This window comes from Mucilaginibacter flavus (genome assembly GCF_030409315.1).
Classification (GTDB): domain Bacteria; phylum Bacteroidota; class Bacteroidia; order Sphingobacteriales; family Sphingobacteriaceae; genus Mucilaginibacter; species Mucilaginibacter flavus.
In genome coordinates, this window is record NZ_JAUFPS010000017.1 from 57,672 (window position 1) to 115,342 (window position 57,671).

Annotated in this window: 57 protein-coding genes and 1 tRNA gene (2 of these 58 cut by a window edge); 34 read left to right on the plus strand and 24 right to left on the minus strand. The window is 40.1% G+C overall.

The window, feature by feature from the left end; translation table 11 throughout:
- The 4 genes from QWZ17_RS05760 to QWZ17_RS05775 form a co-directional block, all read left to right on the plus strand.
- Positions 1–2,157: the 3' portion of a glycoside hydrolase family 3 C-terminal domain-containing protein gene (locus tag QWZ17_RS05760; protein ID WP_290304079.1), read on the plus strand. It extends 24 nt beyond the left edge of the window; 2,157 of the gene's 2,181 nt are visible here — the last part of the coding sequence; its start codon lies off the left edge, out of view; it ends in the stop codon at positions 2,155–2,157.
- Positions 2,158–2,164: 7 nt separating this feature from the next.
- Complete coding sequence (locus tag QWZ17_RS05765) at positions 2,165–4,624, plus strand: glycoside hydrolase family 2 TIM barrel-domain containing protein (protein ID WP_290304080.1); 2,460 nt, start codon at positions 2,165–2,167, stop codon at positions 4,622–4,624.
- Positions 4,625–4,680: 56 nt separating this feature from the next.
- Positions 4,681–6,789: a beta-galactosidase gene (locus QWZ17_RS05770; RefSeq protein ID WP_290304081.1), complete on the plus strand. Its 2,109-nt coding sequence runs from the start codon at positions 4,681–4,683 to the stop codon at positions 6,787–6,789.
- Positions 6,790–6,969: 180 nt separating this feature from the next.
- Positions 6,970–8,559: a GH39 family glycosyl hydrolase gene (locus QWZ17_RS05775; protein WP_290304082.1), complete on the plus strand. Its 1,590-nt coding sequence runs from the start codon at positions 6,970–6,972 to the stop codon at positions 8,557–8,559.
- A 189-nt stretch (positions 8,560–8,748) separates the two neighbouring features.
- Here QWZ17_RS05775 and QWZ17_RS05780 read toward each other — a convergent pair.
- A tRNA-Lys gene (locus QWZ17_RS05780) sits at positions 8,749–8,821 on the minus strand.
- Positions 8,822–9,080: 259 nt separating this feature from the next.
- On the opposite strand from QWZ17_RS05780, the gene QWZ17_RS05785 reads away from it, so the two are divergent.
- The 4 genes from QWZ17_RS05785 to QWZ17_RS05800 all read left to right on the plus strand — a co-directional run bounded on the left by QWZ17_RS05785 (position 9,081) and on the right by QWZ17_RS05800 (position 18,714).
- Entirely contained in the window at positions 9,081–10,175 is a 1,095-nt protein-coding gene (locus tag QWZ17_RS05785; protein ID WP_290304083.1) for a tyrosine-type recombinase/integrase, read from the plus strand.
- A 340-nt stretch (positions 10,176–10,515) separates the two neighbouring features.
- Complete coding sequence (locus QWZ17_RS05790) at positions 10,516–15,393, plus strand: DEAD/DEAH box helicase (protein ID WP_290304084.1); 4,878 nt, start codon at positions 10,516–10,518, stop codon at positions 15,391–15,393.
- A 260-nt stretch (positions 15,394–15,653) separates the two neighbouring features.
- Positions 15,654–18,155, plus strand: coding sequence for a hypothetical protein (locus tag QWZ17_RS05795; protein WP_290304085.1), 2,502 nt, complete (start codon positions 15,654–15,656; stop codon positions 18,153–18,155).
- A gap of 31 nt (positions 18,156–18,186) precedes the next feature.
- Complete coding sequence (locus tag QWZ17_RS05800; protein WP_290304086.1) at positions 18,187–18,714, plus strand: hypothetical protein; 528 nt, start codon at positions 18,187–18,189, stop codon at positions 18,712–18,714.
- Between the two features lie 72 nt (positions 18,715–18,786).
- On the opposite strand, the gene QWZ17_RS05805 is transcribed toward QWZ17_RS05800, so the two are convergent.
- Positions 18,787–19,014, minus strand: coding sequence for a helix-turn-helix domain-containing protein (locus tag QWZ17_RS05805; protein ID WP_290304087.1), 228 nt, complete (start codon positions 19,012–19,014; stop codon positions 18,787–18,789).
- A gap of 97 nt (positions 19,015–19,111) precedes the next feature.
- Here QWZ17_RS05805 and QWZ17_RS05810 point away from each other — a divergent pair, with 97 nt between their 5' ends.
- Together QWZ17_RS05810 and QWZ17_RS05815 are read left to right on the plus strand one after the other, a co-directional pair.
- Positions 19,112–19,426, plus strand: coding sequence for a hypothetical protein (locus QWZ17_RS05810; RefSeq protein WP_290304088.1), 315 nt, complete (start codon positions 19,112–19,114; stop codon positions 19,424–19,426).
- A 37-nt stretch (positions 19,427–19,463) separates the two neighbouring features.
- Positions 19,464–19,757, plus strand: a complete 294-nt coding sequence (locus tag QWZ17_RS05815) for a hypothetical protein (protein ID WP_290304089.1) — start codon at positions 19,464–19,466, stop codon at positions 19,755–19,757.
- 526 nt (positions 19,758–20,283) lie between these two features.
- Here QWZ17_RS05815 and QWZ17_RS05820 read toward each other — a convergent pair.
- Positions 20,284–20,886: a recombinase family protein gene (locus QWZ17_RS05820; protein ID WP_290304090.1), complete on the minus strand. Its 603-nt coding sequence runs from the start codon at positions 20,884–20,886 to the stop codon at positions 20,284–20,286.
- 240 nt (positions 20,887–21,126) lie between these two features.
- Here QWZ17_RS05820 and QWZ17_RS05825 point away from each other — a divergent pair, with 240 nt between their 5' ends.
- From QWZ17_RS05825 to QWZ17_RS05850, 6 genes are all read left to right on the plus strand, one after another.
- Complete coding sequence (locus tag QWZ17_RS05825) at positions 21,127–21,780, plus strand: hypothetical protein (protein WP_290304091.1); 654 nt, start codon at positions 21,127–21,129, stop codon at positions 21,778–21,780.
- A gap of 15 nt (positions 21,781–21,795) precedes the next feature.
- Positions 21,796–22,845, plus strand: a complete 1,050-nt coding sequence (locus tag QWZ17_RS05830) for a helix-turn-helix domain-containing protein (protein WP_290304092.1) — start codon at positions 21,796–21,798, stop codon at positions 22,843–22,845.
- A 62-nt stretch (positions 22,846–22,907) separates the two neighbouring features.
- Positions 22,908–23,327, plus strand: a complete 420-nt coding sequence (locus QWZ17_RS05835) for a hypothetical protein (protein ID WP_290304093.1) — start codon at positions 22,908–22,910, stop codon at positions 23,325–23,327.
- Entirely contained in the window at positions 23,324–23,563 is a 240-nt protein-coding gene (locus QWZ17_RS05840) for a hypothetical protein (RefSeq protein WP_290304094.1), read from the plus strand. Before QWZ17_RS05835 ends, QWZ17_RS05840 begins: the two co-directional genes overlap by 4 nt.
- 1 nt (position 23,564) lies before the next feature.
- Entirely contained in the window at positions 23,565–24,050 is a 486-nt protein-coding gene (locus QWZ17_RS05845) for a hypothetical protein (protein WP_290304095.1), read from the plus strand.
- Complete coding sequence (locus QWZ17_RS05850) at positions 24,043–24,687, plus strand: hypothetical protein (RefSeq protein ID WP_290304098.1); 645 nt, start codon at positions 24,043–24,045, stop codon at positions 24,685–24,687. Before QWZ17_RS05845 ends, QWZ17_RS05850 begins: the two co-directional genes overlap by 8 nt.
- 365 nt (positions 24,688–25,052) lie before the next feature.
- Here the strand turns inward: QWZ17_RS05850 and QWZ17_RS05855 are convergent, their stop codons facing one another.
- From QWZ17_RS05855 to pyrE, 3 genes are all read right to left on the minus strand, one after another.
- A complete protein-coding gene (locus QWZ17_RS05855; protein WP_290304100.1) occupies positions 25,053–26,681 on the minus strand; it encodes an ABC-F family ATP-binding cassette domain-containing protein in 1,629 nt (542 codons plus the stop codon).
- A 374-nt stretch (positions 26,682–27,055) separates the two neighbouring features.
- On the minus strand, positions 27,056–27,451 hold the full coding sequence (locus tag QWZ17_RS05860) for an SRPBCC family protein (protein ID WP_290304102.1): 396 nt from the start codon (positions 27,449–27,451) through the stop codon (positions 27,056–27,058).
- A 100-nt stretch (positions 27,452–27,551) separates the two neighbouring features.
- Complete coding sequence (pyrE, locus tag QWZ17_RS05865; RefSeq protein WP_290304104.1) at positions 27,552–28,211, minus strand: orotate phosphoribosyltransferase; 660 nt, start codon at positions 28,209–28,211, stop codon at positions 27,552–27,554.
- On the opposite strand from pyrE, the gene QWZ17_RS05870 reads away from it, so the two are divergent.
- Positions 28,210–28,842: an NUDIX hydrolase gene (locus QWZ17_RS05870; protein ID WP_290304105.1), complete on the plus strand. Its 633-nt coding sequence runs from the start codon at positions 28,210–28,212 to the stop codon at positions 28,840–28,842. The genes pyrE and QWZ17_RS05870 overlap by 2 nt on opposite strands.
- On the opposite strand, the gene coaD is transcribed toward QWZ17_RS05870, so the two are convergent.
- The 3 genes from coaD to nudK form a co-directional block, all read right to left on the minus strand.
- Complete coding sequence (coaD, locus tag QWZ17_RS05875) at positions 28,817–29,278, minus strand: pantetheine-phosphate adenylyltransferase (RefSeq protein WP_290304106.1); 462 nt, start codon at positions 29,276–29,278, stop codon at positions 28,817–28,819. The genes QWZ17_RS05870 and coaD overlap by 26 nt on opposite strands.
- 167 nt (positions 29,279–29,445) lie before the next feature.
- On the minus strand, positions 29,446–29,814 hold the full coding sequence (locus QWZ17_RS05880) for a DUF4406 domain-containing protein (RefSeq protein WP_290304108.1): 369 nt from the start codon (positions 29,812–29,814) through the stop codon (positions 29,446–29,448).
- On the minus strand, positions 29,811–30,389 hold the full coding sequence (nudK, locus tag QWZ17_RS05885; RefSeq protein ID WP_290304109.1) for a GDP-mannose pyrophosphatase NudK: 579 nt from the start codon (positions 30,387–30,389) through the stop codon (positions 29,811–29,813). The genes QWZ17_RS05880 and nudK overlap by 4 nt, the downstream gene beginning before the upstream one ends.
- 57 nt (positions 30,390–30,446) lie before the next feature.
- Between nudK and QWZ17_RS05890 the strand changes: the two genes are divergently transcribed.
- Complete coding sequence (locus QWZ17_RS05890; RefSeq protein WP_290304111.1) at positions 30,447–31,196, plus strand: DeoR/GlpR family DNA-binding transcription regulator; 750 nt, start codon at positions 30,447–30,449, stop codon at positions 31,194–31,196.
- Positions 31,197–31,207: 11 nt separating this feature from the next.
- Here the strand turns inward: QWZ17_RS05890 and QWZ17_RS05895 are convergent, their stop codons facing one another.
- From QWZ17_RS05895 to QWZ17_RS05910, 4 genes are read right to left on the minus strand one after another with little or no spacing between them, the layout of a single operon-like run.
- Positions 31,208–32,221, minus strand: a complete 1,014-nt coding sequence (locus QWZ17_RS05895) for a hypothetical protein (protein ID WP_290304112.1) — start codon at positions 32,219–32,221, stop codon at positions 31,208–31,210.
- A 26-nt stretch (positions 32,222–32,247) separates the two neighbouring features.
- Positions 32,248–32,784, minus strand: coding sequence for a 16S rRNA (guanine(966)-N(2))-methyltransferase RsmD (gene rsmD / locus QWZ17_RS05900; protein WP_290304113.1), 537 nt, complete (start codon positions 32,782–32,784; stop codon positions 32,248–32,250).
- The gene (locus QWZ17_RS05905) at positions 32,760–33,572 is read right to left on the minus strand and encodes a DUF3822 family protein (RefSeq protein WP_290304114.1); all 813 of its coding nucleotides are present in this window, start codon (positions 33,570–33,572) and stop codon (positions 32,760–32,762) included. The genes rsmD and QWZ17_RS05905 overlap by 25 nt, the downstream gene beginning before the upstream one ends.
- A gap of 50 nt (positions 33,573–33,622) precedes the next feature.
- Positions 33,623–34,105, minus strand: a complete 483-nt coding sequence (locus QWZ17_RS05910; RefSeq protein WP_290304115.1) for a hypothetical protein — start codon at positions 34,103–34,105, stop codon at positions 33,623–33,625.
- A gap of 36 nt (positions 34,106–34,141) precedes the next feature.
- Between QWZ17_RS05910 and QWZ17_RS05915 the strand changes: the two genes are divergently transcribed.
- On the plus strand, positions 34,142–35,605 hold the full coding sequence (locus QWZ17_RS05915) for an ATP-dependent DNA helicase (RefSeq protein WP_290304116.1): 1,464 nt from the start codon (positions 34,142–34,144) through the stop codon (positions 35,603–35,605).
- 290 nt (positions 35,606–35,895) lie between these two features.
- Positions 35,896–36,729: a nuclear transport factor 2 family protein gene (locus QWZ17_RS05920; protein WP_290304117.1), complete on the plus strand. Its 834-nt coding sequence runs from the start codon at positions 35,896–35,898 to the stop codon at positions 36,727–36,729.
- A 72-nt stretch (positions 36,730–36,801) separates the two neighbouring features.
- On the opposite strand, the gene QWZ17_RS05925 is transcribed toward QWZ17_RS05920, so the two are convergent.
- The 3 genes from QWZ17_RS05925 to QWZ17_RS05935 all read right to left on the minus strand — a co-directional run bounded on the left by QWZ17_RS05925 (position 36,802) and on the right by QWZ17_RS05935 (position 38,999).
- Complete coding sequence (locus QWZ17_RS05925; RefSeq protein WP_091144685.1) at positions 36,802–37,128, minus strand: HesB/IscA family protein; 327 nt, start codon at positions 37,126–37,128, stop codon at positions 36,802–36,804.
- 135 nt (positions 37,129–37,263) lie between these two features.
- On the minus strand, positions 37,264–37,677 hold the full coding sequence (iscU, locus tag QWZ17_RS05930; protein WP_290304118.1) for a Fe-S cluster assembly scaffold IscU: 414 nt from the start codon (positions 37,675–37,677) through the stop codon (positions 37,264–37,266).
- A 110-nt stretch (positions 37,678–37,787) separates the two neighbouring features.
- Entirely contained in the window at positions 37,788–38,999 is a 1,212-nt protein-coding gene (locus QWZ17_RS05935) for an IscS subfamily cysteine desulfurase (protein ID WP_290304119.1), read from the minus strand.
- Positions 39,000–39,106: 107 nt separating this feature from the next.
- Between QWZ17_RS05935 and mce the strand changes: the two genes are divergently transcribed.
- From mce to prmA, 6 genes are all read left to right on the plus strand, one after another.
- Positions 39,107–39,505, plus strand: coding sequence for a methylmalonyl-CoA epimerase (gene mce / locus QWZ17_RS05940; protein WP_290304120.1), 399 nt, complete (start codon positions 39,107–39,109; stop codon positions 39,503–39,505).
- A 199-nt stretch (positions 39,506–39,704) separates the two neighbouring features.
- Complete coding sequence (locus QWZ17_RS05945) at positions 39,705–39,953, plus strand: type B 50S ribosomal protein L31 (protein WP_147059628.1); 249 nt, start codon at positions 39,705–39,707, stop codon at positions 39,951–39,953.
- A gap of 66 nt (positions 39,954–40,019) precedes the next feature.
- Positions 40,020–41,204 carry a GlmU family protein gene (locus tag QWZ17_RS05950; protein WP_290304124.1) on the plus strand — a complete coding sequence of 395 codons (1,185 nt, stop codon included), beginning with the start codon at positions 40,020–40,022 and terminating at the stop codon, positions 41,202–41,204.
- A gap of 204 nt (positions 41,205–41,408) precedes the next feature.
- On the plus strand, positions 41,409–42,173 hold the full coding sequence (gene tpiA / locus QWZ17_RS05955) for a triose-phosphate isomerase (RefSeq protein WP_290304125.1): 765 nt from the start codon (positions 41,409–41,411) through the stop codon (positions 42,171–42,173).
- Between the two features lie 153 nt (positions 42,174–42,326).
- Positions 42,327–42,794, plus strand: a complete 468-nt coding sequence (locus QWZ17_RS05960) for a hypothetical protein (RefSeq protein WP_290304126.1) — start codon at positions 42,327–42,329, stop codon at positions 42,792–42,794.
- Between the two features lie 320 nt (positions 42,795–43,114).
- Positions 43,115–43,951: a 50S ribosomal protein L11 methyltransferase gene (gene prmA / locus QWZ17_RS05965; protein WP_290304127.1), complete on the plus strand. Its 837-nt coding sequence runs from the start codon at positions 43,115–43,117 to the stop codon at positions 43,949–43,951.
- 85 nt (positions 43,952–44,036) lie between these two features.
- Here prmA and QWZ17_RS05970 read toward each other — a convergent pair whose 3' ends face one another.
- Both QWZ17_RS05970 and QWZ17_RS05975 read right to left on the minus strand, forming a co-directional pair.
- Positions 44,037–44,681, minus strand: a complete 645-nt coding sequence (locus QWZ17_RS05970; RefSeq protein ID WP_290304128.1) for an NAD(P)-dependent oxidoreductase — start codon at positions 44,679–44,681, stop codon at positions 44,037–44,039.
- A 54-nt stretch (positions 44,682–44,735) separates the two neighbouring features.
- On the minus strand, positions 44,736–45,146 hold the full coding sequence (locus QWZ17_RS05975; protein ID WP_290304129.1) for an Rrf2 family transcriptional regulator: 411 nt from the start codon (positions 45,144–45,146) through the stop codon (positions 44,736–44,738).
- A 302-nt stretch (positions 45,147–45,448) separates the two neighbouring features.
- Between QWZ17_RS05975 and QWZ17_RS05980 the strand changes: the two genes are divergently transcribed.
- Positions 45,449–45,790 (plus strand): helix-turn-helix domain-containing protein, encoded by a 342-nt coding sequence (locus QWZ17_RS05980; RefSeq protein ID WP_076378169.1) that lies wholly within the window; start codon positions 45,449–45,451, stop codon positions 45,788–45,790.
- A gap of 27 nt (positions 45,791–45,817) precedes the next feature.
- Here QWZ17_RS05980 and QWZ17_RS05985 read toward each other — a convergent pair whose 3' ends face one another.
- The 4 genes from QWZ17_RS05985 to mqnC form a co-directional block, all read right to left on the minus strand.
- Positions 45,818–46,936, minus strand: coding sequence for a GNAT family N-acetyltransferase (locus QWZ17_RS05985; RefSeq protein ID WP_290304131.1), 1,119 nt, complete (start codon positions 46,934–46,936; stop codon positions 45,818–45,820).
- A gap of 80 nt (positions 46,937–47,016) precedes the next feature.
- Complete coding sequence (locus QWZ17_RS05990) at positions 47,017–47,214, minus strand: hypothetical protein (RefSeq protein WP_290304132.1); 198 nt, start codon at positions 47,212–47,214, stop codon at positions 47,017–47,019.
- A gap of 140 nt (positions 47,215–47,354) precedes the next feature.
- Complete coding sequence (gene scpB, locus QWZ17_RS05995) at positions 47,355–47,906, minus strand: SMC-Scp complex subunit ScpB (protein WP_290304133.1); 552 nt, start codon at positions 47,904–47,906, stop codon at positions 47,355–47,357.
- Between the two features lie 136 nt (positions 47,907–48,042).
- Complete coding sequence (mqnC, locus tag QWZ17_RS06000) at positions 48,043–49,167, minus strand: cyclic dehypoxanthinyl futalosine synthase (protein WP_290304134.1); 1,125 nt, start codon at positions 49,165–49,167, stop codon at positions 48,043–48,045.
- Positions 49,168–49,358: 191 nt separating this feature from the next.
- Between mqnC and QWZ17_RS06005 the strand changes: the two genes are divergently transcribed.
- Positions 49,359–50,978, plus strand: a complete 1,620-nt coding sequence (locus QWZ17_RS06005) for a GH35 family beta-galactosidase (protein ID WP_290304135.1) — start codon at positions 49,359–49,361, stop codon at positions 50,976–50,978.
- A gap of 116 nt (positions 50,979–51,094) precedes the next feature.
- Here the strand turns inward: QWZ17_RS06005 and QWZ17_RS06010 are convergent, their stop codons facing one another.
- Positions 51,095–53,083, minus strand: coding sequence for a M1 family metallopeptidase (locus tag QWZ17_RS06010; protein ID WP_290304136.1), 1,989 nt, complete (start codon positions 53,081–53,083; stop codon positions 51,095–51,097).
- 151 nt (positions 53,084–53,234) lie between these two features.
- Here QWZ17_RS06010 and QWZ17_RS06015 point away from each other — a divergent pair, with 151 nt between their 5' ends.
- From QWZ17_RS06015 to QWZ17_RS06040, 6 genes are all read left to right on the plus strand, one after another.
- Positions 53,235–53,975, plus strand: coding sequence for a carboxypeptidase-like regulatory domain-containing protein (locus QWZ17_RS06015; RefSeq protein ID WP_290304137.1), 741 nt, complete (start codon positions 53,235–53,237; stop codon positions 53,973–53,975).
- Between the two features lie 10 nt (positions 53,976–53,985).
- Entirely contained in the window at positions 53,986–54,555 is a 570-nt protein-coding gene (locus QWZ17_RS06020; protein WP_290304138.1) for a hypothetical protein, read from the plus strand.
- Between the two features lie 200 nt (positions 54,556–54,755).
- Positions 54,756–55,526, plus strand: a complete 771-nt coding sequence (locus tag QWZ17_RS06025; protein ID WP_290304139.1) for a prolipoprotein diacylglyceryl transferase — start codon at positions 54,756–54,758, stop codon at positions 55,524–55,526.
- Positions 55,498–56,895, plus strand: coding sequence for a radical SAM protein (locus QWZ17_RS06030; protein WP_290304140.1), 1,398 nt, complete (start codon positions 55,498–55,500; stop codon positions 56,893–56,895). The genes QWZ17_RS06025 and QWZ17_RS06030 overlap by 29 nt, the downstream gene beginning before the upstream one ends.
- Positions 56,895–57,200: a hypothetical protein gene (locus QWZ17_RS06035; RefSeq protein WP_290304141.1), complete on the plus strand. Its 306-nt coding sequence runs from the start codon at positions 56,895–56,897 to the stop codon at positions 57,198–57,200. The genes QWZ17_RS06030 and QWZ17_RS06035 overlap by 1 nt, the downstream gene beginning before the upstream one ends.
- Positions 57,201–57,334: 134 nt before the next feature.
- Positions 57,335–57,604, plus strand: a complete 270-nt coding sequence (locus tag QWZ17_RS06040) for a hypothetical protein (RefSeq protein ID WP_290304142.1) — start codon at positions 57,335–57,337, stop codon at positions 57,602–57,604.
- Here the strand turns inward: QWZ17_RS06040 and QWZ17_RS06045 are convergent.
- On the minus strand, positions 57,601–57,671 hold the end of the coding sequence (locus QWZ17_RS06045; protein WP_290304143.1) for a Ppx/GppA phosphatase family protein. The gene runs 856 nt beyond the window's last position; 71 of the gene's 927 nt are visible here — the last part of the coding sequence; its start codon lies off the right edge, out of view; it ends in the stop codon at positions 57,601–57,603. The genes QWZ17_RS06040 and QWZ17_RS06045 overlap by 4 nt on opposite strands.

The following is a 57,671-nucleotide window of genomic DNA, read 5'->3' on the forward strand; positions in this document are numbered from 1 at the left end:
GTTAAATATATAATTACCAGTGTTGTTGCGCTTTCGCTGTTTAATGGGGTTTCGGCACAAAATAAAGTTGAGGCGGCATTAAAAGTAAAGATCAACAGCATCATTAAAAAAATGACACTGGAAGAAAAAATAGGGATGCTTCACGGCAACGCGCTATTTTCTTCGGCTGGCGTGCCCCGGTTAGGTATTCCGGAGTTAACGTGCGATGATGGCCCCTTGGGTGTACGCGAAGAAATAAAACGTTTTGATTGGGCTTCGGCTAACTGGACGACTGATTCTGCTACATTTTTACCAAATGGTTCGGCAATAGCAGCCACCTGGAACCCCCTGATGGCAAACAAATATGGTGTAGTTATAGGCGAAGAGGCGAATGCCCGAAAAAAAGATGTGATGCTTGCACCGGCATTCAATATTTGCAGGATGCCGCTTTGCGGCCGCACCTATGAATATTATTCAGAAGATCCCTATTTAAACAGTCAATTGGCTATTCAATCTGTAAAAGGAATTCAAAGCCAGCATGTGGCGGCCTGTATAAAACATTTTGCTGCCAACAACCAGGAGCTCGACCGCGATAGCGTAAATACATTAGTTAGCGAAAGGGCTTTACGCGAAATTTATTTTCCGGCATTTAAAGCGGCCATACAACAAGGGAATGCTTACACCATTATGTCGGCCTACAATAAATTAAACGGTTATTGGTGTTCCGAAAATGATTTTTTATTGAATAAAGTGTTAAAAGGCGAATGGGGGTTCAAGGGGGTGGTTATGTCTGACTGGGCTGGTACTCATCATACCATTGCGGCGGCCAACAACGGGTTGGATATTGAAATGGGGTCAAAGGGCTACTATGACCAATGGTATTTTGCCAGGCCATTACTTGCTGCAGTTAAGGCCGGCCAGGTATCGGTAAAAACAATTGATGATAAAGTTTACCGGGTTTTGTGGTTAATGTACCATACATCTTTGAGCGCGAATCATCCCAAAGGATCTATTGCTACACCGGCGCATGCCAAAGCCGCGTATGATATTGCCTCAGAATCCATCGTGTTGCTAAAAAATGATAACCATTTATTGCCTTTAAAAGCAAATTCTGTTAAAAGGATTGCTGTTATAGGCGATAATGCCATACGCACCTTCGCTTTGGGTGGGTACGGTGCAGGTGTAAAGGCTAAAAAGGAGGTTACAGCATTAGATGGCATAAAATCAAGGTTTGGCAAAACTGCCAGCATCAGTTTTGCCCAGGGATACAGAGCGAACTATTTGGCAAGCAGAACTGACGAACAAAATAGCGGTTATGATCAGCCCGACCAAAACCTGATTGATGAGGCGGTAGCACTTGCAAAAACCAGCGATGTAGCTATTTTATGTATTGGCTCAAATCGTGAGTATGAAAGTGAAGGTCATGATCGTAAAAACCTGGAACTGCCTTTTGGGGAGCAGGCATTAGTTAACGCGGTTACGGCCGTTAATCCTAAAACCATTGTTGTAATTATGGCCGGTGCGCCATATGATCTTAATGAAATTAAAAAATCAAACCATGCGGTTGTTTGGTCGTGGTTTAACGGTTCAGAAGCTGGTAATGCATTGGCTGATGTATTAAAAGGTGTTGTAAACCCATCCGGTAAATTGCCGTTTACTTTTCCTGTCTCATTAAAAGATTCGCCCGCCGCCAACTTAAATACTTATCCGGGTAAAAACCTTACGGCCGAATATAAAGAAGGCATATTGGTTGGATATCGCTGGTACGATACCAGGAAAATTCAACCGCAATTTCCTTTTGGTTATGGGCTTTCATATACTGATTTTTCCATCGGTAATATTTCAACCGATAAATTAAGCTACGCAAAAAATGAAACCATCCATGCAAAATTTACCATCAGAAATACAGGCAGCCGCTACGGAGCCGAAGTTGTGCAGTTATATGTGAGTGATCCGGTTTGTTCTGTATTGCGCCCGGAAAAAGAGCTTAAAGGGTTTAAAAAGATCTTTTTGAAACCCGGCGAAATAAAAAAAGTAGAAATGAAGGTGAAAGTTGCCGACCTGGCGTTTTATGACGAATTAAAAAAAGCATGGAATGCCGAAGTCGGTGAATACGTCCTGCAGTTAGGGAGTTCATCTGGCAGCATTACTCAGAAAGTGAAGATTTCAGTTAACTAACAGCGCGATGATTATCCGTCTAAATGAATTGTATTATACTTCAAACACCAGCACTTTTATGAAAGTGATAGCTATAGTCATCTTAATTTTAGTCTGTAGCAGTTTTAGTTTCGCCCAGGATAAGGGTCATATGGCGCGAAAACAGTTATTTGATTACAATTGGAAATTTAACTTGGGCGATGAAGCATCGGCCAAATCAATTGGTTTTGATGACAGTGGTTGGCGTAATCTTGACTTACCACATGATTGGAGCGTTGAAGGAAAAATAAGCCCTAAAAATTCAACAGGAGGAGCCGGCGGTTACTTCCCCGCAGGCATAGGTTGGTACAGGAAAACGTTCACGGTTCCGCGTGAATGGAAAGATAAAAACGTTGCCGTATATTTCGAGGGGGTATATATGAACTCCGAAGTTTTCATTAATGGAAAATCGCTTGGTGTAAGGCCATATGGCTATTCTTCATTCAGCTATAACCTTTCACCTTTTTTGGATTTTAACAAAGAAAATGTGATAGCTGTACGTGTAGACAATTCGCAACAAATAAATAGCAGGTGGTACACAGGCTCGGGGATCTACCGCCATGTTTGGATGATGGTTTCCAATCCGGTGCATACAGCCCAATGGGGAATTGCTATTATAACTCCTAATGTATCTGTAAAAGAAGCATCTGTTCAGATAAAGACTTTGATAAAGAACGAGACTGCTTTTTTGCAAAGTATTGTTCTTAAGACCCGGTTATACGCTGTAAATTCTAAAAATGCGGGAAATAATAGCATAACGGTAGAACTGCAGCCTCATCATGAAAAAGAAATTGCACAAATAATAAAGGTATCTGATCCTCTGCTATGGTCGCCGGAAACTCCCAATTTATATCGGGCACAAATTCAGGTATTAAAAGGTAATAACATAGTAGATGAAACCCAAACTGGTTTTGGTATTCGCTCCCTGAATTTTAGTGCTGAAAAAGGTTTTCAGCTTAACGGAAAAACGGTAAAGATATCCGGTGGATGTGTTCATCACGACAACGGCTGCCTGGGGGCTGCGGCTTTTGACCGGGCCGAAGAACGTAAGGTTGAGCAATTAAAAGCTGCCGGATTTAATGCCGTAAGAACTTCGCATAACCCACCTTCCGAAGCTTTTTTAAACGCTTGCGACAGGTTAGGTCTGTTGGTTATTGATGAAGCTTTTGACTGCTGGAGGGGAGGGAAAAATAAGTACGATTATTCGATATATTTTGACCAATGGTGGAAACGTGATTTAGAAACTATGATACTTCGCGACAGGAACCATCCGTCGATTTTTATGTGGAGTATTGGTAATGAAGTATCTGAGAGAAAAACACCTGAAGCGGTAAAAACTGCTAAAATGCTGGCTGGCGCTGTTAAAAATATAGATACCACCAGGCCGGTTACATCCGCCATAGTTACCTGGGGAAATGAATGGGAATCTTTTGATCCGCTTATGGCAGCTCATGATGTTGTTGGTTATAATTATCAACTAAATAGTGCCCCGGCTGATCATCAGAGAGTACCATCCCGCATTATTGTTCAGACGGAGTCATACCCGCGGGATGCCTTTGCCAATTGGAAGCTGGTGCAAAAAAACAATTATATTATAGGTGATTTTGTATGGTCGGCAATTGATTATCTGGGCGAGTCTGGAATAGGCCGTTTTTATTATTCTGGTGAGACTCCCGGAGAGAATTGGGAAAACGATTTTTTTCCATGGCATGGGGCTTATTGCGGAGATATAGATTTGATTGGGTGGAGAAAACCGATATCGCATTACCGAAGCCTATTGTATAATAACACAGAGAAGCTATATATGGCTGTGCGTGAACCCAACCCCGAGCCATTGGAGATTAAGGAAACAAGATGGTCTGTGTGGCCAACCTGGGAAAGCTGGACATGGCCAGGCTATGAAGGGAAGAATATGGATGTAGAAGTATATTCAAAATATTCAAAGGTGAGGCTTTACCTTAATAATAAGCTTATCGGTGAAAAGCCGACAACCGAAGAGCAGGAGTATAAAGCAATTTTTTCGGTACCCTATACCTCAGGACTTCTCAAAGCGGTTGGTGTCGAAAATGATCAGGGAATAGAATCATCAGTTTTGCAAACTTCCGGCGACGCTGCAAAGATTAAAGTAATTGCCGATCGTAAAGAAATATTGGCCAATGGGCAGGATTTATCATATGTAGCGATTGAAATAACTGACAAGGACGGAATAATTCAACCGAACGCGGCAAATCGTTTACATTTTAAAATTGATGGGCCAGGCGTAATTGCCGGGATAGATAATGCCGATATTAAAGACTATGACCAGTACGTAGGCAACTCACGTAAAGCCTGGCACGGGCGGGCGATGGTTGTTATCAGAAGCACCCATAGCCCGGGTGAAGTTATACTTACGGTTACTTCCCCAAACCTGTCCGAAGCAACTTTGGACATCAAAACACTTAAAAATTGATGCTTTGGGCTGTATGGTGTTTGTAAATTCTTGAGTGTGTTTTTAAATAATTAAAAATGAAAAAAACTATTGATGACGTGACAAAATCTATACCACTAATTCTGTTAACAATACTTATTTCGGTATTGAATGTGAAAGCCCAGGATGGTAATCATTTTTTTCCTGAAAAGGATCTGGTAACCACTGGTATCTACTATTACCCCGAACACTGGAACGAAACCCAGTGGGAAAGGGATATAAAAAAGATATCCACTATGGGTTTTGAGTTTGTGCACCTTGCCGAATTTGCCTGGTTTAAAATGGAGCCCGAAGAAGGTCGGTTTGATTTTACCTGGCTGGACAAGGTGGTGGGGCTTTGCGCAAAGTATCACCTTAAGGTGTTGCTATGTACACCCTCGGCCACTACCCCAACATGGATGCGCATAAACTACCCGGAGACGTTTATTATGGATGGTCACTACATCCGTGCGGAGAATGGTACACGGGGATTAGAGTCGATGGTGAATGCTAAATATCGAGGCTTTGTGAAAAGAGTAGTAGGGGAGATGGCAAAACGATACGGGCAGAACAGCAATATTATGGGATGGCAAATAGATAATGAGCCTGGTGCAGTTTCTGATTATAGTCCATCATCTCAGGAAGCATTCAGAGCGTGGCTGAAAAATAAATACAAAACCATTGATGCGTTAAATACGGCCTGGGGCGCCGCTTTCTGGAGCCAGTGGTTTAATAACTTTGACCAGGTAATCATCCCTAATACGAGCTTGGTAGGCTGGTGGGGTAATAACCCTCACGCCTTACTGGATTTTAAGAGATATTCCGCAGATGCCCAGGCTGAATTTCTTGATTTGCAGGCGGGCACTTTACGTAATTACATCTCAAAGTCCCAATTTGTTACCACCAACTATACTGCCGTTTGTACGGGTTCGGACCCTAACCGTACCACGAAACTGGATTTTGCGGCATATACGGCGTATCCAAACGGAGGTAGTGATAATATTGGAGAATCGGGTTTTCGTTTAGGTAACAGTGACGTTGTTCTTTTTGCTTCAGAATATTATAAATCCGTAGGCGGTGTGTCTGGTGTTTTGGAGATTCAGCCCGGCCCTGTTAACTGGGGAAGCTACAATCCCCTGCTTTTACCGGGTACCGTTCGCTTATGGTTGTACCACAGTTTTGCGGCGGGAGGAAAGATTGCTTGCTCATACCGTTTTCGTCAGATCTTGTATGGTGCCGAACAATATCATGCAGGTGTGATACAAACAGATGGCGTAACGCCTTCGCAGGGTGGTAAAGACTATATGCAGTTCATGAAAGAAATAACAGAACTGCGAACGCAATTTAAGCCAGGTACAAAACTGCCGACGAAATTGGCCGCACGGTCAACTGCGCTTCTTTGGAATGTGGAAAATTACTGGAGTATTGACAGGCAAAAACAGACAGGACAGTGGAATACATGGGATTATCCGCTGAAATTTCTTAAAGCCGCGAAGTCATTGGGAGCTCCTGTTGATGTAATCCAGGAAACAACAGATCTGTCAAAGTATAAGGTGGTAATCGTTTCGGCTTACGAAATGGCTGATTCGGCACTGGTAAAAAAATGGAATGACTATGTCATAAAAGGCGGCAACCTGGTTATTACCTGCCGCACTGCTACTAAAGATCGCAGGGGCCATTTTTGGGAAGGAGAGACTGCTTTGCCAATTTCAAACCTGATTGGTGCCCATATAAGTCAAACAGATATGCTTTCATCATATGGTAAAGGCGATATACTGATGAATTCAAATCATTATTCATGGCATACCTGGGCGGATTTACTTGTGCCGGAAGATACCACAGGAGTGCTGGCCACCTATAATAACCAGTTCTATAAAGGAAAGGCTGCTGTTGTAAAGCATCGGATAGGAAAAGGCACTGTAACCTATATTGGTGTAGATACCGACGATTCCAAATTAGAAAAGGATGTGTTGAGACAAATTTACACAGATGCCGGTGCTAAAACGGAGGACTATCCTCCGGGGATATTTGTTTATTGGCGTGATGGTTTTTACACGGCGTTGAATTATTCTTCCGCTGATTATGTCATGAATATTCCGGGTAGCTCAAAAATTCTTGTTGGCGAAACAACGCTGAAACTCGCAGGTGTATTGGTTTGGAGTGAGTGATTAATGATATTAAAAAGAAAACCCTCTTAGTATTGAAAAGCAGGATAGTTTGGGAAGACTATCGGCCATACATAAGTATTAATAAGAGAGTTGAAAATTAGTTGCCAATAATTTTCCTGTACCAGACTTGTTAACCTGCAACCAGAGTTATTGGCGCGTATGAAAAAGAAACTAACCTATATGAAAAAGAAAATATTACCAATTGTTTTGGGCTGCCTGCTTGTTAGTAATGTTTTTGCTCAAAGTAACAATTTAAACAAAAACGCCAAATCCGAACGAGTAATTACCCTTGACTTCAATAAAGAAAAAGGAAGTTTTAATACATCGTTTAAGGTATGCGTAGGCGCTGGTCGTGCCAATGAGGGATTGAGGGCCGATTGGCAGCAGCAACTGGCCACGCTAAGGAAGGAGTGTGGTTTTAAATATATCAGGATGCACGGCTTACTGACTGATGATATGGCTGTTTATAAGGAGGACGGAAATGGAAATCCACAATATAATTACCAATATGTAGACGCTTTGTATGACTATATCCTGAGTATAGGTATGAAGCCCTTTGTTGAATTGGGATTTATGCCGGGGGCGTTGGCAAGCGGCAGTAAAACAATTTTTTGGTGGAGAGGGAATGTAACACCGCCTAAAGATTATAAAAAATGGGAAGGTTTAATCCGTACCCTAACTCAGCATTTTACCGAACGATACGGAACTGATGAGGTTAAAACATGGTATTTTGAAGTTTGGAATGAGCCCAACCTGAAAGATGGCTTCTGGACAGGTTCGCAGAACGACTATTTTAAGCTATATCAATACAGCGCGCAGGCAATAAAAAGTGTAAACCAGGCTTATAAAGTTGGCGGCCCCGCCACAGCAGGGGCGGCGTGGGTACCCGAAATGATAGATTTTTGCAGTAAGAATTCTGTCCCCATTGATTTTATCAGCACGCACGCTTATGGCGTAAAACAGGGTTTTTTGGATGAATATGGAGCAACAGGTACTGTGCTCGACAAAAACAAGGAGAGCATTAGCGGCGACGTTTGGAATTCACGCAGGCAAATTCAAAATTCAGCGCTTCCCAAACTGGAGTTGCATTATACAGAATGGAGTTCATCTTATACACCTGCCGACCCGTTCCATGATAGTTATCATGGAGCCGCATACATACTTGAAAAGTTAAAACAAATAGGGTCGGCGGCAAATTCCATGTCGTATTGGACGTTTACTGATATTTTTGAAGAAGCAGGACCAAGATTTACCCCGTTTCATGGAGGCTTCGGTTTGCTGAATACGCAGGGGATCAAGAAACCGGCGTTCTTCGCCTATTCTTTTTTAAACAAATTAGGCGAAACCGAAATAGCCAACCAGGATAATTCTTCATGGGCCTGCAAAAATAAAAAAGGTGATATTCAGGTTTTGGTATGGGATTATACTTACACCCTGCCAGATTCTGTTAATAACCAATCGTACTATATCCGGGATCTGCCTGCTAAAGCAAAAGGACAGGTTGAGTTGGCTATAACTGGTATGTCCAAAGGGAAATATAGGATGGAAGTTTATCAAACGGGTTACAGGGTAAATGATCCTTATACTACCTATCTATCCTTTCATAAACCCGACCAATTGAGCAAAACTCAGGTCGATTTGCTCAAGAAGCAGAATAACGGTAGCCCCGTTTTGACGGAGAACATCATCATCGGTAGCTCCGGGGTATTTTCAAAGAAGCTTGCGATCAGAGAGAATGACGTTTTTTTTATCAATATGATCAAGCTTTAATGGCTGCTAATAGCAAGGCTGGCATTAACTGCTGGTCTTGTAGATGCTTATCAGAAAACGCCCAGGTGCAAAAAAACTCATTGCGCGATTTTTATGCGGCTAAAAAGGGATTTGAATAATAACCTTGGTGTTTGTGTGAGAAAAATAAAGCCACTTGAGATAATAAATCGTAAGTGGCTGATTGAAGTGTGACCTGGGAGAGGCTCGAACTCTCGACCCACTGATTAAGAGTCAGTTGCTCTACCGGCTGAGCTACCAAGTCGTTTTAAACACGGGCTGGTTTAAATAGGGTACAAAGAAACGCTTTTTTAGCTATAAACGAAGCGTTTTGAGTAAAAATAATTCAGTTAATAAAATTACACAAAGCGAGGATTTTTACATGCGTCAGGGTTAAGTGCGTCACTAAGTGCGTCAGTTAAGCCATTTTTATGTTTAAATCGAGTGTGAGTGAGTGCGTCAGTAACTTTAATACTGAACCAAAAATCGTTACCAGCAGAAGCCTAAAAAATAGGTCTTATATTATGTACTATTCAGATGGCGTACGGTATCGTTTATATAGTGGTACTAATCTTAATATTCCAATTTACCCCAATAAAGCGATAAGTGTAGCAGAAAGAAACAAGCTATTAGGTAAACTTTTATTTGAGGTTAATAAAGCTTTCGAAACCGGGTATGCCCCGCAAGTAGTCACTGAGGTTGAACCTATAAAAGTTCAAAAAGTTATCGTCAAAACCACTGAACAAGCTTTTCGGGATGTTGAGTATGCAAAAATGACAAGTCCGTTAAGCTATGATTATAAGAAAGAACTTAAACGGTTGGTTGACGATTTCCTGAAATTCTTAACTAACGATGAAAAAGCAGACGATATAAAAAACCTCGAACAACAAAGGGTCGAAGATTTTTTGAACCAACATAAAGCAACCAGTACTTACTACATGGGGCGGCGAAGAATGTTAAGCGTTTTCTTTGCTGAGTTCATCAGGAAAAAGCTCATAACCGATAATTTGAGTAAGAACGCACCACGGTTAAAGACTAAGGCTGCATTACATAAGATTTATACAAAAGAACAACTAACCACAATCCTACAATTTCTAAAAACTAACAATGAAGATTTATATATCTGTTGTTTATTAGCTTACTGTTGCATGTTACGACCGCATCAAGAAATAAGGCTATTAAAAAGAAAACATTTCAACGATAGTTTTTCATTAATATCATTATCAGGAGCCGAGAATAAAAGCGGACGGGTACGGGTTGTATCAATACCCGAATACTTACAACCGCTAATAAAACAAAGGCTATCAACGGTACACGAACCTGAAATTAACTTGTTTACGCTAACCCAAACAACATACAATGATTATTACTTTAACTTAATTTGGTCAAGGTTAAAACCTGCAATGTATAGTAAAGGAATACTTCAAAAAGACCAAACCATATATTCATTCCGCCATACCGCTGCCGTTGATGTGTATAACAGGACGAAAGACATTCACATCATTCAACAACTTATGGGGCATTCTACCATGATAGTGACGTTGAATTATCTGAGGGGCTTAGGGGAGTTAAATAGCCAGCAATTGAAAGACGCATTACCTGTTTTGGAATTTATATAGTTCAATTTTAGAGGACGGGATGGTGAGTAGCGTGCGCATGGGTAGTATCCCCTTTACCCCACCCACCCTTTAACGCCCCCATCCCCGGTGGGACTTGCTCCGAGAATCGCAATGTAATTTTTTGATGGAAATGAAAGACCTTTTAAAATCACGACCAGTTGATTAAATTATAAAGTTTTCTTCAAATTTTTTTTTGCAAAAAATCCATCCCATTAATTAGCGTTGTGTTATGATTTTCTCTGACTAAAAAATTTCTAATAAATTCCACCAATTAAAATAACTTAGCTTACTTGGACTATTCAGAACAGAACCGTCAATTTTATTATTTAACGAACTGAAAATGAGCTTTAACAAAATACTTGACAAATACAGGAAAATATCATTTTCAGAACGGGATAAGGGTAATAGGTTTGAAAGGTTGATGCAAGCATACCTCCAAACCGACCCTAAGTATTCTTACTTATTCAAAAAAGTTTGGTTATGGAACGAATTTCCGGGTAAACGAGACTTGGGTAGCGGCGATACGGGAATTGATTTAGTTTCGATGACTAATGACGGTGATTATTGGGCTATACAATGTAAATGTCATCAAGAAAGTTCGATAATTGATAAACCCGCAGTTGATTCATTTCTTTCAACTTCAAGCCGTAAATTCAAAGACGAGAACTTAAAAACTACCGGCTTCGCTCATAGACTTTGGATTTCAACGACTAACCATTGGGGCGCAAATGCCACCGAAGCAATAAAAAATCAACACCCTCCGGTTACGAGAATTAACTTATCTGATTTACAAGATGCTCCGGTTGACTGGACAAAATTAGAAGAGGGCGTGCATGGTGAGGGTTCACGTTTGGCAAAGCACCCTATCAAGGGACATCAAAAAGAAGCATTACAAAAAACAAACCTGCACTTCACAGCAAATGACAGAGGTAAACTAATTATGGCTTGCGGTACTGGCAAAACGTTTACGTCCCTGCGAATTGCTGAGAATGAGACCAAAGGTAAAGGGCTGGTATTGTTTTTAGTGCCTTCTATTGCTTTGGTTGGGCAAACCCTAAGAGAATGGTCAGCACATGCAATGGAGCCTATTAACGCTGTCTGTATATGTTCCGACCCGGAAATAAGTCGAAAAAAAACACAGCATGATGATAGCGATGGTTTTAGTGTGGTTGATTTAGCTTTGCCAGCCTCGACTAACGTAAATGAAATTATTCATCAATTTAATCAAATAAAGGTTGGTGGTAGCAAAGGGCTGACGGTCGTTTTCTCTACTTACCAGTCAATAGAAGTTATATCAAAGGCACAAAAAGAACTAACGAAATTAAGTAATGGCTTTGATGAATTTGATTTAATTATTTGCGATGAAGCACACCGTACTACCGGAGTATCATTAGCCGGGGAGGATGAATCAGCATTTACCAAAGTCCATGACAATACTTTTATAAAGGCAAAGAAGCGGCTTTACATGACCGCTACGCCACGTTTATACAGCGACGATACTAAGAGCAAGGCAGCACAAGCCGAGGCGGTTTTATGCTCTATGGACGATGTAAAATTATATGGCGACGAAATTTATAGAATCGGTTTTGGGGAAGCGGTTGAAAGGGATTTACTTACCGATTATAAGGTTTTAATTTTGACCCTTAGTGATAAAGATGTTCCGCCAGCTATACAAAAAATGATAGCCGGGTATGAAAGTGAGATAAACACCGACGATGCTTCCAAGCTAATTGGTTGTATCAACGCTTTATCTAAGCAAATTTTAGGGGATGAAGGTATTATAAAAGACACTGACCCTAACCCAATGCGTAGGGCTGTAGCGTTTTGCCAAAGCATAGCCGCCTCAAAAAAGATTACGGAAACATTTAACTCTACAACCGAAGTTTATACAAGTTCTCTACCCACCGAAAAGAGAGAGCAAATGGTTTCGGTATCATCTGAGCATATTGACGGAACAATGTCGGCTCCTAAACGGGATGAATTACTTAGTTGGTTAAAGGCTGATACAGAAAATAATGAGTGTAGAATACTGACAAACGTACGCTGCCTAAGCGAAGGGGTTGATGTACCTTCATTAGATGCGGTAATGTTCCTTTCGGCGAGAAATTCACAGGTGGATGTAGTGCAATCCGTAGGGCGGGTTATGCGCAGGGCACCCGGAAAAAAGTATGGTTACATTATAATACCGGTTGTTGTTCCGTCCGATATAGAAGCCGACAGGGCACTGGATGATAACGAACGTTACAAAGTAGTCTGGACTGTTTTGAATGCTTTACGTGCCCACGACGACCGCTTTAACGCCACAGTAAATAAGCTCGAACTAAACAAAAAGCGACCGGAACAGATTTTAGTTGCCAAACCGGAATATTCATTTGATAATGAAGGTACACCCATGTTAGCTGAACCGGAAGAAACGTACAGCAACGGGACTACCAATAATAATGATACTCGCAATCAGTTGGCTATACAATTTGAGCAATTACAAAATGTTGTATTTGCTCGTATGGTGCAGAAAGTTGGTGACCGCAGATATTGGGAGCAGTGGGCAAAAAATGTAGCCGAGATTGCTGAACGCCAAGCGGAGCGTATTAACCGCTTAATTAATGAAGATATTACGCATAAGAAAGCGTTTGCTGACTTTTTAAGTGGGTTACAAAAAAATATTAATCCAAGTATTTCTCAACAAGAGGCAGTTGAAATGCTTTCGCAGCACATAATAACTAAACCTGTATTTGAGGCTTTGTTTGAAGGATATTCTTTTGTTAAGAACAATCCAATTTCAGTTTCCATGCAAACAATGTTGGATTTGCTGGAAGCTCAAAATGTTGAGAAAGACACTGAAACGCTACAGAAATTTTATGATTCGGTTAAAATGCGTGCGTCTGGCATTGATAATTCCGAAGGTAAACAACGTATAATAATCGAATTGTACGATAAATTTTTCAAATCAGCATTTCCTAAAATGGTGGAGAAATTAGGAATTGTTTACACCCCCGTGGAAGTAGTGGATTTTATCATTCACTCAGTAAACGATGTATTAAAGAACGAGTTTAACAGAAAAATTAGTGATGAAAACATCCACGTGCTTGACCCTTTTACAGGTACAGGAACCTTTATAACTCGTCTATTACAAAGTGGATTAATTGCAACGGAGGATTTAAAACGTAAGTATCAACATGAGATACATGCTAATGAAATAGTTTTGTTGGCATATTATATTGCAGCAGTAAACATTGAAAATGCATTTCATGACGCAATAGGTGAAATAGAATATTCAGCGTTCGATGGTATTTGCTTGACAGATACATTTCAATTGGGTGAAACTGATGCAAACTATATCCTTCATAAAGATATGTTTCCGCAAAATTCGGAACGGGTTGCAAAACAAAAAGCAGCACCTTTAAGAGTAATAATTGGAAATCCTCCATATTCGGTTGGACAAAAATCAGAAAATGACAATGCTCAAAATCAGAAATACGAAAAACTGGATTCGAGGGTCGAGTTTACTTATGCGAGAGGTAGCAAAGCAACTTCTGTAAAAGCGTTATACGATTCATATATTAAAGCATTTCGTTGGAGTACTGACCGCTTAGACCCTGAACATGGTGGGATTATTTGTTTTGTTTCAAACGGTGCGTGGATAGACGGAAACGGTATGGATGGCTTTAGGAAAAGTTTAGAAAATGAATTTTCGTCAATTTACGTTTTCAATTTAAAAGGAAATGCTCGCACAAGCGGAGAATTAAGGCAAAAAGAAGCGGGTAACGTGTTTGGCTCGGGTTCCCGAACTCCCATATCAATAACCTTACTGGTAAAAAATCCTAAAAAAGCCGGACAGAATGCCTCTATTAATTATTGTGAGATTGGCGATTATTTAAATAAAGATGAAAAACTAAACGTTATAAAAAAAAGCAAAGGTATTTTTAGTCCCTCCATTGCTTGGCGAATTATAACACCCGATGAACACAGTGATTGGATAAGTCATAGAAATAGTAATTTCGATAACCTAATATCGATAGCACCTGCAAATAAATTTGACTTAAAAACTGAAACTTTTTTCGTTACATATTCATTAGGAATAAATACGAGCAGAGATGCTTGGTGCTATAATTTTTCCAAAACTAAATTAGGCTCTAATATTTCTAATTCAATTGATTTTTACAATCATCAAGTAATTCGCTTTAAGGAAGAAAGAAAAAACACCCCTCAACTAATCCCCGATTCTTATATTGATATTGACCCTAAAAAAATTAGTTGGGATAGGGGTTTAAAAAACAACTTAAATGCATTAAGGATATTAGATTATGACACTGAAAAAATAATTCAAAGTTCCTATCGACCATTTTGTAAGCAAAACTTATATTTTGATAAAGTGTTAAATGCTATGCTTTATCAGAACACGAAGTTGTTCCCTAATAACTCTAAAAGCAACATAGTGATTTGCGTTTCTTCCGTTGGTGCTAACAACGGATTATCTTTGCTAATTAGTAAAGATATGGCGAATTTGCATTTCAACGGAGATACCCAATGCTTTCCTCTCTACTATTATGAAGAACGTCGACGACAAACCCCCGGATTGTTTGACGGAGATGAAACAAGCGAATTTATTCGGCGTGACGGCATAAGCGAATTTATATCAAGCCGAGCAATTAGCATGTACGGTAAAACTGTGACTAAAGAAGATATTTTTTATTACGTCTATGGCTTTTTACATAGCCCTGAGTATAGAATAATGTTTGCCAACGACCTGAAAAAAACATTACCACGTTTACCATTAGTAGAAGACGTTAAGGATTTTTGGCAGTTTAGTAAAGCCGGACGAAAATTTGCAGAATTGCATATCGATTACGAAAATGTCCCTCCATACGCAGACATAAACGTAATAGGAGCTGAAAACGGGTTCTATCGTGTTGAAAAAATGCGCTTTCCAAAAAAAGACCAAAAAGATACTATACTTTACAACAGTAAAATACGAATTGAAAACATACCCGCCGTTGCGTATGATTATGTGATAAATGGTAAAAGCGCAATTGAGTGGGTTATGGAACGTTACGCAATTACTACGCATAAAGACAGTGGTATAATAAACAACCCGAATGATTGGTGCGATGAAATTGGCAACCCCCGCTATATCTTAGACCTGCTTTTAAGTGTAATTAACGTAAGTGTTCAAACTGTACAGATTTTTGAGGCTCTCCCTAAAGTGAATTTTGAGTAGTAGCGGTTAAAGTTATTTTGGTGCCGAGAATGTCGGTAAAGACCTATGTCTCGAAAATATTAACGGCAGACAAACCTTGCCTGATTAGATGTTTTAAAAATGCAATAAAAAAACATTGCAATTCAATGACTATTTATAGAAAGGTTAAAAAGTGTGATTCTGAGCTCTCAGAGCACTTTTCCGAACCTTAAAACTAAATTTAGTTTTAAGAACTTTTTCCTTTGTTTTTCGAAATTTTTCGCTATACTATTGTGGCTATTATGAAAAAAATAGCTAAACAAGATGAAATTTTATTAGATAAAAGAGCATCACAAAAACAACTACCTTTCAGTATCGACCCTACGGTTTTTACCGAAAAACCTACCAAAAAGCAAATAGCGAAATTAACTTGGCTTCCGGTTACCGGGTCGGTAACGAATGTCTTACACCATGCCACCTCCGGCAGAGCGTTCACGTGCGGCGTATTTAAAGACAATAACCGGGAATCAGAAAAACTAATTAAACAGCAGATATTTTGTGTTGACTTTGATGGTGGGATGACCCTAAACGAAGCCGGGGAAATCCTTAGAGAGTACAATCTCTTTTATAATGCTGGCTACTACAGTTTTCGCCACTCCGCCGAACTCGAAAAGTTTAGGCTACTATTTGTATTCGATGGTGAAATTCAAGACCCTAAAATAGTTAAAAGCATCCTGAGAGGCTTTTATCACCTGTTTCAATGCAAATCAGACAAATCATGTGTCGATGCTGCACGATATTGGAACGGCACCGATAAGGATTACTTTATGGGTGACATTAACCAAGTAATCAACTTAAAATATTTTTCAGAAGTTACGACCCCGCTTTTACTTGCTGCCGATAGAAATCAATACCGAAAAATAGTCACAGCAGACGAGGGTATTCTGTGTGCAAAATCAGGTAAGATTATTTATAATATTAATAAAGAAAATCAAGGTTGCACAAACCAAAACAAAAAAGATATTGATAAAATACAAAACTTTAATGTCGAAGATTTACAACAGTTTCAATTATTCAAAATATTTTTTGAAGGTAAAGGGACTAACATGAAAAATAAATTAAGCCACCATGAATTATTTGGGATAGCTACGAATTTAATACATTTAAAAGGAGGGTCTTCAATCTGGAAAGAATGCTTGGCGAAAAATCCACTATACGCTAAAAAAGAAAAGGAATCAATTTACAAATATGTTTATGACAAGAAATATGACCCTATTCACTTTTCCAAATTTTCGCCTTATGAAGAAGACAAAACAAATTTCTTTCAAACATTCCGGCAAATTCTGATAAAGAAAGGACGGATATTTAATAAGTCGAATAGTGAAGAAAAATTATGGAAACTTTCAGATGCCAGAGCAGAATTAACCAAAAAGTATAGTGAAATTATAGAAGCGGACGATTGCGACGTACATATAATTAAATGTGCTACGGGCTTAGGGAAAACACAATTAATAAAAAACACTATAAACATAGTTGCCGCATTTCCAGACCACGATTTGAAAAAAGAGCATTTTGACGATTCGGAATTGAATGCAACTATTAAGTTAGCAACCCCGGCATTAATTGGATTTAGTGAGAACGTACAAAAACATATTGATGCCATATATATAAACGGATTTAACGATGTCGTGAACACCCTGATTAAGAACTTAGCTGAGGGCATTTCAATAAATGACGGGGGAAAGTGTAGCCGGGAGGATATAAAGGCAGCACAGGCGTACTTAGAGGCATTAAGAGCAGTTAAACAATCAGGTGAAAGCAACACGATTTTTACTACTCATCACAGGGCTGTATTAACCTCGTTTCCCCAACCCACAATCGTTTTCGACGAAAATCCTTTGGGTGTATTACTGGCTCAGGGGGCTGTTCCTATAAGCGACGTGCAAAAGTTAGTTTTAGAATTATCTTTTACTGGTAACAAAGTATTAGCTGAAAAACTCAGAGCTTGTATCAATTCCGATAGTAAAACTGTTTTTGATTTTGTCGGAATGGCAATTGATGAAGACGGATTATATAAAATGATTAAAAAGCTCAAATTGAAATCAAAGATTTGGGAATTTCTTAAATCGGACTATTACGTTAAAATAAATGATAGGATTAACTATTGCACAAATAACATCTGGCGGCTACCTACCGATAAAAAAATAATCATCGCTGACGCTACTGCCCCTATTGAACTATACCGGAAAATATTGGGCTCTCGGTTGAAAATAGTGGATATTTCCAATGTTGAGTTAAAAGGTAAAATCATTCAATATACCACCCGGAGTTGTTCTCGCACCGGAAATGAAGGATATAGCGAAGCGGTTAACGCAGACTTGGATAATTGGGACACAATTACCTATAAAAGTCAGAAGCAAATGTTTAATAATGCTGCACCCGATATTCATTTTGGTAAAAGCCGGGGCACCAATAAATATGAAGGGCGCAATCTGAATGTAATTGGAACGCCAAACTATGGCGGGGCATATTATATGTTTTTAGCTAAAGTATGCGGGTTGGACGTATCAGATTTCACGATGAGGAATAGAAAAGTACTTTTTAAAAACAATGAGTTCGTATTCTACACTGTAGCCCATGAGGAGTTACAAGAATTTCATTTGGAGCTAACAGAGGGTGATATTATACAGGCAGCGCACCGGGCAAGACCAATCAACCATGATGTAACTGTAAAAGTATATTCGAATTTGCCTATACCACATGCTGAATTAATATGGTGGAAAAGAAACACCCCTAACCAGTAAATCATCGAATATAAAAATAAGCCAAAATAATATGACTACAAACTTACGTAATGCTCTTACCTTAATATGTACTGAGTTGACAAACTCTATAGAATTAAAATTTCAACGACAGCCCCTTGGTTGCTGCTACCTTATCGGTCATTGCTTAGCGGAAGGACTAACTAATGCTGGATTTTTCGCAGAAGAAATTACCGGGCATTTAATTTTAAAAGATAAGTTTAATAAATCTTTAGTTTATGGAAACGCAAAATTTAAAGGAAAACTGGTAGGATATTATCACACGTGGTGCACACTAAAGTATGGGGAGGAGACCATAGTTATTGACCCAAGTTTACGGTACAGTAAAATTGCTTTGAAAACACTATTTGGAATCAAATTAGATGTAAATCTACCCGACATTTTAATATCAAATGACTTGCAAGGGAATTCGTATCGCTACATTCAGGATGAGAAACTGACAATAAAATCCAAAGAATTTTTAAGGACGGTTAATATGGAAGCAATCAAACAACTAACTGGCTGCGTTACTAACAGTACTGTGAAACTTTTGAGAAATTGATTAAATTATTTATTGATTAAATAATACCCCCGCTAAGGTTAGATTAGGGTTAGTCCTTGGATAATATGGTGATTATAACTTTGAATCATTAAAAATCAAAGTGGCTAACTCTACCTCTAAACCGTGTGCAACTTCATGTAAATAGTATATCGAAGGGTTAATTTTACCAGTCTCTAAACGTTGAATCGATTGTTGGTCTTTATCAATAGCGTGCGCAAGTTGCTTCTGAGTAATACCTTTTCCCTCCCTAATTTCACGGATTCGTTCGCCAAGATTTTTAAGAAATACCTCTTTCTGCATCGAGGTATAATTTTAATCTATGAAATTTGATTAAAACACAACGGATATGTTGTATTTCTCAGATATTTTTTTAATTTTTGTTTAACCATAAATCATCATGCAAGACAATAAAAATTCATACGAAAGCATAAAATCTGATGTCAAAGGGGCTGCTACCGGTTTATTTTTTACTGGTGGATTTATTTTCTTGATTATCGTCTTACTTTCAATCATTGTAGCGGTTTGTAAGAGTGGCTTGGAAAGTGGATTTAAAACAATAATTGTAGTTATCTTGGGAGGGATATTAGCATTATCATTCAATAATAAAGCACGTACATGGATATTAGGAGCATGGTTAATATTACTGGTTGCAGCAATAGTTTTACCAATGTTTTTCCTTGCCTTTTATATAATGTATTCAGGATTGAAATAGGCTTTATAAGTGAGCAAACCTGTTTTATTTTTGCTATATGAGGAAAAATTCCAAAATTACAGATGAGAATAAATATCGTATCACACTTTTTAACACCAATTGGAAAGAAGAATTTTTAATTTATAATTTCCCGTTATTACCCATGCCCGGCGACATAATTGAAATAAACAAAGACCGAGAATTGTTCTTTGTTTATTCAAGAGGCTTTGGGATTTTCAAAAGGGAAAGCATTATAGACGTTACACTATATGGGGTCATGGAAAATGACGACCATCAAAGTCGAAGTCGTTGGGACAGTTTTAAAGCAGAATTAGCAAGCGAAGGCAAATAGGGCACCTTTGAAATCGGTGGAAATATGCTTAACAGATTTAAAATAACGTTCGTTAGTACGTTTCAATTTGATACCTTTTATACCTACACAAGCAATGCTTTACCACTATTAGGCAACATTGTTGAATTCGAAGCAGGTAAAACTTTTTTTCAAATCACAAAAAGGCGGTTAATCCCACTATCGGAGAATGGTTACACAATTTACTTGTTATATGGGAACTTTTTTGGCAAAAGGGTTAACAGGATTGAATTCGATAATTTAAAAAATCGATTAGCCGGAACTGCAATAGATATTGAATTGAATAGTTACGGAGATATTCTTTTTCCTGAATTTTTGTATTAAAAACAATTGTACCAAAACCGGGTATTAACGTTCCTTTTGGTACTTCTATTCTGCTTTAAAGCCCCCACCAGGGGGCAGTATTTATTGGCATATACAGAATTTTGTATAGAAAACGGATAAATTGTCCATCTGACGCTCGTAAGGTGGGAGTAACCAACAAATTTGATTCAATTTCATTTGATTTTTAAAGCGGGGCAACTAAAGCCTTAACTTTCATCACCGTTTTTGTTGACACCTCGGCAACCTTAGCAATCTCCCTAACAGTTAAACCTTTCCTTAATCCTTTTATAATTTGTTGCGATGCTGATTTTTCTAAAAAACTCTTATCGTTTTCAGATGTACCAGCCGGGCGACCCAATTTTCCACCGTTCTGCACGTAAACTAATCTGCCCACGCTGGTGCGTTCCTTAATGTTTTCGAGTTCCATTTGATAAAGTGAAGACATTACCGAACTAATCATATTCCAAATTGGATTACGTTCACCATTAGGACGTGACTGTAAGCCCAAGTTGCGCACAATAACGTTAACTTTCTTTTCCTCTAACCATAACAACACATTAATAACATCCCCGGTGTTGCGACCAATACGGCTAAACTCTTCAATAACAATTTCTTCAACTTTACCAGCTTCAACCAATTTAGTTAATTCCTTACCTTTTGGGCGGTCTTTAAATGCAACGCTCCCGGATATTTTGTCAAGGAATACAGAATCATATTTTTCAGTGTCTGCGGTAAATCTATTTCCTGTTTGGATTTGAGTTGATACTCTGTTGTATTTTATTCTCATAATGTTGTTGTTTTAATCACACATTAAATATACAACAAATCCGTTGTTTTTACAAATAATTACAATAATTTTTGATAGGAAAGTTGTGCTACTTTTAACCATGAATTTAAGTATAACAAGGAATAATTTCTAAATGCGGAAACTGCTGAAAATCGATAAGAATATTTTAAGTAAAAAAAATGGAATATTTTTTTGTGTTTAATGTAAAAATGTCTACATTAGTTTATTCAATTCAATATTATGGCAAGAGCAATAATTACTTACAACGAATTTAAAGATATTTTAGGTGAGCAAGTTTTAACAGCATACAGTGACTGTATAAGGAAAGGCTTTGATGACCAATTAGAACTTTTGAAGTTTAATGCATCATTAGATTGTTTTGTTGAGTTAGACTCAACTACGAAAGCCAAATTTACCCATAACCGTATTTGCGGAAGGTTACAAGAAACCTTCAAAGGTAATAGTAGCATTAGCGTTGACACAATTCGTCAAATAATTATGGTAAACATATCAGATAAAGTTTTGATTCGTCAAAAGAAGTTTCGCTCTTATGGTAATATTTCATCGTATTCTACTAAACAACATAAGAAGTTTTTAAAACAATCCAGCATTGAAGGTTTTCCCGAAGAGCCAACATTTATTGTTGGAGGATATATGATGGATAAAACCAATACCGGAATGTTAGGCGTTTACTTTGCATGTTATAGCGCAAATGGAATTGAGTGGTTTACAAGATTAGGCGAATATGTCCACGAACAACAAAGAATTGACTTTAATCCTGTCGTGACAAGAAAAACCGAGGAAGCCTATAAACCATTGAAAACTAAGCTTACCAAAATGAAGGTTGTCCATAATCAAAATTCAAGCAATACACAAAACGGCACATTAAAATAAATTTAGGTGGTTTGTATGGATAAAATTAATTATCAATTAATTACTATCGCAAGGGAAATAGAAGGTTACACACAAAAAGAATTTGCTGCTGCAATAAAGATAGAACAGGGAACATTATCTAAAATTGAAAATGGACTGATTGAAAAGATATCCGAGGAATTAATCAATAAAATATCGTACGTATTAAACTACCCTATTAGTTTCTTTTATCAAGACTGGAATCCCCTTAGAATCGAAGGACATTATAGACGCAAAGTTTCTGAATCTGTGAAAGCTTTTAAGGAAAATAAGGCTAAAATGACATTAGCTGAGAGGCATTTCAATATCCTTACTGAGCATATCGAACTTCCACCTGTTAATTTCCCAACTTGGGACGTGGAGCACGATGGGGAGGTTAGTATGTGTGCAAAATACGTAAGAGAATTTTGGAGAGTACCAAAGGGACGTATTGATAATGTCACCGAATTATTAGAGCAGAACGGCTTCGTGATTATTGAAATTGAGTTGTATGAAACAGATGGGTTTAGTGCATTTTCGAATTCAGGTACGCCTTTAATTTTTGTGAATAAGAACTTACCGGGCGATAGATATAGATTAACCATTATGCACGAAGCCTTTCATTTTATACTTCACCACGGTAAAAAGATTGTGCCGGAAAGAGATATTGAGAAAGAGTCGTTTGAAGGCGCAAGTGAGTTCATGGTGCCGATTTATGAAATAGAGCATCAATTGACAAAACTGTCAATTTCTAAGTTGATGGATTTGAAAGCTTATTGGAAAATGTCAATGCAAGCAATTCTTTATAAAGCCCGTCATCATAAACTAATTTCTGAATCGCAATCTCAATATCTTTGGAGACAATTTTCAGCGGCGGGTTATAGGAAAAATGAGCCGATTGATATCCAAAAAGAAAGACCTATTATATTTAATGAAATATTGGACACCTATTTGCAAGAATGGAAGTATTCTAACGAGGACTTGAAAAACTTATTGAAATTCAATCAAATAGACGAATGGTACTTCAATAAAGGGATTAAATTGAAATTGTTAAAACGGTCGCTCTAAATCTAAACAAGCTAAAAAATAGAATCGGAATTGGTATCAATAGTACATAATAGATATTTAAAATGAAGGAAAAGATTGGAGAAATAATGACTTGCTTTCTTGGATTGGAAAAAAGAGGAATATCAGAAACAGTTTATACCAATGGAATTTTTTCTTTTAAATACGGTGGAGGTAAGTTTATATTGATAGGGAGTGTAGCCCCCAATTTATTAACTGGTTTTATCAACGCTTACCATGAAACACCTTTTGAGGGTGACAAACATATGATTGAGGTCGCTGATTTCGAAATTCTCGTATCTAAAGACAATTGGGGATTTAGTTACAAAATTAAAAATTACATTGATTTTAATCCAGATGATTACCGCAGAATGGTTGATGATAAAGGATACATGAGGATTGAGCAGGATGATTTACTTTATATCTTTCCGAATCAATTCGTTTCTAAATTAGTTAAAGATAATTTTCGCATATATTTAACATGATTAGCGTAAAACGATTTTATTTAACTGGTGCTGACGGCAAAAGATATAGCGGCACTATCGACTTTTACCAGTATCAAGGCGAAGACATATTTAGCTTTCGTTTTGATTTTAGTGGAGACAGGTTTAATGTGAAAAAAAATGAAACTGTATGGTGTTACGGTGGCGGAATGGAAAGCTACTTAAATAGTTGGGTTAGCGAATTAGGTTTACAAATTGAAGCAACAGCACATCTTTAAAATGGCACAATCAAGAAAAGTTCGGTCAGATATATTAGTTGGAAACCTTGAAAAAAAACTTGGGTTAGAACCGGGTGCCATAAGAAATCCTGACGGGTCGGACGCCCGAAGTAACAAAAAACTCGCCACACTGCGTAAAGAATTTAGTAAAGCGAAGGGCATTAAAGTTAAAACCAATCCATCTATCTCAAACAAGTCACTTGCGAAAGCATCCAAAGCTATAAACGCCATTGCCGGACTTACTACAAAAGTAGCCTCTAATACCAAATCTGCCACTGCAAAAGTCGTTCCAAGAACCACGGCTAAAAAGCCAGTCAGGGCTTCAAAGACAGTCATCAAGTCTAAGCCAGAAGGTTCAACGAAATCTGTTACTAAACCTAAGCCAGCGGGTACAACAAAGTCAATCACTCAAACCAAATCAACTGCCGCAACCAAACCTATAATATCAAAGCCGAGAACAACTAAATCTCCTAAAAAAAATGGCTAAGGTTAAAGACTACGATAGGAATGTATTTATCAACTGTGCGTTTGATGCCAATTTTTTAAACATTTTCCGAGCGATTGTTTATGTCGTTCATGACTGTGGTTTTATTATTAGATGTGCATTAGAAACAGGAAATAAGGATGGTGTAAGGATTGATAAAATAATTAAGATAATTGAGCAGTGCCGTTACGGCATTCATGATTTGTCATGTTTGGAAATTACCAAAGAGAGCCCACTGCCACGTTTCAATATGCCTTATGAGTTAGGAATTTTTATGGGTTGCAAACATTATGGGGATGCTCACCATAAGAAAAAGGATTTTTTAGTGTTGGACAGCCAACCTCATCGTTATAAAAGAGTGATTTCTGACCTCGCAGGTTACGACTTCCCAAGCCATAATAATGACCCTATGGCTGCAATTGCCAGTGTCCGGGATTGGTTTTCAGAAAGCACATCTAAAGTACTTCCCGGAGCTGTTTATTATCAAGAGAGGTATAGAAATTTCATGAATGTTTTTCCTGATTTGTGTGCCAGTATGAAAGCTGACATTAATACTTTAAATTTTAGGGATTATTATGCACTTGTCAGCGTTTGGATACAAACGCAAAATGGACAAATTTTACAAGATGAAATTAACTAAATCAGCAGATTAACGGCGTTATCAATCATTTTTAAATTGCGTCACTTAATGCGTCACTTAAACAAAAAAGAGTTTTATTATCCGATAATTTTTCTTACCTTTAATCAAGCTCTTTTATCTGATTTAATGTATAAAATCGCTGTTTTAAGTTCTTTTAGACTGAATTAAGGCTCGCAAGAGGTTCGAGAGCCTCTGCATTAAGAGTCAGTTGCTCTACCGGCTGAGCTACCAAGTCATGCGCTGTATTTACAGCGGGTCGCAAATATGCAGAAATTTATTGGTGTCGTAAAGTGTTGAAAATAAAAAGTCCGAAAGGTTATCGTTGAATGACAATTTCCTTTCGGACTTTTAAATGTTATTATAGTTTACACAGCGGCGTATAAATCTTCGCGTTGTTTTTGTACTACAGCGCTGTTGATATACTCGTCATAAGTCATCAATTTATCAATGTAGCCGCCCGGGGTTAGTTCAACAATGCGGTTGGCGACGGTTTCAACCAATTCATGATCTCGTGAGGTAAACAGGATGGTGCCACGGAAGTCTTTCATGCCATTATTAAGCGCTGTGATCGATTCCAGGTCAAGGTGGTTGGTAGGTTCGTCAAACATCAGCAAGTTGGCTTGTTGCAACATCATACGGCTAAACATACAACGCATTTTCTCGCCACCCGATAGTACATTACTTTTTTTCAAAACTTCTTCGCCCGAGAACAGCATCCGGCCTAAAAAACCACGGATGAACTGATCGTCCTTTTCGCCTGGTGAGTATTCGCGCAGCCAGTCAATCAGGTTATCATCTTTGCCTTTAAAGTATTCAGCGTTATCAATAGGGATATCAGCCGGATTAATGGTTACGCCCCATTTAAATGTACCTGTATAGTCGGTATCCCTGCCGGTTAAAATATTGTACAGGGCAGTAGTAGCCAAACTATTTTGCGATAGGATAGAAATTTTATCGCCTTTATTTACGGTGAAGCTGATGTTATTAAATAACAGTTCGCCGTTAAGGGTTTTCTTTAAATTTTCAACCTGTAGAATCTGGTCACCGGCTTCACGGCCAAGATTGTTAAATATGATACCAGGGTATTTACGGTTTGATGGCTGAATTTCGTCAAGGTTAATTTTATCCAAAGCCTTTTTACGACTGGTCGCCTGTTTTGATTTGGAAGCGTTTGCGCTAAACCGGCGGATAAATTCCTGCAACTCTTTAACGCGTTCTTCAGCTTTTTTATTCTGATCCGCACGTTGCTTTAACGCCAACTGGCTCGATTCATACCAGAAGGTATAGTTACCGGTGTAAATGGTCATTTTAGCAAAGTCGATATCTACCACATGCGTACAAACGGTATCAAGGAAGTGCCTGTCGTGCGATACTACCAGAACAATAGCTTCATATGAGGCCAGGAAGTCTTCTAACCAGCTTACGGTATGGATATCCAAATCGTTGGTAGGCTCATCCAGTAATAAGATATCAGGCTTACCAAATAGGGCTTGTGCTAATAACACACGTACTTTTTGGGTGTTATCCAAATCTTTTACCTGGTTATAATGAAACTCTTCTTTGATACCAAGATTGCTCAGTAGGGTAGCGGCGTTACTTTCGGCATTCCATCCGTCCATTTCGGCAAAAAGATTTTCCAGTTCGCCGGCGCGTTCGCCGTCGGCATCGGTAAAATCTTCCTTAAGATAAATGGCGTCTTTTTCTTTCATTACGGCATACATCTCCTTATGGCCCATCATTACGGTTTCTAACACCGAATATTCGTCAAACGCGTAGTGGTTTTGACTTAATACCGCCATTCTTTCGCCGGGAGTAAAACTTACCGATCCGCTGGTAGGATCGATATCGCCAGAAAGAATTTTTAAAAATGTTGACTTGCCTGCACCGTTAGCACCTATAATGCCATAGCAGTTGCCCTGAGAAAATTTTAGGTTAACGTCTTCAAATAAAGTACGCTTACCGTAACGTAAAGATAAATTGGATACCGTGATCATGCTGCACCTGTAATTTGGCGCAAAAATAAGCTAAAAACTTCGTTTTGTGGTAACCTGTGCCGATATTATGTTTGGCAGGGGATATCGGGAAATTAGTTCTCAATAATATTCCCCAAAAAAAATATCAGCGTGGACGCAATTACTCATATTACTTATGATTGACAAACTAAATGCCTCATTTTCACGTTATATGATATAATTAACCAATCATAAATTTATGGAACAACCTTTGACTATACTTTTTCAAATAATTTATTAAAAAAATATAACACAAGTCATGGGAGCATTAATAGTAGGATTAGTTGTTATCAACATAGTAATAGCTATCAACAATATACAAAAACGTAAAGTATACTAATAGCCAGTTGAGATGCTTAGCTTAATAAGGTTTTTAAGCTTTGCGTTTCATGATCGGCTAATTTTTGCAGGGGCCCCGAAGCGAGCATCTTTAACATCATGCTAAGTTCTGCATCAATAGTAAAAACTACTTCCGTATGGTCGTTATGGAAAGATAACGACCATTTTAATTTCAAATCAAAAGGGGGCTTCGTCGCCGGTATAATTACTATCTCTTCATTAGTAAGCCTGCTATCAATCTTTAAAGCCAATTTAGCCATGTTTGGGATGCTAAAACTGGCTTCATCAACAGATGATTTCCACTCCTGTATGCTATCGGGCATTAGTTGCTGGTGATTGTTAAAATCGGCCAGGTAGGTAAATACTTCATTTACGGGTTTATTTATGCTGATAGCACTGGTAAAAGTGGTCATTTTTTAGATTTGAGATGTTAGATATGAGATTTGAGATCGTTGCTCTTAGTTAAGCAAATTAAGAGCAACGAAATCGAGGTCATCAAAAAAATCAACGGTCTTAGCTCGATGCTATTTGTCCCCAGGTTGATGGGCTTTCGCGCCATTGGGTTAAAACGGCAACATCTTTTTCGCTGATGTATTGGTTAGCCTCGGCATATTTAATCAGGGCGTTATAGTTTGATAAAGTTACAAACGGGCACCCCGCGTTTTTAAAGTTTTCTGTAGCCACATCAAAGCCATAGCTAAAAATAGCCGCCAAACCTGCAACTTCAAAACCAGCGCTTTTTAAAGCATCAACGGCTTGCAGGCTGCTTTTACCGGTCGAGATCAAATCTTCAATAACTACAACTCTTTTACCTGTGGTGGTTGGTACATCGCCTTCAATTAAGCTGCCTGTGCCGTGTTCTTTAGCTTTGGCACGCACATATATAAAAGGAAGGCCCATTTCCTGGGCAACTAATGCACCTTGGGGAACTCCCGCTGTAGCTACACCGGCTATACAGCCAACACTACCAAATTTTTCCTGGATAATAACCGTTAATTGCTGCCTGATATAGGTGCGGATTGACGGATGAGACAGCGTTACGCGGTTATCGCAATAAATTGGCGATTTCCATCCCGAAGCCCATGTAAAAGGATTGTTAGGTTGTAATTTAATTGCTTTAATTTGCAGCAGGAATTCGGCAACCTGCTGTTCTATCTCATTATTATTAAACATGGCTCAAAAATACAGAATTTATATTAACGAAAAAGTTATCCTGTTAACAGAATCAACTCCTCATGGAGTTGAATTGTATGAAAAGCTTGATGCAGAGACTTTTGACCTCAAAATAATTTACACCTGGATATTAGCTAACCCCAAAAAGCTGTTTTATATTATATGTAAAGATGCTAAAGCGTTCCTGAAAACCATTAAAAAAAGCATTACACTTATTGAGGCAGCAGGTGGCCTGGTAAAAAATACGGCGGGTCATTATTTATTCATTTACCGTAACGATAAATGGGATTTGCCCAAAGGTAAAATTGAGAAGGACGAAAAAGTAAAAGAAGCTGCAGTGCGTGAGGTAGAAGAGGAGTGTGGTATCAAAGTAAGCAAGCTGAACGAAAAGATTTGTAAAACCTACCACGTATACATTAACCGCGGCGACATCGTACTGAAAAAAACGCACTGGTTCAGCATGGATTGTAAGGGTAAAGAAAAGCTAAAACCCCAAAAAGAGGAAGGTATTACAGATGTACGCTGGTTTGAAAAACACCATATTGAGCCTATTATCGATAATACATTTCCATCTATATTAGATGTACTGCACAAAGAAAAGCTGGCTACAAATAAGCTAATGCCTCAGTAGGGATAAACTGCGATACATCGCCGTGGTGACGCATAATTTCGCGCACGATGGTAGAACTGATTGACGAGTATCCCGGCTTACTTACAATAAAAATGCTTTCAATATCGGGTGCCAGGGAATGGTTCATCTGGGCTATTGCTTTTTCGTATTCAAAATCTGATACGGTACGAATACCCCTGATCATGTAGGCAGCGCCAATGCTTTTGCAAAAGTTTACGGTTAAGCCTTCGTAAGCAACAATATGAATGCGGTCGTCGTTCTTAAAAACGGCCCTAAGCATTTGCTCACGCGTTTCAATGGTCAAAAAGCCTTGTTTGGTGCTGTTAGCTCCTATACCAATGTAAACCTTATCAAAAAGATTCACAGATCGTTTTACGATATCCACGTGGGCCTTGGTAACCGGGTCAAATGAACCAGGGAAAAGAGCGATCTTCATAGTACTGATGTTAATGCCTTACCAAAAGTAATAATGATTTTGAATGTTTAGCAACTTATATTGAAGCTAAAAGCGTAATGCATAAAGCTCAAAGCCAATATCTTGTTTATCAATACAGTAAATGTGTGAATTGTAAGATCAATTATTGACCTCTATGTAAGTACAATTTAAACGGACTCAATATCTTCCAGGTTATAATAAACTTTAAGCCCGTTTTCTTTGGCTATCCGCACATCTTCGTCGGCCCCTTTTGAGGCGCCGGCTATTCTGAAAATGGCATCGCATCTGGCCAATACCCGGTGAGATACGGGGTAGGAAATTTCTTCGTAAGCTTTATCGCCGGGATGTTTTGACCCGGCCTGTTTTAAAAGTGGTAAGGCAAACCATTCGCCAATAACGGGGATATGCCCGGCGCGGAAAATAGGTAAGGCAACTGCTTCCATCTTTCTTAAGTTTTCGGCCATTAAAGCCGGAGCATCATTGGTGCCTGAGCGATAGGGCCCTGCTATCAGGATAAGTAAAGGTTTGTTGTTCATGATAGTAAATTGCTGATTTGCAGGTGTTGTAAAAGTATAATGGTTTTGCCGTCTTTAATTTGACCGGTAGTCATCATTTCAATGGCTTGCGTAAAGGGGAGTTCCAATACCTCAATATCTTCATGTTCGTGGTCCAGGCCGCCGCCATCACTTATTTTCATGTCAATGGTGTATTCGGCTATAAAAAAGTAAAGCAGCTCTGTTACTGATCCAGGCGACATGTACGCTTCAAATACTTTCTGCAGGTTGCTGATCTGATAACCTGTTTCCTCTTCCGTTTCCCGGCGGATGCAATCCTCTGCGTTATCTTTATCCAATAAACCGGCACAACATTCAATCAACATACCGTCGGCGTTGCCGTTGATGTAGGTCGGTATTCTGAATTGCCGGGTAAGGATCACTGTTTTTTTATCGGTGTTGTATAACAAAATTGTGGCGCCGTTCCCCCGGTCATAAGCTTCGCGACTTAACTCCTGTACCGAGCCGTCTTTTTTTGTGGCCTCAAACGTTACCTTATAAAGTGTGTACCAGTTATCTGATAGCACATTCTTTTTTAATATTTTAATTTTATTCATTAAGTTGATTTAATTTGATCGATTTTGATTATTTTTGAACAAATCAGCAATATTTAAATGAACTTTCAAAAAAGAAAACAAAATATACTTGATAAACTGAATGTTACGGGCGAAGTAGACGTTAAGGAACTTGCCGCCGAATTAGGCATTTCAGAGATCACCATCCGCAGGGATTTAAATCAACTGGCTAATGATGGCCTGCTTTACCGTACGCATGGTGGCGGCATGAAGGTCGACCCGTTGGCAAAGCCAATTGATTTTGTAAATAAATCGGCTCAGAACGCCGAGGTGAAAGACTTAATTTGCCGCAAAGCTGCCGAGCATATCCACGATGGGGATATTATTTTTATGGATTGCGGTAGCACGGTTTTCAGGCTTTGCCAGTTTATAAAAAACAAAAAGATTAAAGTGATCACCAACTCTTTACCAGTGATTTATGAGTTGCAAAATTGCGCAGTATCGCTAAACATCATAGGAGGGGAGTATAACGCCGAACGACAGGCCGTGCATGGCAAAATAGCCAATGAGCATATTGCCCGCTATCGTACCGGGAAAGCATTTTTAGGTGTGGATGGCATTTCACAAAACGGCCTGTTTGCCAACAGCGAACTGGAGGCCGAGATTACCTTAGCCTACATTAATCAAAGCGCCTACACTTACATGCTATGTGATGCCGGCAAAGTGGGTAAAGAAACCTACCTTAAATTTGCCGACATAAACCAGGTTGGAGCAATTATTACCAATGCCGATGATAGTAAGCTTGATTGCTTTAAGGATACTGCTTTAGCTATTTTAAAGGTGAAATGATAAGGCTTTAACTATTTTATTTTTTGTGCAAAGCCAAAGCGATTCATTTTTTTACCCAAACCCGGTAATTGATCAAAGGCCTGGTATAAAATGTGGTTGTTATTGGTTACAATGCCCTTAAAAATACCGGCTATGTTTTTCTGCAAGGCGTCATTTTCTTTTCGCAATGCGGTGGTATCTGCAAGGTTAATGTTGGTTTTGTAATTGATTGAAGGATAAATCCCTTCTTTCCCTTTTTCGCCAATAAATTGTGGACTTACGCCAAAAATAACCGGATTGGTTTTTACCTGGCTAACAGTAATAGGGAATTTATAAGAGGTATTTGCCTCTTTCAAAATTTTTGAATAGAGGTCTTTCATCTCCGATTCATTTTTATACTTAAAATAAGTGCCTCCCGGGCTTCCTATCTGCCCGGCAATAATAATCATATCGGCCGCGTCAATTAAATCCCCCGTATTGTAAAGTTTTAGAGCATCTTTATAGTAACCAGGCGCATTTTTTCCAATAACCTCATATTCGCCCATTTGTAGTATGTTCAATTTCCAGTCATCGCCGTGCTTTCCGTAAATGGCAATAATTAGCATACTGTTTACAGTGCCCGTGGTTTTTAATAACGATACATACATTTCTTTATTTAATGCCAGGTAGCTAACTGTATAGTCGTCGGTGCCACTAATTGCAGGCATTACGGTATTAGATATGTTTGTTGTGGTATTTTTAACGTAATAACTATCTATAGTCATGTATCCTGATCCCGTTGTTTGAAGCGCAGGTCCAACCTGGTTTATAACACTATCCAAACTTTTACCGGCACCCTTTATTAATTCGGGCGATAGAATTTGTTTTAGATCAGTGAGGTTCTGCCTTTTGATATCGTCATAGAGTTGCTTGTTTAAAAGCTCTACCTGGCTTTTAATCTCGGGTTCAATGTGGTCATTTACCCATGTACCAGAAGTGCCAACACGGCAACTTAAGCCAAGCAAGCTTATGCCGGCTACAACAATTACGGAAAGATATTTTTTCATCTTGTTAAGATAAGGTTGGGGAAGGTTTATTGTGCTTTAAAAAACGAAAACGACGAATGCCCGTATTTGCGTTGCTCTACAAAACCAGGTTGCTGACTAAGGTTTTGCATCGATTGATGTTCAACTATCAGCAATGCACCGGGCAGCATAATGTTACGCTCAAAAACTATTTTAGGTATTTCGGGAATTTTGTTCAGATCGTACGGCGGATCGGCAAAAATAAGGTCGTATTGCTCTGTTTCTATTTGCAGGTATTTAAAAACATCCTCTTTATAAACCTTAATCTGGGTTTGTTTATGCTGGCGCGATATATCCTTCAGGTAATTTACACAATGGATGCTCCTGTCGACAGATATCACTTCGGTCGCGCCTCTTGAAGCAAATTCCATACTGATATTGCCGGTACCGCTAAACAGGTCAAGCACTTTAATGCCCTCAAATTCAATTTGATTGAGCAGGATATTGAACAAAGCTTCCTTGGCCATATCGGTAGTAGGGCGTACAGGTAGGTTTGTAGGTGGATTAAGCCTTAAGCCCCTTAAAGTGCCTCCGATGATACGCATAGTGACAGGGCAGCAAGTGAAAAGATCTTATGACCTTCAATTTCGTGAGGAATCTCCAGGGTTTTGATCGGGTTGATGGCTACCTTGCCAAAAAACTCGGCCAGGCGACTAAAAACTTTATCGTCGGCATCAATTTCGCCACTTAAATAAAGGTAAGTATAAGCGGGTTGCAGCCCAAGTTCGGCGGTTACCAGCGATACAAAGTATGCCAGTTCATCCTCGCCGGTAAATTCAAAGGTATTGTAAAAACGAAGTTTGCTGAAGCTAAAGTTGGCAATTTCTACTGTTTGACCACTGATGTTAAGGTAAAGGTCCCTATCCCCCGGCTGATTGCGGGCAATGGCATTAAGCCAGCCTTTTGATGCAAAAACACTGTTGCGCAAACCAAACTCATCGGCCGCGTTCAATACAGTTTCTGGGGTTTTATAAATGATGAGGTTTTTGCTATCCAATGGTTGAGCTAACACTTTTTCGTCGGCGCTTACATCCAGGAAACGGGCAAGGTCGGCCAGTTTATCCTGTTTAAAAACGCTTTGTGGCAATAGCGAAAAGCCTGTAGCAGGTAAGCCTATAACTACTTTTTTGTAATTGGCAGATAAAAGATCAAGTAATTCCTGCGGGTTGCTCAACTCATCTAAAGGATGGTTATTAGCCGCGGCCACCAGTTTGTTTTGATCGCTTACCGCGTATGAAAACGATGTTTTATCCAGTTGCAGCAATAAATTATAATCCTGAGCCTTATCAAGGCTAAAATCATCGTCGTGGTAATTGTAGTATTGTTCGCTCATGCCAGTTTAACAAAAGTAATATTTTTTAGCAGATACCAAATAGGCTGCTCTTAAAAACGGAATAACCCTTTCAATACAAAACTAAATATTAACGAAACAAGAAGGCAAATAAGAATAGCCCGACCAACCGGTTTAGGATAATAGTCATTATCCGGGAAATACTTATTGTAAAAGATTCGGGTAAGTAGAAAGCCACCTAAAAAATTTATTGATAGGGTTAAAACCACAACGGATAAAAGACGCAAGGTGTCGGCAGGACTTTGCGTTCCTTTTGCCGCCAGGTCTAAAACTTTGGGATCAATTCTAATTCCGGCTAAAGCAACCAGGTACATGGTAAGAAAATAATAAAAAAACGAAAAGCTGATAACACGGCCTATCTCCTTTTTATAGCCGGCGTTGTACATATTGATAACTAAAAAAGCGCCTCCAAATAGTACATTAAAAAAAACGGAAAAACCTATTATTGCACGTTTGGAATAAATATCTACGTAATCTTCTTCCGGCTCTTCTTGCTTGTATTCTTCAAATTCCATGGCCAAATTTATAACTAATCCGCTTAGCTTTTTAATATGGGTAAAGGTTTTTCAATTACTTATCAGCATTTTTGCAGGGTGACAGTAATTGATCATATCCGCAAAGCATTTCCGCATATCCCAAACGGACAGCAGTTAGAACTGTTCGATCGCCTGCACGCCTTTTTGCAAAGCCGTGACGGTGATGAATGTTTTATACTGCGTGGGTATGCCGGTACAGGTAAAACAACTATAGTAGGCGCGCTGGTTAAGGCGCTTAAGCAATATAATTACCGGTCGGTATTGTTGGCACCCACTGGTAGAGCGGCCAAAGTAATTACCAATTATTCGGGTAAAAAAGCGTTTACCATTCATAAACGAATCTATCGTAAAAAGGCGGCATTGACTTTAGATGATGGTTTTGCCATTGCCGATAACCTGGCCAGTGATACCATTTTTATTGTTGATGAAGCATCGATGATTAGCGATGAGGGAATGGCGGGCAGAACATCGTTGTTGTTTGACCTGTTACGCTACGTTTACAACGATAAAAACTGTAAGCTGATGCTGGTAGGGGATACTGCCCAGTTGCCCCCTGTAGGCTCTGATACAAGCCCAGCATTGAGCGAACAGATTATGAAGGATAAGTTCGGCCTATCAATATTTAGATATGAGCTGACCGACGTATTACGCCAGCAAAAGGATTCGGGCATTTTGTTTAATGCTACCGAAATAAGGGATTTGATCAGGAAGGAAGATCTTATAGCTCCCAAAATTGTGACAAAAGGCTTCAAGGATGTTTATCGGATGACCGGCGAACGTTTGCCCGAAGGCCTGGAGTATGCCTATAAAAAGTACGGATACGATAGAACATTGATTATCTGCCGGTCAAACAAGAACGCCAATTTATATAATGGACAGATCCGCAATCGTATCCTCTATCGTGAAGAAGAACTAACCGGGGGCGACCAGATCATGATTGTTAAAAACAACTACTTCTGGTTAAAGGATAATGATGAAAACAGTACCGATTTTATTGCCAATGGCGATATAGCCCGCATCAAAAAAGTACGCCGTACCGAGGATATGTATGGTTTCCGTTTTGCGGATGTACAGATAGAATTTATTGATTACGCCGAAGATCCCGTATTAGATTGCAAGATTCTGTTAGATACATTATATGCCGATTCGCCATCCTTATCACAGGATAACCAAAAGAAGTTTTACGAAGAAGTGATGAAAGACTACGCTCATTTAACCAACAAGCGGGCGATGCACAATGAATTAAAACTTAATCCGTACTACAACGCCTTACAGATAAAGTTTGCCTACGCCATCACCTGCCATAAAGCCCAAGGCGGCCAATGGGATGCCGTATTTGTTGACCAGGGGTATGTAACCGACGAGATGATCAACATGGATTTCCTCCGCTGGTTTTACACCGCCGTTACCCGCGCCACAACCGAACTGTTTTTAGTGAATTTCGATAATCGCTTTTACGAAGTACCCGAGGTTTTTTAGTCATTTTGCTGCGCTGTCATTTTGCTTCGCAGTCATTGGGTCATTTGCTTCGCTGTCATTGGTCATTAGAGTATTGTCTTTTTTCCTTTGTCCCCACGTCCTTATTCCTTGCTCCAAAAATCCTTTGTCTTTTCTCCAAAAAAGATTACCTTCACTTCATAATTACTCCAACAACATATCAAAAAAGGGTAGCCTGATACCCGGCCTGTAATTTACAGGTTTTCGGAAGCGCTGATGGTTCAGCGTAAGTATTAAACACATCTTAAAATTTACAATCTTTATATCACGTAATGAAAATTACCAGGTTACTGGCATTGGGAATTTGCGGCATTATTTTGCATGCACATTTACCTGCCAAAGCAAATACAATTATGGATACGCTAACCAATAAACAAAAAGTACTGTCCTTTTATAAACTCATTGTTGGGCAACGCAAAGCCGAGCTAATCCCGGAGTTTATACTGGAAGATTATAAACAGCATAATCCAACCGTTGCCCAGGGGAGGCATGGCATCACCGGGATGATCAATTACCTTAAAACATTGCCGCCCCCGCCGGTGGATGCCAAATCGCCTATAATCAGGGCCATTCAGGAAGGTGATTTTGTAGTTACCCATCTCGATATCCAATTTATGGGTAAACGCATGGCGGTGATAGATCTGTTTAAATTAAAAGACGGCATGCTGGCCGAACACTGGGACGCCATACAGGAAATGCCCGATCAAGGAGGGAGGGCTGTAACTTCTACTAATGGAACAGCGGAAATTGATCAAACTGCATCGGCAGAAAATAGCAAAGGAGTTGTTACGCAATTTTATGACGCTGTAATTGATAAGAAACCAGCTGCTGGATTTATTAAAGCAGATTATGTTGAACATGACATAGCTGTAATTGCATCAGGGGAGAACCTTGACGGATATCTGCAAGAGGATGCTGAACGAAATATCAAAATTCACCGCATTGTTGCCGAAGGAGATTTTGCGGTTGTCCAATCGCAGTTTAACAGAGAGGGTAAAGCTTATGTTTTGTATGAGATTTTCAGGGTTGAAAATCAACTGATAGCAGAACATTGGAGTGTAGAGCAGGCTGTACCCGATGGGGTAGAGACGGAAAGCATGTTTTAGCAAGAAGTCACAATTTGATCAAAAAAGAAAAGGCACCCATTGGGTGCCTTTTCCTATATTTCATAGTAAATTTTATACAGAGAAACTCTCGCCGCAACCGCAAGTGCGACTGGCGTTGGGATTGTGGAAATTGAAACCTTTACCGTTAAGTCCGTCGCTAAAATCAAGCTCGGTCCCGGCAAGGTACAGGAACGATTTCATGTCCAAAGCCATGCGTACGCCTTGATCTTCAAAAAACTGATCGCCCTTTTTTTCTTCGTTATCAAAATCCAGGTTGTATGATAAACCAGAACAACCACCACCCTGTACAGAAACCCGCAGAAAATACGAGGCATCAAGCCCACCATCCTGCATCAGGTGTTCTATTTTACTTTTTGCTTTATCAGTTACAGTTACCATGGTAAATAGAATCAAGAGTCAAGAATCAAGAGTTAAGACATTATCTCAAAGCCGATTCTCTAATTATTTATTACAGAAAATAAGAACCCAAAGTCAAAAAAGTCTTAATTCTTGACTCTTGATTCTTACCTCTTTTTAGTGGTGTACTTTTTCGATTTCAATTGGCTCTAAGCCGTTTTTTACGCGGAAATCGTTGATCGCTGCTTTAATGGCGTCCTCGGCCAATACAGAGCAATGAATTTTTACCGGCGGAAGAGCCAGTTCTTCAACAATATCCATGTTGTCAATTTTCATCGCATCATCAATGCTTTTGCCTTTTAACCACTCGGTAGCTAAAGACGAAGAAGCGATTGCCGAACCGCAACCGAAAGTTTTGAATTTCGCGTCGGTGATAACATTGTCATCATTCACCTCAATCTGCAGGCGCATAACGTCGCCGCACTCAGGTGCACCAACTAAACCGGTACCTACTTTGTGGCTGCTTTTATCCAAAGTGCCCACATTGCGGGGGTTAGTGTAGTGATCTATTACTTTATCTGAATATGCCATTTTTTTAATTATTGAATTAGTGAGTTATTGAATTAGTGATTAACTCTATTCGTATATTTTTTATCATTAAGGCATCTGCACATTTGAAATCTGCACATCTGCACATTTATTTAGTGTTCTGCCCACTCAATTGAGTTAAGGTCGATGCCTTCTTTAAACATTTCCCAAAGTGGCGACAAATCGCGCAGGTGGGTAACCGCTTTAAGGGTTACATCAATAGCGTAATCAACTTCTTCTTCGGTTGTAAAGCGACCCAAACCAAAACGGATTGATGAGTGTGCCAGATCATCTGATAAGCCTAAGCTTTTCAGTACGTATGATGGCTCCAACGACGCAGATGTACAAGCCGAACCTGATGATACCGCTAAATCTTTCATTGCCATCATTAAGCCTTCGCCTTCAACGTATTTGAAAGAGATATTGGCAACATGTGGTAAGCGGTGTTCAACGTTTCCGTTTACATAGCTTTCTTCTAATACGGTTAAAGCGCTCTCCAGTTTATCGCGTAAAGCTGATAAACGTTTTGCTTCGCTTTCCATTTCTAAGCCGCAAAGTTCGCAGGCTTTACCTAAGCCAACAATGCCCGGTACGTTTAACGTGCCAGAACGCATACCGCGTTCGTGACCGCCACCGTCCATTTGCGCGGTAACTTTAACACGTGGTCCTTTACGGCGTACGTATAAAGCGCCAACACCTTTAGGGCCGTATATTTTATGAGCCGATAATGCTAAAAGGTCAATACCATCAGCGTTAACGTCAACGGGTATTTTACCTACTGCCTGTACAGCATCTGTCATAAACAGCGCGCCGTATTTGTGGGCAATAGCAGATATTTCTTTTATCGGCTGAATAACACCAATTTCGTTATTACCATACATTACCGATACCAGGATAGTTTCGCTGGTCATGGCAGCTTCCAAAACAGCAAGATCAACCAGGCCGTCTTCTTTAACTGGAAGGTAAGTAACTTTGCCGCCTAATTTTTCAACGTGTTTGCAGGCATCAAGTACAGCTTTATGCTCGGTAACGGTAGTTATAATGTGGTTACCTTTATCCTTATACATTTCAAACACACCCTTAATGGCAAGGTTGTCTGATTCGGTAGCGCCAGAAGTAAAAATGATTTCTTTTTCGTTGGCACCAATCAGTTTGGCCACCTGCTCGCGGGCATAATCAACACCTTCTTCTGCAACCCATCCAAAAGGGTGGTTACGGCTGGCTGCATTACCAAATTTTGATGTAAAATATGGTAGCATAGCCTCCAAAACCCTCGGGTCCATAGGAGTTGTTGCGTTATTATCTAAATAAATTGGAACGTTCATAGTTGCTAAGTATATTAACAGAACAAAGATACATAAGTTTTTATTTAAAATCATTCAAAACAAAGCGTAAATTCTCAAACCTGACCATTAATTTACAATATTTGGACATGAACAAAGTGGAGCATATTGGCATAGCGGTTAACAGTGTTAGCCAGGCAGCCGATATTTATCAAAAGTTGCTGAATACACAGGTTTATAAAACCGAAATAGTGGAAAGCGAAGGCGTGCTTACCGCCTTTTTGCAAACAGGACCCAATAAAATAGAATTATTGCAAGCTTTGAACGACGATAGCCCCATAGCCAAATTTATCACCAAAAAAGGAGAGGGGATTCATCATATAGCTTTTGAGGTTGATGACATAGTTGCCGAAATTCAACGCCTAAAAAACGAAGGATTTGTACTCTTAAACGATGTACCTAAACATGGTGCCGATAATAAACTGGTTTGTTTTGTGCATCCCAAAAGCGCCAACGGGGTATTGATTGAGTTGTGCCAGAGGATTTAAGTTGGCAGTTTTGAGTTTGCAGTTTACAGTTTATGAGTGTTTGGTAGTTGTACAATATGCTCGTTATCAGTGCTTGTCGAGTCGGTCATCACTGCCAACTGAAAACTGTTAACTGAAAACTGAAATTATTTTTAATTTGTCACTTTTTTAATTACATTTGCGCCTCTTTTAGAAAGTACAGAAGATAAGTTTATATATAATGAAAAAAGATCTGCATCCAAAAAACTATAGGTTAGTTGTGTTTAAAGACATGTCAAACGAATATGCCTTCATAACTAAATCTTGCATCGATACCCGCGAATCCATTAAATGGGAAGACGGTAACGAGTATCCATTGATCAAATTAGAGATTTCTCATACATCACACCCTTTCTACACCGGTAAAATGAAACTGGTTGATACTGCAGGTCGTATCGATAAATTCCGTACACGTTACAACAAGAAGTAATTGCTTGTTTAATTAAATATTTGTAAGTCTCCCGACCAATCGGGGGACTTTTTTTATTTTTGCGCCATGGCTATTATTCTTTTTGATGATAACGCTCATCAAACTTTACTACCGCTTACCTATACCCGTCCCGTTGCCGATTTACGCATTGGTATACTCACTATTGCCGAAAAGTGGGCTAAGTATTTAAATACCAGTACATCGTTTTTTACCCGCGATTACCTGCAGGGAAAGTTTCCTGTAAGTATTGAAGCCGATAACCTGTTTGTAAATGGGGCAGTTTGCCCCGACGAAAATTTGTTAGATGCTATTGATAAATTACAAACCGGCGAAGCTTTAAAATATAACGACCAACTGCTGGCCGTAAAGTTAAATGCTGCCGATGCCGCCGTTTTTAATACAGCAACCGAATTTGACAGGGTTGTAGCTTACCCCAATCTTTTTGTATCGATAAAATACCCGGAAGATATTTTCAGGAAAAATGATATTGAACTAAGAAAGGATTACGCGTTGCTTACTAAGGGGCGCACAAGTTCCACTATCAGCTCTACCAATGTGATTATCGGTAATGATTTTTTTGCCGAGGAAGGCGCGGTTGCCGAATGTTCAACTTTTAATACCACCAATGGCCCTATTTATTTATCGGCCAATACCGAAGTATGGGAGGGGACCCATATCCGTGGCGCTTTTGCCATTTGCGAACATTCGCAGGTGAAGATGGGGGCTAAAATTTATGGAGCAACTACGGTTGGTCCATATTCAAGAGTTGGCGGCGAGCTGAATAACGCGGTGATCTGGGGCTATTCATCTAAAGGGCATGAAGGTTACCTGGGTAACTCTGTTTTAGGCGAGTGGTGCAACATCGGTGCCGATTCCAATAATTCCAACCTTAAAAATAATTACGATGAGGTACGCTTGTGGGATTATACAACGCAACGTTTCCGTAAAACAGGCTTGCAATTTTGCGGTCTAATCATGGCCGATCATTCAAAATGCGCTATTAATACTATGTTTAACACCGGTACAGTGGTTGGCGTTAGCGCCAATGTTTTTGGCGCCGGCTTCCCGCGTAACTTCGTCGCCGATTTTTCATGGGGAGGCGCACAGGGCTTTGAGACTTACTCGCTCAAAAAAATGTTTGATACAGCCCAAAAAGTATTTGACCGCCGCGATCACCGCGAATTTAACGACACAGAAAAAGATATATTGAAAACGGTTTTTGAATTAACCGAGGAATACAGGAGGTTTTAATTTTTAAGTGAATGGTTGATTGAGTTAGATTAAGTTGAATAGGTTAGAATAAGTTTATTAGGTTGAGTAGGTTGATTAAGTTGAATAAAGCTAAGCAACTTAATCAACCTACTCAACCCAATCTAACTCACTCCAACTAAATCAACCCAATCTAACTCAATCCAACCCAATCCAACTAAATCAACACAATCAACTTAACATACAATGAGAAAAAAAATTATTGCCGGCAACTGGAAAATGAACCTTGATTACAATGAAGGTTTAGGTGTATTTACCGAAATCATCAACATGGTGAAAGACGAAGTTACCGGTACACAGGAAGCCGTTATTTGCAGCCCTTTTATCCATATCAACAGTCTTGTTCAATTGGCTAAAAGCTATACCAAGGTATCTGTAGGCGCGCAAAATGCTCACCAGGCCGAAAGCGGTGCTTTTACTGGCGAGATTTCTGCAAAAATGATCAAATCTATAGGTGCTGCTTACGTGATCCTTGGTCACTCAGAGCGTCGCCAGTATTTTGGCGAAACCAACGAGTTGTTGGCTAAAAAAACTGATACTGTATTGAAGCATGATCTTCGCCCTATCTTTTGCATTGGCGAAACATTACAGGAGCGTGAGGCTAACGAGCATTTTGGTGTTATCAAATCGCAACTGGTTGAAGGTGTATTTCATTTAGATGCTGAGCAGTTTTCGAAATTGGTTTTAGCTTATGAGCCGGTTTGGGCCATTGGTACAGGTGTAACTGCATCATCGGCACAGGCACAGGAAATTCACGAGTTTATCCGCAAAGAAATTGCCGCTAAATACAGCCAGGAAGTAGCAGATGCTACCACTATTTTATACGGCGGTAGCTGCAATCCTAAAAATGCCGCTGAATTATTTGCCCAGCCAGATATTGATGGTGGCTTGATTGGTGGCGCGTCCCTAAAATCACGTGATTTTGTGGATATTGTGAAAGCTTATAATTAAGATATGAGATATTAGATTTGAGATATGAGACGAACGGCATCTGCCCAATCGTTATCATTTCAAACAGAATATCATAAATGATGTTAGGATATGAGGTTTTGGGATCGAAAGAAATCTCAAATCTCATATCTAACATCTCAAATCTAACAAAGGATGAAGACCTTTCTTCCGGTAATCATTGCATTTATGGGTTTCGCTCTTTTTGTGATAGTGAGCGATTTTACCCGTGCCATGCAAATTGGTGATATGGGGGAGGGGAACGTTCATGCCTTTATGGCCTGTTTTTATTATTGCTGGCCGCTGTATTTTGTTGTAGCTGTACTAACACAGTGGGTTATTATCAAACCTGTTTGGAATGCCTTTGTGTTACACTCGGCATTGGGTGCGTTAACAACTTTTATTATTGTAGCCGTTGTATGCGCGCTGGCAGCCGGTGGAGTAGCTTACTTTATCTGGGATGAAAATGCCGGTTATGATAACCTGATCTGGCTTGCTACCATTATGCTGTTTATACAGCTGGCCTATTGGGGAGTTAACTTTTTCATTATGTTTTTGGTGACCGGTAAAACGGTGACGCTGAAGCATGCGATGAAAAAGAAGATGGTTGTGGCAGAGGAATAGAGGAATGACTGTCGCTATAAAAAGATAAAAATAAAACGGGTTTGAAGTTGTAAAATCCGGGGACTCTGAAAGTGGAAATGATAATTACTTTCAACCCAGTAGTCATGCCGAACTTGTTTCGGCACCCCACTTGCTAAGTGCACATCAGGTCGAAAACATGTCCTATGGGGTCCTGAAACAAGTTCAGGATGACTTCAGTTTTATAAATAGTCATGTGTAGGTACTGCAATGACGGTTTTATTATTGGTCATGGTATCACGACAGCATTGCCATTGTTTTCCTCTTCCCCCACGATAATACCCCTTAAAAGAATTTGACTTATGAATTATTACGAACTTTTATTCACCACCATTACTACCGAAGATTACCAGCAGGATTTGTTGATTAACGCTTTGGGCGAGATTGGTTTCGATACTTTTGAAGAGCTTGAACTTGGCTTTAAAGCTTATATTCCCGTTGATGATTTTGATGAAGCTAAACTGATCGAACAGCTTTCGCCTTACCGGGAGTTGTTTACATTTAGCTATGAAGTATCCCTTATCCCGCAAAAAAACTGGAACGAGGTATGGGAGAGCAATTTTGAGCCGATAGAAATTGGTAACGAAATTTATGTGAGGGCAACCTTTCACTTGGCTAAACCGGAGTTTCCGTACGAGATTGTGATTGATCCGAAAATGGCTTTTGGCACCGGTCATCATCAAACCACATCCATGATGCTGGCCATCATGCTGGAGAACGACTATAAAGATAAAAACATACTCGATATGGGTTGTGGTACTGGTATCCTGGCTATTATGGCATCCAAGTTGGGCGCTGCGCAGATTACCGCTATTGATTACGACCCCGTTTGCTACGAGAGTACTATTGAAAATTCGGCACTAAATCAAATAGATAATATTATACCGCTTTGCGGCTCCAAAGAGGCTATCCCGAATGAGCAATACGACACCATATTGGCCAACATTAACCGTAATATACTGCTCGATCAAATGGAGCGCTATGCCCAAGTGTTAAAAATCGATGGCGAAATCTATTTTAGTGGATTTTATGAAACTCCAGATTTGGATATCATTACCGACGAAGCCCGTAAATATGGCTTAAAGTACATAGCACATAAAAAAGATAAAGAATGGGTGGCAGCTAAGTTTGTAAAATAAGCCCCACCCAAACCCTCCCCTGAAGGGGAGGGCTTAAAAGAAAAGTATTAAAGTCTCCCCCTTCAGGGGGAGATTTAGAGGGGAGCTAATATCCCAATGTAAACCTTCTCTTAACAAACTGGTTATTTTCCAGTTCATTAATGATGGCAACCGCCATATCTTCAACACTGATTTCTGCTTTGCCATCGGCATCAAATACAGGCTCATCGGTACCTAAACGGAATTTACCTGTGCGGGTGCCTGGGTGCAGGTTTATTGCAGGGCTCAAAAATGTCCAATCCAGATCTTCTTCCTTTTTAATGATGTTAAGATAGTCACGGGCTGCTGTAGCACCGGTTTTCCATTCGGCCGGGAATTGAGGGCTATCTACTAATTGTAGTTCGGGGGTAATGTATAAACTACCTGCACCGCCAACAACTAATAAACGTTTTACGCCGGCCTGTTTTGTAGCTTTCTGTATAGCTTCAGATCCTTTGATGAAATCATTATACAAATCCGGGTTGCCCCAGCCAGCGTTAAAAGTGTTTACCACGGCATCGTGTCCTTTTAAAACCTCTGCCAGTATATCGGCATCATATACGTCGGCTGCTACGGCGATAAGCTTGTCGCTGATAGCCGTAATTTTTTTGGTGTCGCGTGCTATGGCTGTTACTTCATAACCGCGGCTTAACGCTTCGTTTAATACTGCTGTGCCTACAAAACCTGTGGCGCCTATCAATGCTACTTTCATGATTTGTTGTTTTTATATTGTAATTAAATTTGTTACAGTTTTATTTAAATTTTTTTAATATTTGAATTTTTCCCCAAAATCGGCCAGGGTAATGGTTTTCAATTTGTTGATGATGGATGCATCTACTTCATCGGCCAAATCATCCAGGTGCTCGCCAATTTGTTTGCCTATAGGGCAAGCGGGATTTGGTTTGTTTTTTGCCTGCCCTAACGCAGGTTGTACTTTTACAGCTTTATATACATCACTTAAAGCAATTTTTTTTGCAGGCATCCCCAATGAGTAGCCTCCGGCTTTGCCTTCTTTGCTATCTATCAATCCATATTTACGCAGATTGCTAATTTCCTTACGGACTAATACCGGGTTTATGTTGATGCTGCCGGCAATATATTCAGATGATAGCAATTCACCCGGCTGCGCGTGGAGCAGGGTAAGGATATGTACCGCTATCTGAAATTGTCCGTTCATCTGTAATTTTTAATATTACAGTACAAATATAGATTGATTGTTTAATAATGCAAATAGAATCTTAACTGTTGCTTTTTTAATTACAGTTACATGATATTTGTAGGCATTAATCAAGAGTTAAAAGGCCTCCTGCAGGCTTATTAGCGACAGTTACCGCCCTAAAACACAGCTATTTGTCAATTGTTTTATTTGTTTGCAGTTTTTAATAAAATATTGTTCAAATTAGTTGATAATTAGCCTGATAATAAATATTATTGCAAAGTAATTAACTTTTGCGAAACCTTCACTATTATTAAACTCACATGAAAACACTTGGAAAAAAAATCAGACTGCTACGTCATCAAAAAGGGTGGAGCCAGGAGGACGTTGCAAAACGGTTAGATATTTCCATTCCGGCATTTTCGAAAATCGAAACCGGGATTACCGACATTAACCTGTCGAGGCTTGAACAAATTGCTACTTTGTTTGAAATGTCAGTAGTTCAGTTACTTACATTTAACGATGCCGAGCAGGATCAGAAATTTGTTAATGAATTAGAAACTGTTAACAAACGTTTAATGGATCGTGAAACTGAAGTTATCGATCTGCAAAAAAAAGTAATAGAATTATTTGAGGAGCTTAGGCACTCAAAAGCTACCGCATAAATTTATGCCCGGCCAGGCCGGGCATATTTAAAATATACAACGCATTGTTAGGTGTTTTTTGCCAAATGTGGCCCCTACGGCCGCATGGATAGCAATCATTTTCTCATTAAAATCGCCCACCCACGATAATTCCAGTTCATCATATTGCTTCAGGGGCAAAACGTATTCTTTAAGTTTAATGAATATGGCCGATTCAAGCCCATGTTTCTGATATTTTTGTTTGGTACCCATTACAATGGCCCGCATGCGCGATACGCCTTTCCAACGGTAATATAAAAATTTAAGCTTACCAATAAGGTTGAGTTTACCGTTAAGCGGTTTTAACATCTGGTTGGCATCGGGCAAAATAATGATAAAGGATGCAGGTTCATTATCAATGTAAGCAAACCAGATTAGCTTTTCGTCCATCAATGCTTTCATTTTGGCAAAGCTTTCGGTGATGGTGGCCTGGGTTATGGGTACAAAGTTTTCAAAGTCGCGCCAGGCATCATTATAAATCTCAATAAAATCGGCCGCGAATTTATCCAGCTGCTTCACCTCAAAATGCCTGAAATCGTACCCCGGCTTTTTAATTACCCAGTTGGCTATTTTGGTAAATCGTTCTGAGAAGGGTTTGTGTACATCCAGGTGATTGGTAATTTGCTCATATTGGGTTTTAAAGCCGTAATCTTCAAAAAAGGCCCTGTAGTAAGGGAAATTATAATTCATGCCATAGGAGGGATGCGTAAACCCTTCTACCAGCAATCCCCAAAAGGTATCATTCTCGCCAAAGTTGATGGGGCCGTCCATAGCTTGCATACCATTATCCTGCAACCATTTTTTTGCGGTATCAAACAATAAAAAAGCGGCTTTTTTATCATCAATACATTCAAAAAAGCCCATGCCGCCGGTAGGCTGCTCATAATGATAGGCTTTTTTATTGTTGATAAAGGCAGCCACCCGGCCAATAAGTTCGTGATTGTCATTATAAAGCACCCAGCGGGTACATTTACCGTCCTGGTGAAAATTGTTTTTTGCGGGATCGAACACCGCCTCCACATCATTATCAAGCGGGCAAACCCATACCTGATCATTTTTATATAGAATGCGCGCAACGTTTAAAAAAGCTTTTCCCGACGCCTTATCTTTTACTTCTGTTATAACCATAAGGTAGGATCAATATAAAAAAAGCATTCAGGGCATAAGCTCTGAATGCTTTGTCAATAAAATATATGTGCGATTAATGATTAATAATCGTCGTCGTCGTCATCATCAAATGAATCATAACCTCTGCCCAGATCATCATCTAAAGGGCCGTCAAAATCATCATCATCGTCATCAACTTTTTTCTTGGTTTTTGGCGCGAGATTCAGATCGTCATCGTCTTCATTGTCATCTTCAGAATTGTCAATCTTCTTAGTGGTCGGTTTTTTTGGCGCTCCCATAGTAACGGATTTTTTTGTAAAACTTTGTCAATAATACTTTAAATCGGACAAAAAGCAGGAATTTTTTTGACAGCTTTTTATTTCCTTATTCAATAGTAAAAATAATCAAAATCATTTTTATTAAAAATATGAAATTAAAATTATTCTGTTTGTTCACCAATGGCTACAGAGGTGCTTGTAAAATCCTTTATCTGAGGTAATTCCTGTATACTGTTAATGCCAAAATAATCCATAAAAAGTGGGCTGGTGCCATATAAAATGGGTTTTCCAATGGCTTCAGACTTCCCGGTTATAGCTATCAGCTCTTTTTCGAGCAGTTTTTGGATCGAGTAATCGCAGTTAACACCACGGATTTGTTCCACATCGGTTTTGGTTACCGGTTGCCTGTAAGCAATAATGGCAAGAGTTTCCAAAGCGGCCTGACTCAGCCTTTTTTTGGAGCGTTGCAGCTGCAACAGGTTAATAACCGGGTGGTATTGTTTCTTGGTAAAAAACTGGTAGCCGTTGCCAACCTTTACCAGTTCAATGGCCAGGTTATCGTCGCTATATTTTAGTTCGATAGCGCGCAGACTCTCGTTCACCTCATCGGCACTAAAATCACGTTCAAAAGCAGCCTGCAAACAATACATGATCTCCTCCTGACGGATACCTTGTTCTGACGCGAAGATAAGTGCTTCTATGTATAGGGTCATTGTTCAGTTTGCAGTTTAGCAGTTTGCAGTATTCAGTTTGCAGTTGGCGGTCAGCAGTTCGCAAATTAAAGAACAGTTTTAAATTGTTTTTTTACTGCCAACCGAAAACTGCCTACTGCTAACTGCCTACGGCAAACTAATAGTTAATAACCTGTTCTTCAATTTCAACAGGGATATCGCGCCAATCGTATTTTTGGGTACGGAGTTGAGGTTCAAAGCCGGCTTCTTTGATGGAATCCTGAATGCCTTTAGCTGTAAACCTGTGAGGAGCGCCGGCTGCGGATACCACGTTTTCTTCAATCATGATTGATCCAAAATCGTTAGCACCGCCGTGTAAGCAAAGCTGGGCTACCTGCTTACCTACCGTAAGCCATGAAGCCTGTATGTTTTTAATATTAGGCAGCATAATGCGACTTAGCGCTATCATACGGATATATTCATCGCCGGTTACGTTGTTAGTGATACCACGTACTTTACGCAAAAGTGTGCCATCATCCTGGAAAGGCCATGGTATAAAGGCCACAAAGCCGTGGTGACCTTCTGGTTTTTCTGATTGTACCTCACGAATCCAAACCAAGTGCTCAAAGCGCTCTTCAATAGTTTCAATATGGCCAAACATCATAGTGGCCGATGTTGGCAGGTTAAGTTGGTGCGCGGCACGCATTACATCTAACCATTCTTTACCGCCACATTTGCCTTTTGATATGAGGCGACGTACGCGATCGTTGAGAATCTCGGCACCAGCACCAGGCAGCGAATCTAAACCAGATTCCTTCATAGCCCTAAGCACATCAATATGGCTCATCCCCTCTAACTTAGCCACGTGTGCAATCTCCGGCGGACCTAAAGAGTGCAGCTTCAACTTAGGATACAGCTGTTTAAGCTCGCTAAAAAGATCGGTATAAAACTTTAAACCCAAATCTGGGTGATGACCGCCTTGTAATAAAAGCTGATCGCCGCCGTAACGGAAAGTTTCCTCAATTTTCTTTTTATAGGTTTCAATATCAGTGATGTAGCTATCCTCGTGGCCGGGCCTGCGGAAAAAGTTACAAAACTTACAGTTGGCTATACAAACGTTGGTAGTGTTAACATTACGGTCTATTTGCCAGGTAACCTTGCCATGCGGAACCTGCTTTTTACGCAGTTCGTTGGCGGTGTACATTAAATCGGCAGTAGAGGCGTTGTTGTAAAGATAAACCCCTTCATCCTGGGTTAAAAAATCAAACCGCAAAGCGCGTTGCAACAGATCGGCTGTGTTCATGTACAAAGATACGCACTTAGCGTATCAATATTAAATCCCAACATAAGATTGACAAATTAATGGTAATGCCGGGTGTTAAATTTTGATGGTTTTAAGTCAAAATTCTATCAGTAATTGAAATTTATAAGCGCTACTTTTAATTGGTGGCCTCATTGCAGGTTAAAACCGATTACAGCACCTACAACCAATACATGAACAAAACTAAAATTACAGCTTTTGCAGCCGGCTTAATGCTGATTGTAAGCTCAAACTCATTTGCCCAAACCGAAACCGCGCCTATGCCCAAACTTGTTACCAAAAATGGCAGGCACACCTTATTGGTTGATGGCAAACCATTTTTAATGCTGGGCGGGCAGGCGCATAATTCAAGCGGGTGGCCTGGTATGATGCCGCAGGTATGGCAGGCCGTTAATCAAATGCATGCTAACACCCTGGAGATTCCGCTATACTGGGAACAGATTGAACCGCAGCCCGGCAAGTTTGATTTTTCATTTATTGATACGCTGCTTACCCAGGCAAGGGAGCATAAAGTACGCCTGGTATTGCTATGGTTTGCTACCTGGAAAAACGGCAGCAACCATTACATGCCCGCCTGGATGAAACAAGATGCTGCCAAATATCCAAACGTAACCGGTAAAACGGGTAAGCCAATTGATTCGCCTTCGCCGCATTATGAGGCTACCCTGGCTGCTGATATCAAGGCGTTTACCGCGGTAATGAAGTACATAAAACAGGCCGACCCCCAGCGTACCGTGATTATGATGCAGGTAGAAAATGAGTCGGGCTCGTGGGATACCATGCGCGATTACGCTGCCAAAGCGCAGAAGCTATTTGAAGGCAAGGTACCCGATGAATTGCTTAAACCTGCTATTTTAAAAGCTATCAACGGTAACACTGCTACCGGCAATACCTGGCAAAAGGTATTTGGCGACCGGGCCGACGAATATTTCCAGGCCTGGAGCGTAGCCCGTTTTGTGGGCAAGGTAGCCGCCGCCGGTAAGGCCGAATATGCTTTACCCATGTACGTAAACGCTGCCCTTCGTGATCCGCTTACTAACCCGATGGCCAATACCTACGAAAGTGGTGGTCCTACCGATAATGTGATCCCGATTTGGCAGGCTGCTGCCCCGGATATCGATTTGCTGGCCCCCGATATTTACCTGGAAGGTAGTGAACGGGTGCTTAAAGTTTTAGAGCTTTATGACCGTTCCAATAATGCCCTTTTTGTGCCCGAGGCCGGTTTAATTGCTGATAATGCCAAGTATATGTACGATGTTATTGCCCGTGGTGGCATTGGTTTTTCGCCTTTCGGGATAGATGATAATGGCCACGGTTCAACCAAAGAAGAACTGGCCGAACGCCTTGCCCCTTACGGACGGGAGTATGCAGCGTTTACACCCATGATGAACGAGCTTGCAGCATGGGCCTATGAAGGCAAGATAAAAGCGGTTGTTGAGCATGAAGACCATGCAAACCAAATTATTGATTTGGGTGCCTGGCAGGCTGTAGTTTCCTTTGGTAACGAGCAACATCCATCCACAGAAGGTAAAACCAAAGCCGATGGCAAATTAATGATCGTTAAGTTAAGCGAAAATAAATTCGTGGTCATCGCGGCTCAGTGCCACGTAACCTTTGTACCAACCGGTGCCAATAACGGCAAAGCCTGGCAATATCTTAAGGTAGAAGAGGGGAAATATGATAACGGTACTTTTAAGCCACTCCGCATTTTAAACGGTGATGAAACCGATTTTGGAGGCCCCCGTTTTGGAGTTACGCCGACGGTTTTGCAGGTGGAGTTGGTGACGAGGTAGTTATTACTTCAGGCCTATCGATTGCAAGTAGCAGATCCCAGACTTCCGAAGTTTTAAAAACTTCGGAAGTCTTTCGCCGCTTAATAATTATTTTTTATGCTTGGTTGGATAGTCAACTATTTCACCTTCAAACTATTATTAGCCCTGTTCAAATCAGGTAAAGCATTATCCGGGTCGATAGTAATACCTTCAGCATCTTGCGTTACCGGCAGGGTAACCGTTACTACTTTGCGTTGCAACCAGGTTTCCACCGGCAGGTATTGGCGTGTTTTGCTGCCATCTTTGTATTTGATCTCTACGGTAAATGGCATTGGTAGCTGCTCTTTGTTTACTACGGTTATTTTTAAACCTTTTGCGCCATGCTCTGTAACGTTTTTAGCGTCGATAACAGCAATGTCTGTCGACCAGTTGTTGTAAAACCAGCCCTTCCAAAACCATGACAGGTCTTCACCGGCACCGCTATCCATCGACCTGAAAAAATCATCTGGCTGAGGATGTTTAAATGCCCATTTGTTGATGTAATTGCGGAACGCATAGTCAAACCTATCTTTCCCTAATATCTGCTCGCGCAATAATACCAGGCCAAACGCGGGTTTGTAATACACCATTGGGTGGCGGTACTTTTCGGGGATGGCGTCGGCAGCGGTCATCATAATGGGGGCTTCGGGGTCAGATATGGTTGGGATGATCTCATCGGCAGGGTTGCCGCCACCGGGGGCGTATTCGCCATCGCGTTTGGGGGCGTATTCGCCTTTGTTAAAAGCGTCTGAAGCGTAGATGTCAATAAACGTATTAAACCCTTCGTCCATCCAGCCAAAACGGCGCTCGTCCGATCCTACAATCATCGGGAACCAGTTATGGCCAATTTCGTGAGCGGTTACCCAGTATAATTCGCTTCCTTTATCGGTAATACCGTCAAATACGATACCCGGATATTCCATGCCACCGGCAATACCGGCTTCGTTAATAGCCACAGGGTAAGGGTAAATAAACCATTTTTCAGAAAAGTATTCTATCGATTTTTTGAGGTATTCGGTAGCGCGATTCCATGCATTTGCTCCAACGCTTTCAACCGGGTAAACAGACATGGCCAATGATTTTTTGCCACCTGGCAGGTTTACCCTTGCGGCATCCCATACATAAGCTTTTGATGCGCCAAAGGCCACATCGCGGGTGTTTTGCATTTTAAAATGCCAGGTTAAGGTACCCATTTGTACCGGGCGACTGGCAGGATCAGTAACATCAGCTATGCTACGGATCATGATGGTTTTATCGCTGTTACGGGCTTCGTTGAGTCGGGTTAATTGCTTGGCGGTTAGTACTTCCTGCGGGTTAACCAGTTCGCCAGAGCCGGCTACGATCATATCCCACGGAACAGTAACCTGGTAATCAAAGTCGCCATAGTCCAGGTAAAACTCGCCTGCACCCAAAAACGGCAGCGTATCCCAGCCGCGGCTATCATCATAAACACACATGCGCGGAAACCATTGCGCAATTTCATAGATCTTGCCGTTTTTGGTATCTACATAATCGGTACGGTTGCCAAAATCGGCTGGAATGGTATAATGATATTTTATTTTAAGCTTGATAACACTTTTGGTAAGCAACGGGCTTTTTAGTCTTACCTGCATGCGCGCGTCGTTAATTACGTAATCAACATTTTTTGCTGTGTTACCGCTAACAATGCTCACCGCCTCTATTTTATAACCATTGGTATGCTGGTTAAGGCCGGGCGCCCTGCCGGTAAAAAAGTTGGAGCGGGCATCTTTTTTATAGGTGTTTTGATCAAGCTGCAGCCACAAGTACTGCAAAGCATCGGGGCTGTTGTTTATATAATCAATAGTTACAGTACCGCTGATGGTTTTGCTTGTGGTATCCAGCTTTACATTGATGGTGTAATTAGCCCGGTTTTGCCAGTATTTTGGACCCGGCTCGCCGTTGGCCGAATGAAACTCGTTGCCTTTTTCGCTATAAAACTGGGGGGCAAAAGCCGCCGCCGGGTTATAATTTGAAGTAGTATCATCGGGGTTAATCTTCCTTTTTTGTGCCTGTACGTTAGCGGCCAAAAGAGCGAGCAAGCCAATACCTATAAAATTTATTTTCATGAAGCGTATTTTAAGCAACCAAGATACAAAAGGATGCGCTTCTATTATATTTTGCTTTGAAAATGATACAAAACTGATAGTTTGATTTTTTTTGAATTTCTTTTATGGAAACCATCGCAGGCTTGCATCTTATCATCAAACCACGATACAGATGACAACTATCAAAAATATAAGCATCCCTAAACCTTGTAGTGAATCATGGCAGCAAATGACACCTGCCGGATCGGGCCGGCATTGTCAAAGCTGCTGCAAAACGGTGACCGATTTTACCGGCATGAGTAACAAGCAGATTATTGATTACCTGTCAAATACCAATCATGTTTGCGGCAGGTTTAACGAAAAGCAGGTAAATAGCATCAATTATAATTTATATGCTGATAATTTGCCCGCGACGGGCGGCTGGAAAAGATTAGCCCTGGTGCTGGGTATGCTTGGCACAGGTTTTTCGTTCAAATCGTCGGCCCAAATCCAAAAGGTAGCTATAGAGCAGGCTCCTGTTACAAAAATCGACCAGTATTCAAAAAATACAATAACAGGTAAAATTCCGAGTGATTCAACTGTTTACAGAATTATAACGGGGCATATTGTAGATGAGCGTTACGAAGCCTTGCCGGGTGTAATGATTAAAGTGCCTGCCGATCAAATCGGAACTTTAACAGATATGAATGGTAATTTTAGGTTGAGAATACCCAATACCATCACCCAGTTCACGGCAAGCTTCATCGGTTACAATAGTCAATCCGTTAACGTTGATATGAAAAGTTCATATCCCTTAGAACTTAAGATGCAAGCGATGTTAATGGGCGAAGTTGTGATAGCAAAACGGGCTCCATTTGTTAACCGGGTTTATTACAGGTTTATTAAAAGACCAATCCGCAAAATCTTTAATTAAATACATAATAATGACGCGCATCAAAAGCATCAGCATCCCAACACCTTGTCTTGAATCATGGCAGCAGATGACACCTGTAGAAAATGGACGTCATTGCCAAAGCTGCTGTAAAACGGTTACCGATTTTGCTGTGATGACAGATGCCGAGATTATCAGTTATCTGGGCAAGCACCAAAACGTATGTGGGCGTTTTGATGATTTTCAGCTGCTTAGGATAAATCAGCAATTTCAAAATCAACAATCGTCGTTCACGCTATTTAAAAGGATTGGCCTGACAGCGGCTGTACTCATGGCCATACCTTTTGCAAAAGCAAACGCTCAAAAAAAACATAGAACAGAACGGGCACCGGTACTAAAATCACATGGGGATACTTTAACCATAAAGGCTAAATCGTTAAAAGCTGCCAATATTAAAATTAAACAGGATTCAATTACGGTAAAAAATCAGGATTTGCAATTGATCGACGGAATGCGAGCTCTTTCCGGAACGATAGGAGGGATCACCGTTACCGGTATTACTATCCGGCCGAAGAGTGCCAACATTTGGACATCTGTATGGGATATGCTTCGGGAGTATTAAAACGAACCACAAATTTATTCTTTCAAGGCTCCTTTTATAATCTCCAGAATCCCCTCGTTTTTTACAATCCAGATGCATAAACACTCTTCGGTAATGTTCGTTTAACCTACGTGTGGTGTTTTCACTATAGCAATCCAAACAGCCCATGTTGTTTTCATCAATAAAAAGGATATTTTAGAGCCAAACTTGATATCAGCACCTTGCATTTCCCTGTAAATATTCCCATTGATAAATCGGGTATCCCGGTGCATTTTGTATGCGAAACGCTGGCTTATTTTTTAGGCTACCGATATTACGCCTATTTACGCAGGCACACGCATGATAAAATCAGTACCGACCATCGCCTAATCATTTTTATCGGTGCAGCCCTGGGGGCTTTTATCGGGTCGCATATGGTAGGTGTATTGGAAAATCCAACCTTGCTATCGCATTTTAGCCTTATTTATTTTATGGGGAACAAAACCATTGTAGGCGGTATGCTGGGCGGTTTGATAGGGGTGGAGATTACCAAAAAGCAGATAGGCGTAACCGCATCATCAGGCGATATGATGGTTTATCCTTTAGTATTGGCCATGATCATCGGTCGCACCGGGTGTTTCCTGGCCGGATTGGAGGATGGCACCTATGGCATCGCCTCAAAACTACCCTGGGCAATTGATTTTGGCGATGGCATCCGCAGGCATCCCACCAATTTATATGAGATCATCTTTTGGGCATTGCTTTGGATCGTTTTAAAAATTATTGAAAAGCGTTTTGTTTTTGCCGATGGGGCGCGCTTTAAAGTGTTTATGGTGAGCTATCTTATATTCAGGTTTTTGGACGAGTTTATTAAACCCGATTACTTTTTTAGTTTCGGTGTTTCGGTAATTCAGTTGGTTTGTATCGCGGGTATTTTGTATTATTATAAAGTATTTATACAACCATCTAAACTGATAAAAGCCCATGCCCGAACGCCCGTATATTTATTATGATTTTACCCTCAGTATTTGTTCTACCTGTTTAAGGCGGGTTGATGCCAAAATTGTATTTGAGGATGATAAGGTATACATGCTCAAAAACTGCCGGCAGCATGGTTTTGAAAAGGTACTGATAGCCACCGATATTGAATATTACAAAAACTGCCGCAATTACGCCAAGCGCAGCGAAATGCCACTTAAGTTTAATGCCAAAACGCATTACGGCTGCCCTTATGATTGCGGCCTGTGCCAGGATCATGAACAGCACTCATGCCTTACGGTGCTTGAAGTTACCGATAGGTGTAATTTAAGCTGTCCAACCTGTTATGCCATGTCGTCGCCCACCTATGGCAGGCACCGTACTTTGCATGAAATTGAGCAGATGCTTGATGTAATTGTTGAAAACGAAGGGCAGCCTGATGTGGTACAGATTAGTGGCGGCGAACCAACGGTGCATCCGCAGTTTTTTGAGATTTTGGATATCGCCAAAACCAAACCCATCAAACACCTGATGGTGAATACCAATGGCATCAGGATAGCTAAAGACGAGAGTTTTGTACAGCGCCTGGCTACCTATATGCCCGATTTTGAAATTTACCTGCAGTTTGATTCTTTTAAAAAGGAAGCTTTAGAACAGTTGCGCGGTGAGGATTTGCGGGAGGTACGCTTAAGGGCGATAGAAAATCTCAATAAATATAACCTATCCACCACTCTGGTGGTTACCCTGCAAAAAGGGTTAAACACAGACGAAATAGGTCAGATTATTGAATACGCGCTGAAACAGCCCTGTGTGCGTGGTGTAACTTTTCAACCAACACAGCAGGCGGGCAGACTCGAAAATTTCAACGAAAAAACGGACAGGTACACATTAACCGAAGTACGTACCTCCATTTTGGAACAAACCGATGTATTCAATAAAAACGATCTGATCCCGGTACCCTGTAATCCTGATGCGCTGGTGATGGGCTATGTGCTTAAATTAGGTGGGGAGGTTATACCGCTTACGCGAATGATAAACCCCGACGATTTGTTAGATAACTCCCGTAACACTATTGTTTATGAGCAGGACGAACGCCTGAAAGGACATTTGCTAAACATGTTTAGCACCGGTAATTCGGTTGATAAAGCAAAGGAGCACCTGCACTCGCTTTTGTGCTGCTTGCCAGAGATTGACGCGCCGAATTTGAGCTATGATAACCTGTTCAGGGTAATTATTATGCAGTTTATTGATGCCCAAAACTTTGATGTGCGGGCCATCAAAAAATCGTGCGTGCATATAGTAAATAAGGATATGCAAATTATCCCCTTTGAAACCATGAACATATTTTACCGGGACGATAAACGCGAATACCTGGAACAATTAAGAAACGAAATAGCCATATAATGGAAGAGGACAAACCACAAGGAGATGATTTTTTATCTCGTTACTCGCCAAAGCCCAAAGAACCTGGCAATGGCATGAAGATAGTTGGCTACAATTTGGTGGTACTTGCTGCATATTCTGTGGTTTGTCTTACCATGTCAGGCGGGTTTATATTAGATGCTATTGCGCTTGCGGTTCACGTGCTTATCTGTTTTGCTTTGGCTATTGACCGGCGCAGCTGGTTTTGGGCTTTAAGCGGATTACTGGTTTTGATCATCGGGTTTTCGTCCTGTGCGTATCTGGGTTCGATGGAGTCGATGCATTAAAGGTGTATTTAGATTTTTTAGCCTCCAGGCGTAAATCAAATTAGCAAATGGATTGTGCGTGATAGTTTGGTAAACCTGTTCTGTATAACTGGAGACTCAAATATGCGTTTCTACATAAAAAGTGATCTTTAATAATGGAAGACTTAGATAAGCAAACGAAATCCGTACAGAGTAAAAGTATGCTGATAGCAGGCATTAACCTTGCCTTGCTTGCTGCTTATACTATTTTTTTAAGGATCAATAATCAGGAACTTATTATTCTTGGTGAGGCTGTTTTGATAGCTATACAAATTATCATCTGCCTTATAACGGCTATTTTTGTATACCGGAAAGCTTTTTTGCTGAGCGCTCTTTTGGTGCTGTTAATTGGGCTTTCAACTTGCTTCGCGGTTTTTACAATTTAATCCAGCATCCCCGCCAGTACGCCCTCTTTCAAAGAATTGCTGCACATGCTCACTTTATTGATTCCCT

Coding starts and splice junctions, on each gene's coding strand:
- QWZ17_RS05765 (WP_290304080.1), top strand. CDS start 2,165: ATGATTATCCGTCTAAATGAATTGTATTATACTTCAAACACCAGCACT.
- QWZ17_RS05770 (WP_290304081.1), top strand. CDS start 4,681: ATGAAAAAAACTATTGATGACGTGACAAAATCTATACCACTAATTCTG.
- QWZ17_RS05775 (WP_290304082.1), top strand. CDS start 6,970: ATGAAAAAGAAAATATTACCAATTGTTTTGGGCTGCCTGCTTGTTAGT.
- QWZ17_RS05785 (WP_290304083.1), top strand. CDS start 9,081: ATGTACTATTCAGATGGCGTACGGTATCGTTTATATAGTGGTACTAAT.
- QWZ17_RS05790 (WP_290304084.1), top strand. CDS start 10,516: ATGAGCTTTAACAAAATACTTGACAAATACAGGAAAATATCATTTTCA.
- QWZ17_RS05795 (WP_290304085.1), top strand. CDS start 15,654: ATGAAAAAAATAGCTAAACAAGATGAAATTTTATTAGATAAAAGAGCA.
- QWZ17_RS05800 (WP_290304086.1), top strand. CDS start 18,187: ATGACTACAAACTTACGTAATGCTCTTACCTTAATATGTACTGAGTTG.
- QWZ17_RS05805 (WP_290304087.1), bottom strand. CDS start 19,014: ATGCAGAAAGAGGTATTTCTTAAAAATCTTGGCGAACGAATCCGTGAA.
- QWZ17_RS05810 (WP_290304088.1), top strand. CDS start 19,112: ATGCAAGACAATAAAAATTCATACGAAAGCATAAAATCTGATGTCAAA.
- QWZ17_RS05815 (WP_290304089.1), top strand. CDS start 19,464: ATGAGGAAAAATTCCAAAATTACAGATGAGAATAAATATCGTATCACA.
- QWZ17_RS05820 (WP_290304090.1), bottom strand. CDS start 20,886: ATGAGAATAAAATACAACAGAGTATCAACTCAAATCCAAACAGGAAAT.
- QWZ17_RS05825 (WP_290304091.1), top strand. CDS start 21,127: ATGGCAAGAGCAATAATTACTTACAACGAATTTAAAGATATTTTAGGT.
- QWZ17_RS05830 (WP_290304092.1), top strand. CDS start 21,796: ATGGATAAAATTAATTATCAATTAATTACTATCGCAAGGGAAATAGAA.
- QWZ17_RS05835 (WP_290304093.1), top strand. CDS start 22,908: ATGAAGGAAAAGATTGGAGAAATAATGACTTGCTTTCTTGGATTGGAA.
- QWZ17_RS05840 (WP_290304094.1), top strand. CDS start 23,324: ATGATTAGCGTAAAACGATTTTATTTAACTGGTGCTGACGGCAAAAGA.
- QWZ17_RS05845 (WP_290304095.1), top strand. CDS start 23,565: ATGGCACAATCAAGAAAAGTTCGGTCAGATATATTAGTTGGAAACCTT.
- QWZ17_RS05850 (WP_290304098.1), top strand. CDS start 24,043: ATGGCTAAGGTTAAAGACTACGATAGGAATGTATTTATCAACTGTGCG.
- QWZ17_RS05855 (WP_290304100.1), bottom strand. CDS start 26,681: ATGATCACGGTATCCAATTTATCTTTACGTTACGGTAAGCGTACTTTA.
- QWZ17_RS05860 (WP_290304102.1), bottom strand. CDS start 27,451: ATGACCACTTTTACCAGTGCTATCAGCATAAATAAACCCGTAAATGAA.
- QWZ17_RS05870 (WP_290304105.1), top strand. CDS start 28,210: ATGGCTCAAAAATACAGAATTTATATTAACGAAAAAGTTATCCTGTTA.
- pyrE (WP_290304104.1), bottom strand. CDS start 28,211: ATGTTTAATAATAATGAGATAGAACAGCAGGTTGCCGAATTCCTGCTG.
- coaD (WP_290304106.1), bottom strand. CDS start 29,278: ATGAAGATCGCTCTTTTCCCTGGTTCATTTGACCCGGTTACCAAGGCC.
- QWZ17_RS05880 (WP_290304108.1), bottom strand. CDS start 29,814: ATGAACAACAAACCTTTACTTATCCTGATAGCAGGGCCCTATCGCTCA.
- nudK (WP_290304109.1), bottom strand. CDS start 30,389: ATGAATAAAATTAAAATATTAAAAAAGAATGTGCTATCAGATAACTGG.
- QWZ17_RS05890 (WP_290304111.1), top strand. CDS start 30,447: ATGAACTTTCAAAAAAGAAAACAAAATATACTTGATAAACTGAATGTT.
- QWZ17_RS05895 (WP_290304112.1), bottom strand. CDS start 32,221: ATGAAAAAATATCTTTCCGTAATTGTTGTAGCCGGCATAAGCTTGCTT.
- rsmD (WP_290304113.1), bottom strand. CDS start 32,784: ATGCGTATCATCGGAGGCACTTTAAGGGGCTTAAGGCTTAATCCACCT.
- QWZ17_RS05905 (WP_290304114.1), bottom strand. CDS start 33,572: ATGAGCGAACAATACTACAATTACCACGACGATGATTTTAGCCTTGAT.
- QWZ17_RS05910 (WP_290304115.1), bottom strand. CDS start 34,105: ATGGAATTTGAAGAATACAAGCAAGAAGAGCCGGAAGAAGATTACGTA.
- QWZ17_RS05915 (WP_290304116.1), top strand. CDS start 34,142: ATGGGTAAAGGTTTTTCAATTACTTATCAGCATTTTTGCAGGGTGACA.
- QWZ17_RS05920 (WP_290304117.1), top strand. CDS start 35,896: ATGAAAATTACCAGGTTACTGGCATTGGGAATTTGCGGCATTATTTTG.
- QWZ17_RS05925 (WP_091144685.1), bottom strand. CDS start 37,128: ATGGTAACTGTAACTGATAAAGCAAAAAGTAAAATAGAACACCTGATG.
- iscU (WP_290304118.1), bottom strand. CDS start 37,677: ATGGCATATTCAGATAAAGTAATAGATCACTACACTAACCCCCGCAAT.
- QWZ17_RS05935 (WP_290304119.1), bottom strand. CDS start 38,999: ATGAACGTTCCAATTTATTTAGATAATAACGCAACAACTCCTATGGAC.
- mce (WP_290304120.1), top strand. CDS start 39,107: ATGAACAAAGTGGAGCATATTGGCATAGCGGTTAACAGTGTTAGCCAG.
- QWZ17_RS05945 (WP_147059628.1), top strand. CDS start 39,705: ATGAAAAAAGATCTGCATCCAAAAAACTATAGGTTAGTTGTGTTTAAA.
- QWZ17_RS05950 (WP_290304124.1), top strand. CDS start 40,020: ATGGCTATTATTCTTTTTGATGATAACGCTCATCAAACTTTACTACCG.
- tpiA (WP_290304125.1), top strand. CDS start 41,409: ATGAGAAAAAAAATTATTGCCGGCAACTGGAAAATGAACCTTGATTAC.
- QWZ17_RS05960 (WP_290304126.1), top strand. CDS start 42,327: ATGAAGACCTTTCTTCCGGTAATCATTGCATTTATGGGTTTCGCTCTT.
- prmA (WP_290304127.1), top strand. CDS start 43,115: ATGAATTATTACGAACTTTTATTCACCACCATTACTACCGAAGATTAC.
- QWZ17_RS05970 (WP_290304128.1), bottom strand. CDS start 44,681: ATGAAAGTAGCATTGATAGGCGCCACAGGTTTTGTAGGCACAGCAGTA.
- QWZ17_RS05975 (WP_290304129.1), bottom strand. CDS start 45,146: ATGAACGGACAATTTCAGATAGCGGTACATATCCTTACCCTGCTCCAC.
- QWZ17_RS05980 (WP_076378169.1), top strand. CDS start 45,449: ATGAAAACACTTGGAAAAAAAATCAGACTGCTACGTCATCAAAAAGGG.
- QWZ17_RS05985 (WP_290304131.1), bottom strand. CDS start 46,936: ATGGTTATAACAGAAGTAAAAGATAAGGCGTCGGGAAAAGCTTTTTTA.
- QWZ17_RS05990 (WP_290304132.1), bottom strand. CDS start 47,214: ATGGGAGCGCCAAAAAAACCGACCACTAAGAAGATTGACAATTCTGAA.
- scpB (WP_290304133.1), bottom strand. CDS start 47,906: ATGACCCTATACATAGAAGCACTTATCTTCGCGTCAGAACAAGGTATC.
- mqnC (WP_290304134.1), bottom strand. CDS start 49,167: ATGAACACAGCCGATCTGTTGCAACGCGCTTTGCGGTTTGATTTTTTA.
- QWZ17_RS06005 (WP_290304135.1), top strand. CDS start 49,359: ATGAACAAAACTAAAATTACAGCTTTTGCAGCCGGCTTAATGCTGATT.
- QWZ17_RS06010 (WP_290304136.1), bottom strand. CDS start 53,083: ATGAAAATAAATTTTATAGGTATTGGCTTGCTCGCTCTTTTGGCCGCT.
- QWZ17_RS06015 (WP_290304137.1), top strand. CDS start 53,235: ATGACAACTATCAAAAATATAAGCATCCCTAAACCTTGTAGTGAATCA.
- QWZ17_RS06020 (WP_290304138.1), top strand. CDS start 53,986: ATGACGCGCATCAAAAGCATCAGCATCCCAACACCTTGTCTTGAATCA.
- QWZ17_RS06030 (WP_290304140.1), top strand. CDS start 55,498: ATGCCCGAACGCCCGTATATTTATTATGATTTTACCCTCAGTATTTGT.
- QWZ17_RS06035 (WP_290304141.1), top strand. CDS start 56,895: ATGGAAGAGGACAAACCACAAGGAGATGATTTTTTATCTCGTTACTCG.
- QWZ17_RS06040 (WP_290304142.1), top strand. CDS start 57,335: ATGGAAGACTTAGATAAGCAAACGAAATCCGTACAGAGTAAAAGTATG.